Source organism: Brevundimonas sp. ABV4_179 (assembly GCF_056311945.1).
Window position 1 is genome coordinate 3404428 of sequence record NZ_CM149976.1, and the last position, 53266, is coordinate 3457693.

The 53266-nt window shown below is 67.9% G+C and carries 60 protein-coding genes and 1 tRNA gene (2 of these 61 running past the window's edge); 24 read left to right on the forward strand and 37 right to left on the reverse strand.

The genetic code is table 11. From position 1 onward, the window contains the following. The 11 genes from ACYX4P_RS16690 to ACYX4P_RS16740 all read right to left on the reverse strand — a co-directional run. Positions 1 to 15, reverse strand: the beginning of a protein-coding gene (locus ACYX4P_RS16690) for an FAD:protein FMN transferase (RefSeq protein ID WP_248118313.1). It extends 1095 nt beyond the left edge of the window; 15 of the gene's 1110 nt are visible here — the first part of the coding sequence; it begins with the start codon at positions 13 to 15; its stop codon lies off the left edge, out of view. Between the two features lie 9 nt (positions 16 to 24). Continuing rightward, positions 25 to 825, reverse strand: a complete 801-nt coding sequence (locus tag ACYX4P_RS16695) for a DUF4198 domain-containing protein (protein ID WP_292047309.1) — start codon at positions 823 to 825, stop codon at positions 25 to 27. Between the two features lie 11 nt (positions 826 to 836). Further along, the gene (locus ACYX4P_RS16700; RefSeq protein WP_248118316.1) at positions 837 to 1349 is read right to left on the reverse strand and encodes a DUF2271 domain-containing protein; all 513 of its coding nucleotides are present in this window, start codon (positions 1347 to 1349) and stop codon (positions 837 to 839) included. 11 nt (positions 1350 to 1360) lie between these two features. Then, positions 1361 to 2038 (reverse strand): PepSY-associated TM helix domain-containing protein, encoded by a 678-nt coding sequence (locus ACYX4P_RS16705; protein WP_248118317.1) that lies wholly within the window; start codon positions 2036 to 2038, stop codon positions 1361 to 1363. A gap of 67 nt (positions 2039 to 2105) precedes the next feature. Beyond that, positions 2106 to 2792: a Fe2+-dependent dioxygenase gene (locus tag ACYX4P_RS16710; RefSeq protein WP_248118318.1), complete on the reverse strand. Its 687-nt coding sequence runs from the start codon at positions 2790 to 2792 to the stop codon at positions 2106 to 2108. 80 nt (positions 2793 to 2872) lie between these two features. Continuing rightward, positions 2873 to 5212 (reverse strand): TonB-dependent receptor, encoded by a 2340-nt coding sequence (locus tag ACYX4P_RS16715; protein ID WP_248118319.1) that lies wholly within the window; start codon positions 5210 to 5212, stop codon positions 2873 to 2875. Positions 5213 to 5307: 95 nt separating this feature from the next. Then, on the reverse strand, positions 5308 to 6093 hold the full coding sequence (locus ACYX4P_RS16720; protein ID WP_248118320.1) for a proteasome-type protease: 786 nt from the start codon (positions 6091 to 6093) through the stop codon (positions 5308 to 5310). A 61-nt stretch (positions 6094 to 6154) separates the two neighbouring features. Then, positions 6155 to 6997: a transglutaminase family protein gene (locus ACYX4P_RS16725; RefSeq protein ID WP_248118321.1), complete on the reverse strand. Its 843-nt coding sequence runs from the start codon at positions 6995 to 6997 to the stop codon at positions 6155 to 6157. 4 nt (positions 6998 to 7001) lie between these two features. Next, positions 7002 to 7940, reverse strand: coding sequence for an alpha-E domain-containing protein (locus ACYX4P_RS16730; protein ID WP_248118322.1), 939 nt, complete (start codon positions 7938 to 7940; stop codon positions 7002 to 7004). Further along, on the reverse strand, positions 7941 to 9362 hold the full coding sequence (locus tag ACYX4P_RS16735) for a circularly permuted type 2 ATP-grasp protein (RefSeq protein WP_248118323.1): 1422 nt from the start codon (positions 9360 to 9362) through the stop codon (positions 7941 to 7943). It abuts the gene before it with no gap. Positions 9363 to 9440: 78 nt separating this feature from the next. Next, positions 9441 to 10649: an NAD(P)/FAD-dependent oxidoreductase gene (locus ACYX4P_RS16740; protein ID WP_248118325.1), complete on the reverse strand. Its 1209-nt coding sequence runs from the start codon at positions 10647 to 10649 to the stop codon at positions 9441 to 9443. A 150-nt stretch (positions 10650 to 10799) separates the two neighbouring features. Here ACYX4P_RS16740 and ACYX4P_RS16745 point away from each other — a divergent pair, with 150 nt between their 5' ends. The 13 genes from ACYX4P_RS16745 to ACYX4P_RS16805 all read left to right on the forward strand — a co-directional run bounded on the left by ACYX4P_RS16745 (position 10800) and on the right by ACYX4P_RS16805 (position 23319). Continuing rightward, the gene (locus ACYX4P_RS16745; RefSeq protein ID WP_248118327.1) at positions 10800 to 11084 is read left to right on the forward strand and encodes a YerC/YecD family TrpR-related protein; all 285 of its coding nucleotides are present in this window, start codon (positions 10800 to 10802) and stop codon (positions 11082 to 11084) included. 10 nt (positions 11085 to 11094) lie between these two features. Further along, on the forward strand, positions 11095 to 11988 hold the full coding sequence (hisG, locus tag ACYX4P_RS16750; protein WP_248118330.1) for an ATP phosphoribosyltransferase: 894 nt from the start codon (positions 11095 to 11097) through the stop codon (positions 11986 to 11988). Next, positions 11988 to 13310, forward strand: coding sequence for a histidinol dehydrogenase (hisD, locus tag ACYX4P_RS16755; protein ID WP_248118332.1), 1323 nt, complete (start codon positions 11988 to 11990; stop codon positions 13308 to 13310). Before hisG ends, hisD begins: the two co-directional genes overlap by 1 nt. 202 nt (positions 13311 to 13512) lie before the next feature. Further along, positions 13513 to 14937, forward strand: a complete 1425-nt coding sequence (gene hisB, locus ACYX4P_RS16760; RefSeq protein WP_248118334.1) for an imidazoleglycerol-phosphate dehydratase HisB — start codon at positions 13513 to 13515, stop codon at positions 14935 to 14937. Then, positions 14934 to 15536 (forward strand): imidazole glycerol phosphate synthase subunit HisH, encoded by a 603-nt coding sequence (gene hisH / locus ACYX4P_RS16765; protein WP_248118336.1) that lies wholly within the window; start codon positions 14934 to 14936, stop codon positions 15534 to 15536. The genes hisB and hisH overlap by 4 nt, the downstream gene beginning before the upstream one ends. A 145-nt stretch (positions 15537 to 15681) precedes the next feature. Beyond that, on the forward strand, positions 15682 to 16413 hold the full coding sequence (gene hisA, locus ACYX4P_RS16770) for a 1-(5-phosphoribosyl)-5-[(5-phosphoribosylamino)methylideneamino]imidazole-4-carboxamide isomerase (RefSeq protein WP_248118338.1): 732 nt from the start codon (positions 15682 to 15684) through the stop codon (positions 16411 to 16413). Positions 16414 to 16444: 31 nt separating this feature from the next. Then, on the forward strand, positions 16445 to 17212 hold the full coding sequence (gene hisF / locus ACYX4P_RS16775) for an imidazole glycerol phosphate synthase subunit HisF (RefSeq protein ID WP_248118340.1): 768 nt from the start codon (positions 16445 to 16447) through the stop codon (positions 17210 to 17212). Continuing rightward, positions 17209 to 17841, forward strand: a complete 633-nt coding sequence (gene hisIE / locus ACYX4P_RS16780) for a bifunctional phosphoribosyl-AMP cyclohydrolase/phosphoribosyl-ATP diphosphatase HisIE (RefSeq protein ID WP_248118342.1) — start codon at positions 17209 to 17211, stop codon at positions 17839 to 17841. The genes hisF and hisIE overlap by 4 nt, the downstream gene beginning before the upstream one ends. Positions 17842 to 17883: 42 nt before the next feature. Further along, positions 17884 to 19359, forward strand: a complete 1476-nt coding sequence (gene zwf, locus ACYX4P_RS16785) for a glucose-6-phosphate dehydrogenase (RefSeq protein ID WP_248118344.1) — start codon at positions 17884 to 17886, stop codon at positions 19357 to 19359. Further along, entirely contained in the window at positions 19352 to 20068 is a 717-nt protein-coding gene (gene pgl, locus ACYX4P_RS16790; protein ID WP_248118347.1) for a 6-phosphogluconolactonase, read from the forward strand. Before zwf ends, pgl begins: the two co-directional genes overlap by 8 nt. Beyond that, positions 20068 to 21957, forward strand: a complete 1890-nt coding sequence (gene edd, locus ACYX4P_RS16795; RefSeq protein ID WP_248118349.1) for a phosphogluconate dehydratase — start codon at positions 20068 to 20070, stop codon at positions 21955 to 21957. The genes pgl and edd overlap by 1 nt, the downstream gene beginning before the upstream one ends. 31 nt (positions 21958 to 21988) lie before the next feature. Then, positions 21989 to 22960 carry a glucokinase gene (gene glk, locus ACYX4P_RS16800; protein ID WP_248118351.1) on the forward strand — a complete coding sequence of 324 codons (972 nt, stop codon included), beginning with the start codon at positions 21989 to 21991 and terminating at the stop codon, positions 22958 to 22960. An 83-nt stretch (positions 22961 to 23043) separates the two neighbouring features. Then, the gene (locus tag ACYX4P_RS16805) at positions 23044 to 23319 is read left to right on the forward strand and encodes a hypothetical protein (protein WP_248118353.1); all 276 of its coding nucleotides are present in this window, start codon (positions 23044 to 23046) and stop codon (positions 23317 to 23319) included. A gap of 90 nt (positions 23320 to 23409) precedes the next feature. On the opposite strand, the gene ACYX4P_RS16810 is transcribed toward ACYX4P_RS16805, so the two are convergent. Continuing rightward, on the reverse strand, positions 23410 to 23772 hold the full coding sequence (locus ACYX4P_RS16810) for a hypothetical protein (protein ID WP_248118355.1): 363 nt from the start codon (positions 23770 to 23772) through the stop codon (positions 23410 to 23412). Further along, a complete protein-coding gene (gene hmgA / locus ACYX4P_RS16815; protein WP_248118357.1) occupies positions 23769 to 25064 on the reverse strand; it encodes a homogentisate 1,2-dioxygenase in 1296 nt (431 codons plus the stop codon). Before hmgA ends, ACYX4P_RS16810 begins: the two co-directional genes overlap by 4 nt. 246 nt (positions 25065 to 25310) lie before the next feature. Between hmgA and ACYX4P_RS16820 the strand changes: the two genes are divergently transcribed. Both ACYX4P_RS16820 and ACYX4P_RS16825 read left to right on the forward strand, forming a co-directional pair. Further along, positions 25311 to 25733, forward strand: coding sequence for an Hsp20 family protein (locus ACYX4P_RS16820; protein WP_248118359.1), 423 nt, complete (start codon positions 25311 to 25313; stop codon positions 25731 to 25733). A 63-nt stretch (positions 25734 to 25796) separates the two neighbouring features. Next, positions 25797 to 26048 (forward strand): DUF1150 family protein, encoded by a 252-nt coding sequence (locus ACYX4P_RS16825; protein WP_248118361.1) that lies wholly within the window; start codon positions 25797 to 25799, stop codon positions 26046 to 26048. 18 nt (positions 26049 to 26066) lie between these two features. Here the strand turns inward: ACYX4P_RS16825 and ACYX4P_RS16830 are convergent, their stop codons facing one another. From ACYX4P_RS16830 to ACYX4P_RS16865, 8 genes are all read right to left on the reverse strand, one after another. Next, positions 26067 to 26531 (reverse strand): PTS sugar transporter subunit IIA, encoded by a 465-nt coding sequence (locus ACYX4P_RS16830; protein WP_248118364.1) that lies wholly within the window; start codon positions 26529 to 26531, stop codon positions 26067 to 26069. Positions 26532 to 26609: 78 nt separating this feature from the next. Beyond that, positions 26610 to 27311: a ribosome hibernation-promoting factor, HPF/YfiA family gene (gene hpf, locus ACYX4P_RS16835; protein WP_248118366.1), complete on the reverse strand. Its 702-nt coding sequence runs from the start codon at positions 27309 to 27311 to the stop codon at positions 26610 to 26612. A 64-nt stretch (positions 27312 to 27375) separates the two neighbouring features. Next, the gene (rpoN, locus tag ACYX4P_RS16840) at positions 27376 to 28872 is read right to left on the reverse strand and encodes an RNA polymerase factor sigma-54 (RefSeq protein ID WP_248118368.1); all 1497 of its coding nucleotides are present in this window, start codon (positions 28870 to 28872) and stop codon (positions 27376 to 27378) included. Positions 28873 to 28994: 122 nt separating this feature from the next. Beyond that, positions 28995 to 29789, reverse strand: coding sequence for an LPS export ABC transporter ATP-binding protein (gene lptB, locus ACYX4P_RS16845; RefSeq protein WP_248118370.1), 795 nt, complete (start codon positions 29787 to 29789; stop codon positions 28995 to 28997). Between the two features lie 26 nt (positions 29790 to 29815). Next, positions 29816 to 30319 carry an LptA/OstA family protein gene (locus ACYX4P_RS16850; RefSeq protein WP_248118372.1) on the reverse strand — a complete coding sequence of 168 codons (504 nt, stop codon included), beginning with the start codon at positions 30317 to 30319 and terminating at the stop codon, positions 29816 to 29818. A 5-nt stretch (positions 30320 to 30324) separates the two neighbouring features. Further along, complete coding sequence (gene lptC, locus ACYX4P_RS16855) at positions 30325 to 30984, reverse strand: LPS export ABC transporter periplasmic protein LptC (RefSeq protein WP_248118374.1); 660 nt, start codon at positions 30982 to 30984, stop codon at positions 30325 to 30327. A gap of 7 nt (positions 30985 to 30991) precedes the next feature. Further along, positions 30992 to 31606 carry a ribonuclease D gene (locus tag ACYX4P_RS16860; RefSeq protein ID WP_248118376.1) on the reverse strand — a complete coding sequence of 205 codons (615 nt, stop codon included), beginning with the start codon at positions 31604 to 31606 and terminating at the stop codon, positions 30992 to 30994. Between the two features lie 201 nt (positions 31607 to 31807). After that, positions 31808 to 31894: transfer RNA gene (locus tag ACYX4P_RS16865), tRNA-Leu, on the reverse strand. 212 nt (positions 31895 to 32106) lie between these two features. Between ACYX4P_RS16865 and ACYX4P_RS16870 the strand changes: the two genes are divergently transcribed. The 3 genes from ACYX4P_RS16870 to ACYX4P_RS16880 all read left to right on the forward strand — a co-directional run bounded on the left by ACYX4P_RS16870 (position 32107) and on the right by ACYX4P_RS16880 (position 34989). Next, positions 32107 to 32949 (forward strand): WecB/TagA/CpsF family glycosyltransferase, encoded by an 843-nt coding sequence (locus tag ACYX4P_RS16870; RefSeq protein ID WP_248118378.1) that lies wholly within the window; start codon positions 32107 to 32109, stop codon positions 32947 to 32949. Between the two features lie 99 nt (positions 32950 to 33048). Then, positions 33049 to 34380 (forward strand): FAD/NAD(P)-binding protein, encoded by a 1332-nt coding sequence (locus tag ACYX4P_RS16875; RefSeq protein ID WP_248118380.1) that lies wholly within the window; start codon positions 33049 to 33051, stop codon positions 34378 to 34380. Positions 34381 to 34434: 54 nt separating this feature from the next. Then, positions 34435 to 34989, forward strand: a complete 555-nt coding sequence (locus ACYX4P_RS16880; RefSeq protein WP_248118382.1) for a polysaccharide biosynthesis/export family protein — start codon at positions 34435 to 34437, stop codon at positions 34987 to 34989. A 63-nt stretch (positions 34990 to 35052) separates the two neighbouring features. Here the strand turns inward: ACYX4P_RS16880 and fliE are convergent, their stop codons facing one another. Genes fliE through flgB form a run of 3 tightly spaced genes read right to left on the reverse strand, consistent with a single transcriptional unit; the run spans position 35053 to position 36218 of the window. Next, complete coding sequence (fliE, locus tag ACYX4P_RS16885) at positions 35053 to 35367, reverse strand: flagellar hook-basal body complex protein FliE (RefSeq protein ID WP_248118384.1); 315 nt, start codon at positions 35365 to 35367, stop codon at positions 35053 to 35055. A gap of 10 nt (positions 35368 to 35377) precedes the next feature. Beyond that, entirely contained in the window at positions 35378 to 35797 is a 420-nt protein-coding gene (flgC, locus tag ACYX4P_RS16890) for a flagellar basal body rod protein FlgC (protein WP_248118387.1), read from the reverse strand. Positions 35798 to 35813: 16 nt separating this feature from the next. Next, complete coding sequence (flgB, locus tag ACYX4P_RS16895) at positions 35814 to 36218, reverse strand: flagellar basal body rod protein FlgB (protein WP_248118388.1); 405 nt, start codon at positions 36216 to 36218, stop codon at positions 35814 to 35816. Between the two features lie 143 nt (positions 36219 to 36361). Here flgB and ACYX4P_RS16900 point away from each other — a divergent pair, with 143 nt between their 5' ends. The 3 genes from ACYX4P_RS16900 to ACYX4P_RS16910 all read left to right on the forward strand — a co-directional run bounded on the left by ACYX4P_RS16900 (position 36362) and on the right by ACYX4P_RS16910 (position 37839). Continuing rightward, on the forward strand, positions 36362 to 36637 hold the full coding sequence (locus tag ACYX4P_RS16900) for a flagellar biosynthetic protein FliO (RefSeq protein ID WP_248118389.1): 276 nt from the start codon (positions 36362 to 36364) through the stop codon (positions 36635 to 36637). Next, entirely contained in the window at positions 36634 to 37446 is an 813-nt protein-coding gene (fliP, locus tag ACYX4P_RS16905; protein WP_248118390.1) for a flagellar type III secretion system pore protein FliP, read from the forward strand. Before ACYX4P_RS16900 ends, fliP begins: the two co-directional genes overlap by 4 nt. A gap of 114 nt (positions 37447 to 37560) precedes the next feature. Then, positions 37561 to 37839: an HU family DNA-binding protein gene (locus tag ACYX4P_RS16910; protein ID WP_087120554.1), complete on the forward strand. Its 279-nt coding sequence runs from the start codon at positions 37561 to 37563 to the stop codon at positions 37837 to 37839. A gap of 86 nt (positions 37840 to 37925) precedes the next feature. Here the strand turns inward: ACYX4P_RS16910 and ACYX4P_RS16915 are convergent, their stop codons facing one another. Next, positions 37926 to 40772, reverse strand: a complete 2847-nt coding sequence (locus ACYX4P_RS16915; RefSeq protein WP_248118391.1) for a tetratricopeptide repeat protein — start codon at positions 40770 to 40772, stop codon at positions 37926 to 37928. 121 nt (positions 40773 to 40893) lie between these two features. Here ACYX4P_RS16915 and ACYX4P_RS16920 point away from each other — a divergent pair, with 121 nt between their 5' ends. Then, positions 40894 to 41283 carry a DUF983 domain-containing protein gene (locus ACYX4P_RS16920; RefSeq protein ID WP_248118392.1) on the forward strand — a complete coding sequence of 130 codons (390 nt, stop codon included), beginning with the start codon at positions 40894 to 40896 and terminating at the stop codon, positions 41281 to 41283. Here the strand turns inward: ACYX4P_RS16920 and ACYX4P_RS16925 are convergent. From ACYX4P_RS16925 to folP, 5 genes are all read right to left on the reverse strand, one after another. Then, complete coding sequence (locus ACYX4P_RS16925) at positions 41280 to 41861, reverse strand: nucleotidyltransferase family protein (RefSeq protein ID WP_248118393.1); 582 nt, start codon at positions 41859 to 41861, stop codon at positions 41280 to 41282. The two genes, ACYX4P_RS16920 and ACYX4P_RS16925, sit on opposite strands and share 4 nt — an antisense overlap. Before the next feature lie 122 nt (positions 41862 to 41983). After that, positions 41984 to 42769 (reverse strand): bifunctional hydroxymethylpyrimidine kinase/phosphomethylpyrimidine kinase, encoded by a 786-nt coding sequence (thiD, locus tag ACYX4P_RS16930; protein ID WP_248118719.1) that lies wholly within the window; start codon positions 42767 to 42769, stop codon positions 41984 to 41986. Positions 42770 to 42837: 68 nt separating this feature from the next. After that, positions 42838 to 43182, reverse strand: a complete 345-nt coding sequence (locus ACYX4P_RS16935) for a DMT family transporter (protein WP_248118394.1) — start codon at positions 43180 to 43182, stop codon at positions 42838 to 42840. A 40-nt stretch (positions 43183 to 43222) separates the two neighbouring features. After that, complete coding sequence (locus ACYX4P_RS16940; RefSeq protein ID WP_248118396.1) at positions 43223 to 43579, reverse strand: DMT family protein; 357 nt, start codon at positions 43577 to 43579, stop codon at positions 43223 to 43225. A 62-nt stretch (positions 43580 to 43641) separates the two neighbouring features. Continuing rightward, positions 43642 to 44457 (reverse strand): dihydropteroate synthase, encoded by an 816-nt coding sequence (folP, locus tag ACYX4P_RS16945; RefSeq protein WP_292074833.1) that lies wholly within the window; start codon positions 44455 to 44457, stop codon positions 43642 to 43644. 543 nt (positions 44458 to 45000) lie between these two features. Here folP and ACYX4P_RS16950 point away from each other — a divergent pair. After that, positions 45001 to 45411 (forward strand): GreA/GreB family elongation factor, encoded by a 411-nt coding sequence (locus ACYX4P_RS16950; protein WP_248118402.1) that lies wholly within the window; start codon positions 45001 to 45003, stop codon positions 45409 to 45411. Between the two features lie 78 nt (positions 45412 to 45489). Here the strand turns inward: ACYX4P_RS16950 and ftsH are convergent, their stop codons facing one another. From ftsH to tolB, 5 genes are all read right to left on the reverse strand, one after another. Continuing rightward, on the reverse strand, positions 45490 to 47448 hold the full coding sequence (gene ftsH / locus ACYX4P_RS16955) for an ATP-dependent zinc metalloprotease FtsH (protein WP_248118404.1): 1959 nt from the start codon (positions 47446 to 47448) through the stop codon (positions 45490 to 45492). Further along, on the reverse strand, positions 47445 to 48812 hold the full coding sequence (tilS, locus tag ACYX4P_RS16960; RefSeq protein ID WP_248118406.1) for a tRNA lysidine(34) synthetase TilS: 1368 nt from the start codon (positions 48810 to 48812) through the stop codon (positions 47445 to 47447). The genes ftsH and tilS overlap by 4 nt, the downstream gene beginning before the upstream one ends. Next, a complete protein-coding gene (locus ACYX4P_RS16965) occupies positions 48800 to 49648 on the reverse strand; it encodes a tetratricopeptide repeat protein (RefSeq protein ID WP_248118408.1) in 849 nt (282 codons plus the stop codon). Before ACYX4P_RS16965 ends, tilS begins: the two co-directional genes overlap by 13 nt. Positions 49649 to 49757: 109 nt before the next feature. Beyond that, on the reverse strand, positions 49758 to 50324 hold the full coding sequence (gene pal / locus ACYX4P_RS16970) for a peptidoglycan-associated lipoprotein Pal (RefSeq protein WP_248118410.1): 567 nt from the start codon (positions 50322 to 50324) through the stop codon (positions 49758 to 49760). Positions 50325 to 50467: 143 nt separating this feature from the next. Further along, on the reverse strand, positions 50468 to 51847 hold the full coding sequence (gene tolB, locus ACYX4P_RS16975) for a Tol-Pal system beta propeller repeat protein TolB (protein ID WP_248118412.1): 1380 nt from the start codon (positions 51845 to 51847) through the stop codon (positions 50468 to 50470). Between the two features lie 141 nt (positions 51848 to 51988). On the opposite strand from tolB, the gene ACYX4P_RS16980 reads away from it, so the two are divergent. Further along, positions 51989 to 52216 (forward strand): CopG family transcriptional regulator, encoded by a 228-nt coding sequence (locus tag ACYX4P_RS16980; protein WP_248118414.1) that lies wholly within the window; start codon positions 51989 to 51991, stop codon positions 52214 to 52216. 3 nt (positions 52217 to 52219) lie between these two features. On the opposite strand, the gene ACYX4P_RS16985 is transcribed toward ACYX4P_RS16980, so the two are convergent. Then, positions 52220 to 53143 carry a cell envelope integrity TolA family protein gene (locus ACYX4P_RS16985; protein WP_476070082.1) on the reverse strand — a complete coding sequence of 308 codons (924 nt, stop codon included), beginning with the start codon at positions 53141 to 53143 and terminating at the stop codon, positions 52220 to 52222. Positions 53144 to 53147: 4 nt separating this feature from the next. Further along, positions 53148 to 53266: the 3' end of a protein TolR gene (gene tolR, locus ACYX4P_RS16990; RefSeq protein ID WP_248118418.1), read on the reverse strand. Its footprint extends 337 nt past the window's final position; the window shows 119 of its 456 coding nt (coding positions 338–456); its start codon lies off the right edge, out of view; it ends in the stop codon at positions 53148 to 53150.

Below are 53266 nucleotides of genomic sequence, written 5' to 3' on the forward strand. Positions count from 1 at the left end.
GGGCGTGTCGGACATCCCGCTCGCTTAGGGCAGGACTTCCACCGACGCCACATAGCTGGCGCTGGACCCGAGCGTTTCCCCCTGCCCCTCGGTGCGGACTGAGGCGTTCAGCCAGTACATGCCAGCCGCCGGCCAGGTGATGGTGAAGGCGCCGTCGGCGCCGGTCGTCACCGTCGATTCCTCGGGATTGTCGCGATAACGGATCGCCCCGCGCGCCACGGTGACCTCAAGGCCCGAGGCGGGCTGGCCGTTGTTCAGCAGTTTGAACGTCGCCGGCTCGCCCGCGACCAGGTCGTTGGGGTGGGTGACGGGAACCAGCTCCAGCCCTTCGCCGGTCGTCTTGAAGACGGTGTCGGTCGGGTTGTTCAGGGTCACGAAGGTCTCGATCCGGCTGGCGGTGCGGGTCGCCTGGACGTCGGTCGCCCCTGTCGGCAGGGCGGCGGGGTATTCGGCGGCCGTCCCGCGCCAGCGCTTCTGCTCGCCGTTCAGCTTGTAGCTGGCCATGACGCCGCTCATGACGTTGGCGATCTTATAGGTGCCGTTTTGCGTCAGATGGGCGTCGAAGGTGGAGCGATACTGACCCTGCATGGCGTGCTCGGGCTGAACCGCCGATCCGTCCGGCGCCGTGATGGTCAGGCCCGTCATCCGCATGGCGGCGTGGTCGGGATCGAACACCTTGTTGGACATGCCGGCGTCGAAGGCGACCCAGGCGTCGGTTCCCGACAGGGTGGTGGCGGTCGGCGCCATCCAGGCGCGGTGGGCCTGAGCGGCCATCGGGGCCGCCAGGGCGGCGGCGAGTGTCAGCAGGGCGATCGTCTTCTTCATGGTCGTGATCCTCAGCGAGAGACGGCGACGCGCACGGCGCCCAGTTCGGTGGAGCCGGTTCCGGCGCCGGTGTTCGCCGCGCCCCAGCGGAAGGGCACGCGCACCACTTCGCGGCCGCCCAGCTCACGGGCCGCTTCGACGACGATGTTGTATTGGCCCGGCTGCAGGCCGGCCAGGCGCGCGCCCGGCACGGTGACGGTCTGGCGACCCGGCGCGCGCGTGGCGCCCGACACGCCGTCGGCCGGCAGGCTCATGGCCCGGCCGCCCTTGCGCCACCAGGTGCGCAGGTCCTTCAGCCAGTCCTTGCCGTCGCCCTCGTTGTTGCGGGTCTGCTGATACCAGACGGCCAGGGTGCGTTCGGCGCTCTGATCCGGCTTCTCGATCCACACGGCCACATAGGGTCGGTGATAGGAGGCGGTGTTCAGCCGGGGGATTTCGACCGAGACGGTCAGGTCGGCGGCCATGGCGGGCGCGGCCGCTGCGGCCAGGCCGACGGTGGTGATGACGACGGGGAGAAGGCGCATCGGAATACTCGTCAGTGAATGAAGATCAGGGCGATGACGACGGGGATCAGCAGGCCCAACGCCGCCAGCGGCCAGGTGGAGGGTCGGCCCTTGGCGTGCAGGATCATCAGGCCCAGGCCCGTGACCGCGAAGATGACGCAGGCCGCCGCAAACACGTCGATGAACCAGAACCAGACCACGCCGGCGTTGCGGCCCTTGTGCAGGTCGTTGAGGTAGGCGATCCAGCCGCGCGTGGTCTTTTCGTGCAGCGTCTCACCCGTCGAACGGTCGATGGTGACCCATCCGTCGCCGCCGGGAATGGCCAGGGCGACATAGACCTCTTCCGGCGTCGTCTCGGTCGGCTTGCCGGCGATCTCGACCTTCAACGCCTCGGACGCCCAGCGCGCGACCGCGTCCGGCACGGGCTGGGTCGTTTCTTCGGGAAAGGTCGTCAGGCGTTGCAGCAGCGGGGCCGGCAGGGTCGCGGTTTGTTCGACCGTAACCGGCGTTCCGGGGATGGAGGCCGCATGGTTCAGGGTGATGCCGGTGACCGCGAACAGGATCATGCCCACCAGGCTGACCGCCGCCGAAATCCAGTGCCAGCTATGAAGTTGTTTTAGCCAGAACGACCGCGCGCCGTTCAGCGCCGCCTTGGGCTTGGGCCCCTTGGCTTCGGGTTCGGCCTGACGCTGTGCGGCGAGTTCGGTCACGCGCTCGCTGTGCCATTGTTGCGAACGGGTTGCAATAGCGTTCGGTACCCCGTCGCCGCAACGACCGTCACACCTCGGCCCAGCGCCGCAGCAGATTGTGATAGACGCCGGTCAGTTCGATCACCGCCTGATCCTTGGACCCCTTCTCCAGCCCGACGCGCTGGGTCGCCACGTCCAGGCGGAACAGCATCTCGCGGTCGCCGTCGTCGCGGATCAGGCTCTGCATCCACATGAAAGACGACACCCGCGCGCCCCGCGTCACCGGCATGACCCGATGAAGGCTCTTGGACGGATAGAGCACCAGATCGCCGGCCGGCAGCTTGATCGACTGCGATCCGTACATCTCCTCAACGATCAGTTCGCCGCCGTCGTAATCCTCCGGCTCCGACAGGAACAGGGTCGCCGACAGGTCGCTGCGGATGCGCAAAGCCCCGCCCCCGCGCGCCTGGCGGATGGCGTTGTCGACATGCAGGCCGAACTCGCCCCCGCCCTCGTAACGGTTGAACAGCGGCGGAAAGATCGTGTGCGGCAGGGCCGCCGCCACGAACATCGGATTGGCGTTCAGCGCCTGAACGATCAGGGCCGACACCTCTTTCGCCACATCCGAATCCTCGGGCAGTTGCTGGTTGCGCTTGGCCGTGGCGGACTGGTGGCCCGAGGTCATGTTGCCATCCGCCCACGGCCCGGCGTCCAGCCGCTCGCGCAGCGCCTTCACTTCAGCCTTGGAGAAGACTTCGGGAATCTGGAGCAGCACGGACGGCCTCGCTCTCGCAAAAAAGAAGACGGCCCCGCCGGAAGGACGGGGCCGCCAGGATAGACCGGGGGAAGCGGTCTTTAGAAGCGCATGTTCAACGTCAGACTGGCCGCACGACCCGGCGCAGGATCGGCGTGGTGAACGCCGTTGGTGCGCATGATATAGCGCTCGTCGCCTGCGTTCTTGACGTTGAGACGCAGGGACGCCGTATCGGTCAAATCATAGGCGGCGTAAGCGTCCACCCGCGTATATTCCGGCGCATAGATGCGGTTGGCCCCGCCACCAGCGCCGCCTTGATTGCCGCCGTTGGAACGCGACACATAGTAGACGCCGCCACCCACGGTCAGCCGCGGCAGGACGCGGTAGGTGGTGAACAGGCTGGCCGAGTTCCTTGGCGTGTTGGCGAGAGACTCACCGACGTTCAAGTTGTTCACGGCCCCTCGGACAAGTTCGGAGTCCATGTAGGTATAGCCGCCAAACACCTGCCAAGCAGGCGTTATATTGCCTGATACGCTAAGCTCGACACCCTTGACCTCGACCTCGCCGACCTGGGCGTAGGTCGCGGGCGGCCCGGAATCGACCAGCAGTTGGGCGTTCTTTCTGGTGAGACGATAGGCGGACAGACCGACGGAAAGACGTTCGTCGAACAGATTGGCCTTGGCGCCGACCTCATAGGTTTCGGTGTCCTCAGGCTCCAGGATATCGTTCGCCAGATTGCCCGTCCCCTGCCCCGTGCCGGCCGCGTTCTGGTCCCCGCCCGAGAGCAGCGGCGGCGTCGAGGCGGTGGCGTAGGAGACGTAGAGGCTGGAATATTCGGTCGGCTTGAACACCAGGCCGGCCTGATAGTTGACGAAATCCCATTTCCGCTTGGGCAGTTGGACGACGCCCGGCGTTCCCGTCGGCGTGGCGGGAATCAACGGGTTGATGGTCCAGACGCCGTTGGTCTGGGTCGAGCTGATGTTCACGCCTTGCGTTTGATAGCTGTCCCAACGCACGCCAAGATTCAGCAGGACGCGGTCGGTCAGCGAGATGCTGTCGAAGGCGTAAAGGCCGACGGTTTCCGTTGTCGAGCGGCTGGGCGCGCTACGGTTCACCACGCCCGTCCAGGCATCGTTCGGGTTCGGATCATAGACCGGCGTGCAGTCCAAGCCGGTCAGAGGCGCGGGGCAGGCCGATCCCGAGGTCGTAAAGGTCGAATAGCTGGCGTTGCGATTGACCTCACGCGTCAGCTCCAGACCCAGGTCATAGCTGTGCTTGACGCTTCCTGTGGAAATCTTGCCGAACACGTCGGTGACATTGGCCAGCGTCTGCGCGGGGTTCCACCGGGTCTTGGTGCCGCGCTTCATCCACCAGACGCCGCCGATCAGTTGGGCCGATCCGCCGTCCCCGGGGTTGGTGACGATGTAATCGTTCAACGTCCTGGACAGACGGCTGACGTTGCGGACCGTCAAGGCCTCGCTGAACCGATGGGTCCAGTCGAAGGTGAACGTGTCCACCGTATTGTTCAGATAGTCGCGCGCCTTCAGACCGTAGAAGGCGTCGCGGCTGACGTTCAGCACGCCGGATGCGTCCGGTCGGGGTGCGTTTGCGCCGCCCAGCTTGGTATACAGCGGGATGCCGTAGTCGGGCATCTGATTGCTGTCGAGGTGGTAGTAGCTGGCGACGATCGTGCTGTCGGTTCCCAGGCCGACGGCAAACGATGCGGCCACACCCCATTTGTCATAGTCCACGGCGTCGCGGCCCGCGACGTCGCCCTGAGCGCCCATCAGGTTGATGCGCAGCGCCGCCGTGTCGCCCAGCGGCATGTTGGAATCGATGGTCCCGCGTAGATAGTCGTCGGTTCCGACGCCGGCCGACACGCTGTGGAAAGGGGTCAGTTTGGGCGACTTGGAGGCCAGATTGATGCTGCCGCCGCCCGAACCGCGTCCCGAATAGACCGAGTCCGCCCCCTTGATTATCTCCACCTGCTCCAGGTTGAAGACTTCTCGCTGCTGACCGCCGGCGTCGCGGACGCCGTCCACGAAGATGTTGTTGCCCGACGACTGCCCTCGAATGACCGGACGGTCGGCCAGCGGCTGGCCGCCCTCTCCCGCGCCAAAGGTGATGCCGGGCGAATTGCGAAGAATATCCTGCAACGAATCCGCGCCAGTCTGTTCGATGATGGCTTGCGGAATGATCGTGACCGAGCGCGGCGTGTCGACCAGGGGGGCGACGAACTCGGGGCTGACCGGCGCCGGCTTCCTGACCTGACCGTTGACGTCGATGGTCCCCAGATTGGCGGGCTGCTGCTGATCGGCCGTGGCGATCACGCCGTCGGCGGCGTCAGCGGTTTCGGCGAAAGCGGGCGCCGCCACCAGCATGCCAGCGGCGCTGGAGACGAACAGAAGCGCACGGAGAGAGGCGGCGCGGGAGTCGGACATTGTCTTGCGACCTTTTGGTCTGATTTTGCGATACGGTCGCAATAACCAGCTTCAAAATGTCGCACAAGCAAATTGCGAACAAATCGCAGTCTTAATCAGCCGACGACGCTCATCGTCCGCGCCGCCGGGGTCTCGTCCAAATCCAGCCAGGTCGGATCAGGCATGGCCCGGTGAGCTGCGGCCAGAGCTTCGGACCACCGACGACCCAGATCGCGGAAATAGGGATCTTCAGCCTCAATGCGGCGGGCCATGCCGTTCAGCCGGTCGCGAGGCATGACGATCAGGTCCAGCGGCGGACCGACGGCGATGTTCGAACGGATGGTGGAATCGAACGAGATCAGTCCCAGTTTCACCGCCTCGGACAGAGGGGTGGACGTATGGAGGGCGCGATCCAGGATCGGCTTGCCGTATTTCAACTCCCCGATCTGCAGATAGGGCGTATCCGGCCCGCACTCGATGAAATTGCCCTGACCATAGACCAGATACAGCCCCATCTTGCCGCCCGCGATCTGGCCGCCCAGCAGCATGGAGGCGTTGACGTTCAACGCATCGGCGGTCGGCGTCGGCGGGGTGTTGATGCTGGCCCGCACGCTGGCCATCGCATGGCCCAGAATCTGCGCCGCGCGAAACAGGGTCGGGGCGGTTTGAAGCGTCTCCGGCGTGGTGGAGTCCGGCAACCGGACCCCGGCGGCTGTCATGGCCAGGGCCGTCTGCGTGACCGACAGATTGCCCGCCGTCGCCACCGCAAGGATACGGTCGCCCGACGACTGATAGATGTGCAGCTTGCGATAGGACGAGATGTTGTCCACGCCCGCATTGGTGCGGGTGTCGGCGATCATCGCCAACCCCTCGTCCACCAGCATACCCACGCAATAGGTCACGTCGCTCTATCCGCTCCCCGCGTTGCGAACCGCACGACGCTAACAGATTCGCGCGTCATGCCTACCGGGCCTCTCCGCCCGACTGCAGTTGTTGTTGGCTCTGTTGCACCGGCCGCACGTTCAGGGCGACCGTCAGGGTCTCCTGCCCGCCGCCATAGCTGGTTCCCCGGATCGGCGTGGCGCCGCGCGCGTCCAGGCCCACAGCGACGCGGACGTAGTGTTCGGTCGGACAGATGCCGTTGGCCGGATCGAACCCGACCCAGCCCAGATTCTCGACCCAGGCCTCGGCCCAGGCGTGGGCGGCGTCCTGATCGTGCTGTCCGTCCCTGCGGCTGAGATGGCCCGAGACATATCGGGCCGGCACGCCCAGGACGCGGGCGGCGGCGATAAAGATCTGGGCGTGATCCTGACAGACGCCGCGCTTCTGGGCGAAGGCTTCGGCGGCGGTGTGGCCGGCCGAGGTGGACCCGACCTCGAACGCCACATCCCGCTTCAGCGCGCTCATCAGGGCATGCATCCGGCCCAGCGTCGCGCCTTCGGGGATCGAGCGGGCGAAATCGTCGATGGCCGCATCCGGCCTGGTCATCGACGTCTCTCGCAGAAAGACGATGGGCGACAGCCGCTCGGCCTGCCCCTTCACCACGCCGCCCGTATTGACGGTCGCCACCTCGCCGGTGACGCGGATGGTCAGGGCGTTGGCCGGCCGCTCGGTATAGAGGCTGTGGACGATGTTGCCGAATGCGTCCTCGCTGCGCCGCAGCCGGGCGTCGACGTCGGTCTCGATGCGCCAGTCGCCCACCTGCTGGCTCTCGCACGACTTGGGCGTCAGACGCAGCATCTGCACGATGAAGCGCGCCGGGCGGGCGTAGGCGTATCGGGTGGAATGGTCGATCCGGATCCGCATGGGTTCAGACCAGATACTGTTCGTGGACGGCGGCAGCCAAGGCGTTGTTCTCGTTCAGGAAGCCCTGAATGTATTCATGCAGGCCGGACTGGAAGATGTCCTCGATCTTGGCCTCGTTGAACTGACCCAGGCGGTTGGACGCCAGCCTTTGCGCCGGGCCGCGACGACCGTAATCGGCGGCCAGCTTCTCAAGATAGGACACGATCATCCCCTGGCACGAGGCCAGCGAACGCGGCATCTGGCGGTTCAACACCAGCAGGTCCGCCACCAGCCAGGGCCGCACCGATTCCCGATAGACCCAACGATAGGCGGTCAGGGCCGAAACCTCGCGCAACAGGGTCGTCCACTGGAAATAATCCAACTGCCCGCCCACTCGTTCGCCGGGCGGCAACAGCAGGTGGTACTTCACGTCCAGCAGCCGGGCGGTGTTGTCGGCCCGCTCGATGGCCATGCCCAGGCGCAGGAACCAATAGGCGTCGTTCCTCAGCATGGTCCGCGACGAGGCGCCCTCGACCGCCAGGGACGTCGATTTCACGAAGTCGAGGAAGTTGGTGAAGTCGTCCCGTTTTGTCGGTTCGCCCAGTTCGTTCAGCCCGTTCCAGGCGCCGTTGATCGCTTCCCACAGTTCGATGGTCAGAGCGGTTCGCACCGAGCGCGCATTGGTCCGCGCCTTGGTTATGCAGGCCTTGATCGAGGTCGGGTTGTCGGAACCGAAGGCCAGATATTCGCGGACCGATTTCTCGGACGCGGTGCGCCCCGATGCGTCGAAGGCGCTCTTCACCCCCGACGAGGCGATGGCCCCCGCCCAGGCTGTGACCGCAGCCTGGTCCTTGGCCGGCAGGGCGGCCAGGCGGATGGCCGCCTCAAGAATGCGCGCCAGGAAGTCCGCCCGCTCCATATAGCGGCCGGTCCAGTAGAGACTGTCTGCAGTGCGTGAAAGCATTTAGTTGTCCAGCACCCAGGTGTCCTTGGTTCCGCCGCCCTGGCTGGAGTTCACCACCAGCGACCCCTCCTTTAGCGCCACCCGCGTCAGGCCGCCGGGCGCCACGCGCACCCCGGCAGGGCTGGACAGGACGAAAGGCCTGAGATCGACGTGCCGGGGCGACAGGGCGCCGCCGTTCAACGTCGGCGCTGTCGACAGGCTCAGCGTCGGCTGGGCGATGAAGTCGTCCGGGTCGGCGATCAGCTTGGCGCGGAAGTCTTCGATCTCGGCCTTGGTCGAGGTCGGTCCGACCAGCATTCCGTAACCGCCCGATCCCCCGACCTCCTTGACCACCAGTTCCGGCAGCCGGTCCAGCACCGCCTTCAGGGCGTCCGGCTCTCGGCAGCGCCAGGTCGGGACGTTCTTAAGTATGGCGTCCTCGCCGGTGAAGAAGCGGATGATCTCGGGCATATAGGTATAGACGGCCTTGTCGTCGGCGACGCCCGTCCCGACCGCATTGGCCAGCGTCACGCGCCCGGCGAAGTAAGCCGACATCAGCCCCGGCACCCCCACGGTGGAGTTCGGCATGAAGGTCAGCGGATCGATGAAGTCGTCGTCGATGCGGCGATAGATGACGTCGACCCGTTTCGGCCCCTCGGTCGTACGCATGAAGACCGTGTCGTCATTGACGAACAGGTCCGTGCCCTGGACCAGTTCGACCCCCAGCTTGTCGGCCAGGAAGCTGTGCTCATAGTAGGCCGAGTTGAACGGCCCCGGCGTCAGAACCACGATGGTCGGGTCCGCCCCCGCGCCCGCCGGCGCGGACGCCTGCAGCGAGCGCAGCAGCATGTCGGTATAGATTTCGACCGGCCGCACGGCGTGTTCCGCGAACAGGTCGGGGAACAGCCGCATCATCATCTCGCGGTTCTCCAGCATATAGGAGACCCCCGACGGCGTGCGGCAGTTGTCTTCGAGAACATAGAATCCGTCCTCGCCCGTGCGGACCAGATCGACGCCCGAGATATGGCACCAGACGTCGCCCGGCGGCCGGCGGCCCTGCATCTCGGGCCGATAGTGCGGATTGGTCAGGATCAGGTCGGCCGGGACGATCCCGGCCCTGATGCATTCCTGTGGACCGTAGATGTCCTTCAGGAAGGCGTTGATGGCGGTGACCCGCTGCTTCAGCCCGCGTTCCAGACCGCCCCATTCATCGGCGCCGATGATGCGCGGCACCACGTCGAACGGGATCAGCCGCTCGTTGGATTCCTCGTCGCCATAGACGGCGAAGGTCACCCCCATCCGCCGGAAGAACAGTTCCGCCTGGCGCGAGCGCGCCTGCAGCAGATCGGACGGCGCGTTTTCCAGCCACGCCGCCAGGGTCTTGTAGCTGTCGCGGATCGCACCCGATCCGCCGCCGCTCATTTCGTCGAACGCTCTCGTCATCCGCCCCGCCGAGAATAAACCACAGAGTGAGGGCCTCAGAACGGAAAGCGCAACAGTTTTGTTGCACTGCGGCGACGCCTATTGCGCGGCCACCGCCTTCATCGACACCACGACGTCCGCCAGCTTGTCCGCATCCACAGGCGTTCCCTTGGCGATCAGCTGTTTGCCGGCCATGAACTCGGGCGGGGCGTTGACGGCCTCGACGCAGACCATGCGGTCGCCAGCCAGGTGGAACACGGCGAAACTTCCAGCAGCCGGATCGCCGCGCACCACCTGACGATCCGCCTCGAACGGCAGGCCGGCGATCTGCAGCTTGTACTCGTACTGGTCCGACCAGAACCACGGGACCTCAGGCGCCGGCCCGGGTCGGCCCGCGATAGCGGCGGCCGCCTGTTTGGCCTGTTCCAGGGCGTTGGGCACGCTTTCCAGCCGGTGATGCACGCCGCCATGGACAGGGATCGGGCGGCGCGTCATGTCGCCGACGGCGAAGATGGCCGGATCGCTGGTGCGCGCCTGGTCGTCCACCACCACCCCGTCGTCGCACCGCAGACCCGCCGAGCGGGGCAGGCCGTCGCAGGCCAGGGCGCCGACCCCGATGAGCACGGCGTCCGCCGGAACCACCGCGCCATCGGCCAATGTCACGCCGTCCCGCGCGACGGCGATCACCTCGGCCCCCGTCAGAATTTCGACGCCCCGCGCCCGGTGCTGTTGGGTGAAGAAGGCCGAAAGCGCCTCGGACGCCACCCGCGCCAGCACGCGCGGCGCCCGTTCGATGACGATGGCCTGAGCCCCCAGCGCCCGCGCCGAGGCCGCCGCCTCCAGCCCCACATAGCCGCCGCCGACCACCGCCAGACGTCTCCCCGGCCCCAGCACCGCCTTCAGCCGTTCGGCGTCCTTCAGCGTCCGAAGCTCCAGCAGGTCGGGATGGTCCCCGCCCGGAACCGGCAGTTTCCTCGCCGTCGATCCCGTCGCCAGCACCAGCAAGTCATAGGTTTCCGACGATCCATCGTGGAAGGCGACCGTCTTCGCCTCCGGGTCGATGGCCACGGCTACGGTCGAGGGTCGGAAGTCGATGTTTTGTTCGCAGTAGAAGCTGAGCGGGCGCAGGAGCAGCGCCTCCAGATCCGCCTCCCCCTTCAGCCACGCCTTGGATAGCGGCGGCCGCTGATATGGCGGCGCATCTTCTTCGCCCGCGAGAATGATCGGCCCCTCATGGCCATACTGCCGCAGAAAGGCCGCGACGGAGCCGCCCGCGTGTCCCGCGCCGATGATCAGAACCTTGGTCATAGGGGTGATGTAGAGCGGTGAACCTGTGTGCGTAAGTCGTGATTGGTGAATCGTGACTCGTGATTGAAGCCTGCGTCATCCAGTCATGGGTCACCGATCACGACCCACGCCCCCTTGACCGTCCCATCGTTACAGCATAGTGGAACGCGCATGACCATCCCGCCCGCCCGCGCAGCCCTTTATGACGCGCTGCTGTCGATGCAGACGCGCGAGGAGATCGACGCCTTTCTGGCCGATCTCTGCACGCCTGCGGAACTGCGCGCCTTCGCCGAGCGCTGGCAGGTCGCGCGCCTGCTGGATGCGGGCGGCAAATCCTATCGCGAGATCGCGGCAGAGGCCCATGCCAGCCCCACCACCGTCGTCCGCGTCGCCCGTTATCTGAAAGACATGCCGCATCAGGGATACCGCATCGCCCTGGACCGGCTGAAAGCCTGAGTATCCGAACATGAGCACTGTCCAGGGTCGGCTCCGCATCGCCGTCCAGAAATCCGGCCGTCTGGCCGACCGCAGCCTTGATCTGATCCGCGACGCGGGCCTGAAATGGGTCAAGGGTCACAACGACCTGCTGTACCGGGTCGAGAACTACCCCATCGACCTGTTGCGCGTGCGCGACGACGACATCCCCACCTTCGTGGCGGATGGGGTCTGCGACCTGGGCATCGTCGGCGAGAATGTGCTGGAAGAAGGCAAGAACGGCCCAAGCACGGGACAAGCGAACGCCTCCATCGTCATGCCGCTGGGTTTCGGCCGCTGCACGCTGAAGATCGCGACCCCGCCGGCGCTGGCCTATGAAGGCCCTGCCTCGCTGGACGGGCTGCGCATCGCCACATCCTATCCCAAGATCCTGCGCAAATATCTGGATGAACGCAGCGTCAAGGCTGACATCGTCGTCATGCGCGGCGCCGTCGAGGTCGCGCCCCGTCTGAAACTGGCCGCCGCCATCTGCGATCTGGTCTCGACCGGCGCGACGCTGGAGGCCAACGGCCTGGGCGCCAAGGATACGGTGTTGGAAAGCCAGGCGGTCCTGATCCAGTCCCCCGTCGCGCCCGAACCGGGCCTGAAGCCTCTGCTGGACAGCATCATCGAACGGATGGCCGGCGTGGTGTCCTCGCAGGGCGCCAAATACGTCATGCTGAACGCGCCGCGCGCATCGCTGGACCAGATCACCGCCATCCTGCCCGGCGCCGGTTCGCCGACCGTCATGCCCCTGATGGGCCGCGACGATGCGGTCGCCGTACACGCCGTCTGTCAGGAGGCCGTCTTCTGGGAGACGCTGGAGAAGCTGAAGGCCGCCGGCGCCTCGGCCATTCTGGTCCTGCCCATCGAGAAGATGATGTGATGACCGAAACCCCATTCAAACGCATCGACTGGTCGTCTCTGGACGCCGCCGGCAAGAAGGCGGCGCTGGCCCGCCCAGCCCAACGCACGGCTGGCGACGTGACCGAAGTCGTCCGCACCATCCTGAACGACGTGCGCGAGCGCGGCGGCGCCGCCGTGACTGACTGGTGCCTGAAGCTGGACAAGGCCCCGCCCCGTCGCATCGCCATCACGCCGGGCGCTGTCGCCGAGGCGCGCAACGCCCTGCCCCCCGCCGACGTCCGCGCCCTGCGGATGGCCGCCGACAACATCCGCGTCTTCCATCAGGCGACGCGGCCCGAAGACACCCCTTATGTCGAGACCACGCCCGGCGTGCGCTCGAAACTGGCGTGGCGGCCCATCGCCTCCGCGGGCCTCTATGTTCCCGGCGGCACAGCCCCCCTGTTTTCGTCGCTTCTGATGCTGGCTATCCCGGCCGGGGTCGCGGGCGTGGGCCAGCGCGTCGCCGTCACTCCGCCGAACAAGGACGGCGGCGTGCATCCCGCCATGATCCTGGCCGCCGCAGAGGCCGGTCTGGACGCCATCTGGCTGATGGGCGGGGCGCAGGCCATCGCCGCCCTGACCTTTGGCGTCGAGTTGGAGGACGGAGCCATCCCAGCCTGCGCCAAGCTGTTCGGACCCGGCAACGCCTATGTCGCCGAGGCCAAGAAACAGGCGTCCGCCCTGCCGGGCGGTCCCGCCGTCGACATGCCCGCGGGCCCGTCCGAACTGATGGTCATCGTCGATCGCGACGCAGCCCCCGAGATCGCCGCCGCCGACCTGCTGAGTCAGGCCGAGCACGACGCGGACGCCCAGGTTCTGCTGGTCTCCACCAGCCGCGCCACCATCGACTACATCCTGACAGAGGTCGAGGTGCAGGTCGCCACCTTGCCGCGCGAAGCCATCGCCCGCGCCTCATTGAACGAGGCCCGCGCGATTCTGGTGCGCGATCTGGACGCCGCCGCCGAGGTGGCCAACCTGTACGGCCCCGAACATCTGGCCATTCAGATCGACGATCCCGAACCGTTGGTCGATGCGATCAACGCGGCCGGCGCTGTCTTCGTGGGGCGGTTCGCCGCCGAGACCCTGGGCGACTACGCCGCCGGCCCCAGCCACGTCCTGCCGACCGATGGCGGGGCCAAGACCCTGGGCGGCGTGACCACCTCCAGCTTCATGACCACCATGTCGGTGCAGTTGGTCGATGCCTCGGGCGCTCGCCAACTGGCCCCCATAGCCGCCCGCCTGGCCCGGATGGAGGGTCTGGAGGCCCACGCCCGCGCCGCCGACCTGAGGAGCGAGGGATGAACGCCGCCGCCTCTGGACAAGGCCCCTTTCTCGCCCCACCTCCTGTGCGTCGTCCTTCGCTGACGAGACGAAGTGCACCAATTGCACCCGCTTTTATCGTGGGCGCATCGGGGCGAACTGCACACATTGCACCCTGTTTTTCGAGCGCGGATTTGAGACCGATTGCACGGATTACACGACCTTTTGTCCGGGGCGCGCTCCAATGACCCTGCCCGCCCCCTATCCTCCGTTGGTCTCCGGCGGCGAGGGTCTGGACCGCTATCCCGGCGACGCCTCGGCGCTGGCGACACGCATGGCCGCCCTCTACGCCGTGCCCGCCGAACAGGTGCTGCCGGTTCGCGGCCTGACGCACGGACTGGAGCTGGCGTATCGTCTGGCCGCCCGGGATGGAGGTGCGGTCGAGGCGCCCAAGGCCGAACCCTACGACAGCCTCGCCGCCATCTATCCGACAGGGGGCGAGCCGGCCGTCGTGGTCATCCGCGCCCTCGGCTCGCCCGAGGCGGTCGCCGAAATGGCCGCCCGCGTGGCCCCCGCCCTGCTGGTCGTGGACGAAGGCCTGATCGAGTTCTCCGACAGCGTATCGGCTATTACGGTCGTCGACGACCAGCCGAACCTGGTCGTCCTGCGCAGCCTGTCGCTGGCCTATGGTCTGGCCGGCGCGCGGGTCGGGGCCGCGATCGCCAAGCCTCGGACGCTGGTCCGGCTGGCGTCGGTGATGGAACCCTACGCCCTGCCCGAGCCGCTGGTGCGGTTGGCGCAGCAGGCGCTGGACCCATCGCGCATGATCGAAACGGCGGAAAGGCTCGTCGCCGTCCGACGCGAGCGCGAGCGCGTCGTCCGTGAACTGGGCCGCCAGACGCCCGTCGAACCCGGCGTCGGTCCCATCATCATGACCCGGCCCGAAGACCCAACGGCGGCGCTGGCCGGCCTGAAGGCTTACGGCGTCGAGGCCGATCTGTCAGGCGACCGTCTGCGCCTTCCGGTCTCGATCAAGCCCGAGGTCAACGACCGGCTGCTGGCGGCCTTCGGTCTGACGCCCGCCAAACGCCGCGCACCGCGTGTCGGCCAGGCCGTTCGCGACACCAAGGAGACCCGCATCGTCTGCGCCGTCGATCTGGATGCGCCCGGTCCGGTGAAGATCGCAACCGGCGTCGGCTTCTTCGACCACATGCTGGAGCAGATCGCGGCCCACGGCGGCTTTTCGCTGCGGCTGCAATGCGAAGGCGACCTGCACACCGACCCGCACCACACCATCGAGGACAGCGCCATCGCCCTGGGCCAGGCGCTGAAACAGGCGCTGGGCGAACGCAAGGGCATCGCCCGGTATGGCTTTGTTCTGCCGATGGACGAGGCCAATGCGACCGTCTCCATCGACCTCTCTGGACGCCCCTATCCGCTGTTCGAAGGCGCGTTCGAGACGCCCTTCATCGGCGACTACCGCACCGACCTGACCGCCCACGTCTTCCGCTCCCTGGCCGAGGCCATGGGCGCCGCCGTCCACATCAAGGTCACCGGCCAGGACGACCACCACAAGACCGAGGCCGTCTACAAGGCCTTCGGCCGCGCCCTGCGTCAGGCCATCCGTGTCGAAGGCGACGCGGTGCCGTCGACCAAGGGGGTGTTGTGACGGAAGTCGCCGTTATCGCCTATGGCGCGGGCAATATCGCTTCGGTCCAGTTCGCGCTGGAGCGGCTGGGGGCGACCGTCCGCCTGACCGCCGATCCGGTCGAGATCGCAGAGGCCGAGCGGGTCATCCTGCCCGGCGTCGGCGCGGCGGGTTACGCCATGTCGCGGCTGGCGGAGCTGAAGCTGATCGAACCTTTGCGCGCCTTTGAACGCCCCCTGATGGGCGTCTGTCTGGGTCAGCAACTGCTGTTTGGATCGAGCGACGAGGGCGACGGCGTCGAACTGCTGGGCGTCATCCCCGGCGTGGTGAAACGCCTGGAGCCCTCCGAGCCCCTGCCCGTGCCGCACATGGGCTGGAGCCGCCTGACGCGCGACCGGGACGATCCGCTGCTGGAAGGCGTCGCCGACGGGGCCTACGCCTATTTCGTCCATGGCTTCGTCTGTCCCGACGGGCCGGCGACCCTGGCGCGCGCCGACTATGGCGGGCCGGTCCCCGCCGTGGTGCGCTCTGACAATCGCTGGGGCTGCCAGTTCCACCCCGAACGCTCCGCCGAAGCCGGGGCGACGATCTTGCGCAACTTCCTGGAGATCGCCGCGTGAACCGCGCGGCCGCCAGGTCTCATTCATCCTTGGGCTCGACCCAAGGATCGGACCGTCCCCTGCCGATGCGACGAGGGGCACGTACGGACCGATCCACGCCCGATCCTCGGGCCAGGCCCCAGGATGACCAACGAAAGTCGAGCCCATGCTGATCTATCCCGCCATCGACCTGAAGGCCGGCGTCTGCGTGCGATTGATGCACGGCAAGTTCGACCAGGTGACCCAGTATGACGAACAGCCGGCCGCCCGCCTGACCGCTTTCGCGGCCGAGGGCGCGCAGTGGATCCACATCGTCGATCTGGACGGCGCCGAGGCGGGCGAGGCCGTGCAGCACGCCTTGATCGGCGATTTGACCCAGGCCATCGACGTCAAGGTCCAGTCGGGCGGGGGCGTGCGCAGCGCCAACGACGTGGCCAAGCTGTTGGATTCGGGCGTCTCGCGCGTCGTCGTCGGCTCCCTGGCCGTGACCCAGCCCAACGACGTCGCCGCCTGGCTGAAGGGGTTCGGGATCGAGCGCATCACCCTGGCCCTGGACGTCAAGATCGAGGACGGCGTGCCGGTGCCGGCGCTGAAGGGCTGGACCCAGTCGTCGGGCGTCACCCTTTGGGAGGCGCTGGACCGCTATCCGAAGGGGACCGCCAAACATCTGCTGGTGACGGATGTCGGCCGCGACGGCGCCCTGACCGGACCGAACCTGGAGCTGCTGGCGGAAATCCGCCGGCGGCGTCCCGACCTGGTGCTCCAGGCCTCGGGCGGCGTCTCGTCCCTGGATGATCTCATCGCCGTCAAGGCGCTGGGTTGCAACGGCGCCATCGTGGGCCGCGCCCTTTACGAGGGCTGCTTCACCCTGCCCGAAGCCATAGCGGCGGCGGCATGACCGCCCCGTTCGCAAGCATAAGGGCGGTCCAATGACCGCCCGGCGGATCATCCCCTGCCTGGACGTCAAGGACGGACGGGTGGTCAAGGGCGTGAAGTTCGTCGGCCATACCGACATGGGCGACGCCGCCGAGCTGGCCGCGCGCTATCGCGACGCTGGCGCGGACGAACTGGTCTTCTATGACATCACCGCCAGTCCCGAGGGGCGCACGCTCGACTATGGCTGGATCAAGGATATCGCCCGGCTGCTGGACATTCCCTTCTGCGTCGCGGGCGGCATCCGCAGCGTGGACCAGGCGGCCCGCTGTCTGGACCACGGGGCGGACAAGGTGTCGATCAACTCCCCCGCCCTGGAGCGGCCCGAACTGATCGCGGAGATGGCCGAACGCCTGGGATCGCAATGCGTCGTCGTCGGCGTCGACAGCCGTCTGGAAGACGGCGAATGGGTGGTCCACAAATACACCGGCGATCCCGATGCGCGCCGCCCCGCCGGCAAGCGCACCCTGGACTGGCTGGATCAGGCGCAAGGCTTTGGCGCGGGCGAGATCGTTCTGAACTGCATCGACCAGGACGGGGTGCGTCAGGGCTATGACATCGAACAGCTGTCCGCCGCCCGCGCGCGTCTGACCATTCCGCTGATCGCCTCGGGCGGAGCCGGCGCGCCGGTGCATTTCAGGGACGTGTTCGACCAGGCCGACGTCTCCGGCGCCCTGGCCGCCAGCGTCTTCCACACCGGCGCCATCGCCATACCGGACCTGAAACAATACCTGGCCGACGATGGCCTGGAGATGCGGATATGACCCTCGATCCATCCACCATCGACTTCGAAAAAGGCGGCGGGCTGGTTCCGGTCGTAGTGCAGGATGCGGCGACACTTCAGGTCCTGACCCTGGCCTATATGGACCGCGCCGCGCTGGATGAGACGATCACGTCGGGCGAGGCCACCTTCTTCTCTCGCTCGCGGGGCGCGCGGTGGAGAAAGGGCGAGACGTCCGGTGACCGGCTGCATGTCGTGGGCATCACGCCCGACTGCGACAACGACGCCCTGGTCCTGTCGGTCCGGCCGGTCGGCAACGCCTGTCACCTGAACCGGACCAGCTGTTTCGGCGACTTCGATGCGCCGGGCGTTGGCCGCATCGCCCGACTGGAACAGACCATCGCGCGCCGCGCCGCGGCAGATCCGTCCGAGAGCTGGACCGCCAAACTGATCGCCCAGGGCCCGAAACGCATCGCCCAGAAGGTCGGCGAGGAGGGCGTCGAGACCGCTCTGGCGGGGGTCGCCGGGCCGGACGAGGAACTCGCCAGCGAGGCTGCGGATTTAATCTATCACCTGCTCGTTCTTCTCCATGCCCGTAACATGGTGTTTCAGGACGTGCTGGATGTGTTGGCCTCACGCGCCGAAGCGGGCAAAGGCCAACCTGCACCTTAACGGCATCGGTCCCACAAAGCGGGATCGCTGAAGGGATAATCCATGGCGGCTCTCATTCTGTTCGGCGGCGGCGGCGATCTGGCGATGCGCATGCTGCTGCCGTCCCTGTATTTCCTGGAGCATGACGGCCTGCTGCCCGATGGGCTGAAGATCATCGGCGCCGCGCGTTCCGAAGAGAGCGCCGACGACTATGTCGCCAAGGTCCTGGACGCGGTGAAGGCCAAGGCCGAAGCCGACAAGGCGTGGGACGAGGACAGCTGGTCGCGCATGAAGGCCCGCCTGGATTATCTGGCGGTGGACGCCACCTCGCCCGAAAGCCTGAAGCCGCTGAAGGACAAGGTGGGCGACGGCGAGGTCACGTCGTTCCTGGCCGTGTCACCGTCGCTCTACGCCCGCATCGTCACGGCGATGAAGGCCGCCGGTCTGGCCGAGAAGAACTGCCGCATCGTTCTGGAGAAGCCGGTCGGGCGCGACCTGACGTCCTTCCTGGAAATCGACGACGCCGTGGCCCATGCCTTCAGCGAGAGCCAGGTGTTTCGCATCGACCACTATCTGGGCAAGGAGACGGTGCAGAACCTGATCGCCCTGCGGTTCGGCAACACGATCTTCGAGCCGTTGTGGAACAATCTGTCCATCGACCACGTCCAGATCACCATCGGCGAGACGGTGGGGGTCGGCGACCGCTGGCCCTATTACGACGAATACGGCGCCCTGCGGGACATGCTGCAGAACCATATGCTGCAACTGCTGTGCCTGGTGGCGATGGAGCCGCCCAGCGACCTGGACCCGGACTCGGTGCGCAACGAGAAGGTCAAGGTGCTGCGCTCCCTTCGTCCCATCACCCCCGACGAGGCCGAGCGGGTCACCGTGCGCGGCCAGTACGTGGCCGGGACCAGCGAGGGCAAGCCGGTCAAGGGCTATGACGAGGAGCGGGGCCAGGATTCGGACACCGAGACCTTCGTCGCCATCCGAGCCGACATCGACAACTGGCGCTGGGCCGGCGTGCCGTTCTTCATGCGCACCGGCAAACGCCTGCCGGAAAAGCGCACCGAGATCGTCATCCAGTTCAAGCCGGTGCCCCACTCGATCTTCGACCGCGACGCCAATTCCAACAAGAATGGCGGAGAGGTCACGGCAAACCGCATGATCATCGAGCTTCAGCCCGAGGAAGACATCTCCCTGACGGTCATGAACAAACGCCCCGGCCTTGATCGGCGGATGCAGCTTCAGCCGATCAAGATGAGCCTGTCGTGGGGCGTTGACGGCAAGGGCGACGCCCCGCCGCGCCGCCGCATCGCCTATGAACGTCTGTTGCTGGATGCGATGGCGGGCGATTCCACCCTGTTCGTGCGTCGCGACGAGGCGGAACAGGCCTGGAAATGGGTGGACGAGGTTTCCGAGGCCTGGGCCGAATCCGGCCTGAAGCCCGACGAATATGTCGCCGGGACCTGGGGTCCCGACAGCGCCGACATGCTGATGATGCGGACCGGCCGCGACTGGAACACGACCGATGCCTGAGACCCACCCCATCGAAACCTTCGCCGGCCCCGACGCCTGGGCCGAGGCCATCGCGGCCCGGCTCAGCGAGACCCTTTCGACAGCCCTGCGCGACAAGGGCGCGGCCCTGTTCGCCGGGCCGGGCGGTTCGACGCCCGCGCCCGTCTATCGCCGGCTGGCGGCGACCGATCTGGACTGGTCCAGGGTCGCCGTGACCCTGGTGGACGAGCGCTACGTTCCCGAAACCTCGCCGGAGTCCAACGCCCGTCTGATTCGCGACGTCCTGTTGCAGGACAAGGCGGCGGCGGCGCGCTTCATCCCTCTCTATACGCCCGAGGTCACGGTGGACCGGGCGGCCCTGGTCGCCGCCAAGGCTCTGGCGGACGCCGGCGGGCGGTTCGATGCGGTCCTGCTCGGCATGGGAGAGGACGGCCACATCTGCTCCATGTTCCCTGAAAGCCCGACGCTGAAGACCCTGCTGACGCCGACGCTGAAACCCACGGTCCTGGGCGTGCCCCACGGCCGCGACGGCATGGCGCCGACCATCGAGCGGCTGTCGATCAACCTGCCTTATCTGATATCGGCCAGCCGCGTGATCCTGGGTCTGAAGGGCGCCGCCAAGCGTCGCGTCTTCGAAGAACAGGCCATGGGCGATCCCAGAATCCAGCCCATCGCCGCCCTGATCGCGGCCGGCGTTCCCCTTGAAGTTTTGTGGACGGAGGAAGGCTGATGGCGCTTCATCCTACGGTCGCCGCGGTCACCGCCCGCATCGTCGAAAAAAGCCGCGAGACCCGCGCCGACTATATCCGTCGCATGGACGCCGCCCGCGACAGCGGGACCGGGCGCGCCAAACTGTCCTGCGCCAACTGGGCGCACGCCTTCGCGGGCCAGACCATCGCCGACAAGCTGACGGCGATGGACGGGTCCAAGCCGAACCTGGGCGTCGTCACGGCCTATAACGACATGCTGTCGGCCCATCAGCCGTTCGAGCGTTTCCCCGACGTCGTGCGCGCGGCGGTGCGCGAGGTCGGCGCCACGGCCCAGGTCGCCGGCGGCACGCCCGCCATGTGCGACGGCGTGACCCAAGGCCGCCCAGGCATGGAGCTGTCGCTGTTCAGCCGCGACGTCATCGCCATGTCGGCGGGCGTGGCCCTGACCCATGACGCCTTCGACGCGGGCCTGATGCTGGGCGTCTGCGACAAGATCGTGCCCGGCCTGTTCATGGGCGCCCTGGCCTTCGGTCACCTGCCCGTCGTCTTCGCCCCGGCCGGCCCCATGCCGTCGGGCATTCCGAATGCGGAAAAAGCCCGCGTCCGCGCCGAATATGCGCAGAACAAGGTTGATCGTCAGACCCTGCTGGAAAGCGAGATCGGCAGCTATCACTCGCCCGGCACCTGCACCTTCTACGGCACCGCCAACTCCAACCAGATGATGATGGAGCTGGGCGGGCTGCACATGCCTTCCACCGCCTTTGTCCATCCCGACACCGGTCTGCGCGACGCCCTGACGGCGGCGGCGGCGAAGCGGGCCGTCGAACTGGCGCGCAGCGGCCAATGCCGCATGGCCGACGTCGTCGACGAGAAGTCCATCGTCAACATGATCGTGGCCCTTCTGGCCACCGGGGGCTCCACCAACCACGCCATCCACCTGGTCGCCATGGCGCGGGCGGCGGGGGTGTTGATCGACTGGACCGACATGGACGAACTGTCGTCGGTCACGCCGCTGCTCGCGCGCGTCTATCCCAACGGCTCGGCCGATGTGAACGCCTTCCAGGCCGCCGGCGGCGTGGCCTTCATCGCGCGCGAACTGGCCCAGGCCGGCAACATCCACACCGATGTCACCACCATCATGGGCCAAGGGATCGAGGCCTATTTCCAGGAGCCTTCCATGGTGGACGGCGAACTGGTGTGGCGCGACGGGGTCAGCGAGAGCCTGGATCGCGACATCCTGCGCCCCGCCTCCGACCCCTTCGACCATGAGGGGGGCCTGCGCCTGGTCCAGGGCGACCTGGGCCGCGCGGTCATCAAGATTTCGGCCGTGAAGCCCGAGAACCGTATCGTCGAGGCGCCCGCCGCCGTCTTCGAAACCCAGGAAGACGCGCTGCAGGCCTTCAAGGACGGCAAGCTGTTCCGCGACGTGGTCGTGGTCCTGCGCTTCCAGGGCCCCAAGGCCAACGGCATGCCCGAACTGCACAGCCTGTCGCCCGCACTGTCGGTCATTCAGGACAAGGGCTTCAAGGTCGCCTTCGTCACCGACGGCCGCATGTCGGGCGCCAGCGGCAAGACGCCCGCCGCCATTCACGTCAGCCCCGAAGCCCTGGCCGGCGGCCCCTTGGCCCATGTTCAGGACGGGGACGTCATCCGCCTCGACCCCGAGGCCGGGGTGTTGACCACCGTCGGCGTCAGCGATCTGACCGCCCGGCCTGCCGCCAGCCGCACGCCCGCCATCGCCCAGGGTTCGTCCTGGGGCTATGGCCGCGAACTGTTCGGCGCCTTCCGCCACGTCGTCACGACCGCCGAGCAGGGCGCCACCGTCTGTTTCGCGGTGCCCAGCGCCAGCAACGGCCACGACGACACGCCGCCCAATCCCAACTTCGTCGACCGGACCGTGGACGCCTGATCCACCGAACCGAGCGCAGGAAACGCCTAGAATGAATGACAAGACCCTCCTCGTCGGCGACGTCGGCGGCACCAACGCCCGCTTCGCCGTGGCCCGTATGGTGGACGGCACGCCTGTGCTGGACCACCACGAAAGCTTCCCGGCGGAAACCTACCCCACCTTCCTTGAAGGCGTCGCCGCCTTCATCGAGGGCTGCGATGTCAAGCCGACCGGCGGCGTCATCGCCGTCGCGGGCGCCGTGACCAATGGCGAGATCGACCTGACCAACTCGCCCTGGCGTGTGTCGGAAGCCGAGTTGCAGTCCCTGGACCTGAAACCGGTCAAGCTGATCAACGACTTCGAGGCCCTGGCTTGGGGCGCGCCGATCGTTCCGGCGGACCAGTTGGAAAGCCTGGGCGGGCCGGTCGACGGCGATCCGCATTCGACCGTGGCCGTGCTGGGCCCCGGCACTGGTTTCGGGGTCTCGGCCCTGGTTCGTGACGCCCACGGCAAGGAGATGGCCATGCCGTCAGAGGGCGGCCATGCCTGCTTCCCCCCCGGCGATCCGGTCGAGGACGAAATCCTGCGCATCCTGCGCCGCCGCTATGATCGGGTGTCGATCGAACGTCTGATCTGCGGCCCCGGTCTTTTGAACATGCACCGCGCCCTGGCCGAGATCGACGGCCGCGAAACCCATGTCGACGATCCCGCCGAGATCACCAAGACGGCGCTGGAAGACCCCAACAGCCCGTGCGGCGCGACTCTGGCCCGCTTCTGCGCCATCCTGGGCGCCGTGGCCGGCGACATCGCCCTGACCACGGGCGCGCGTGGCGGCGTCTATATCGCCGGCGGCATCGTTCCGCGCATCCTGCCCTTCATCAAGGCCAGCCCCTTCCGCCAGCGGTTCGAGCGCAAGGGCCGGTTCAAGGACTATATGTCAGAGATTCCGACCAAGGTGATCATGCACAAACACGCCGCCCTGCTGGGGGCCGCCCGCGTCGCCTTCGCCGAGGCCGAAGGCTAAGGCGATCACGCAAATCTCACGGCGGCGTGAACCGATCCGCCGCCGTGACGTTTCCTCGTCTCCACAAAGGAGAGGAAACTGAAATGAAAAAGTTCGCCATCGCCGCCGCCTCGGTCTTCATGCTGGCCGGCGTCGCCGCCTGCGGCGAGAGCGCCGCCGACAAGGCCGCTGAAAAGCAAGCTGACGCCATCGAAGCGACGGGCGACGCCCGCGCAGCCCAACTGGAAGCCCAGGCTGCGACCGCTCCGACCGAAGCCCAGAAGGACGCCCTGAACGCTCAGGCAGATCAGGTCGAGAAGAACGCCGACCGCAAGGCCGACCGCGTCGAGAACAAGGCGGCAACGCCGACGGCGGCATGACCACGTCGAACACGCCGTCGACCCACTAAGTCCGTTTACGGATGGATCGGCCCCCGTCGTTTGCGACGGGGGCTTTTTCCTGTCCGGCGATCAGTCGATGCAGAGGGTCGGGCCGACCTTGCCGTCCACGACCGGGGCGTGGCAGCCGAAGCGGTCGCTGGTCGCCTGGCACACGCCGGCGGTCGCCGTTCCCGCCGCGACGCCCGTATTGCCCTCGACGCGGCAATCGCCCTGACACTGGGCGCCGTCGGTGCAGCGTTTGCCGGCGTCGGCGTAGCTGATCACGCATTGCCAGGACTGCATCCGCCCGACCTGCTTCATCGCGCCGCCGCGCGTGGCGCAGGCCGAGGCCTCCGCGCTCTGCGTCGGCGCATCGGAACCCGCGCTGGTGGTGGTCTGGGGCGTGCAAGCGGTCGCCAGCAGGGCGGCGGCGATTATCGAAATACGGATCATGCGATCTGTCCCTTGGTGAAGCCCGACCACACGTCATCGTAGTCCAGCTGCATCTGAGGTGATTCCGACGCCCATTTCGTGACGCGGATCGGCGCGCGGGTTTCGAACATGAAGGCCAAGGTGTTTTCGATCTTGTGCGGCTTCAGCTCGGCCTTGATCGCGCCCTCGTAGCTGGCCTGATCCGGGCCGTGTCCGCTCATGCGATTGTGCAGCGACGCACCGCCCGGCGCGAAGCCGCCCGCCTTGGCGTCATAGGCGCCGGTCACCAGCCCCATGAACTCGCTCATCACGTTCCGGTGGAACCAGGGCGGGCGGAAGGTGTGTTCGGCCACCATCCATCGCGGCGGGAAGATGACGAAGTCGATATTGGCCGTGCCCGGCGTCTCCGACGGGCTGGTCAGCACGGTGAAGATCGACGGATCGGGATGGTCGTAGCTGACGGTGTTGATGGTGTTGAACCGCGCCGTGTCATAGCGGCAGGGCGCCAGGTTGCCGTGCCACGCCACGACGTCCAGCGGGCTGTGGTCGAAGGTCGTGGCCCACAGACGGCCGCCGTATTTCTGCACGCACTCGGTCGGGCGATCCACGTCCTCATAGGCCGCGACCGGGGTCTCGAAATCGCGCGGATTGGCCAGGCCGTTCGCGCCGATGGGGCCGAGGTCCGGCAGGCGGAACGGACTGCCGTAGTTTTCGCAGACATAGCCCCGAACGGGACCGTCGACCTCGACGCGGAAACGCACGCCCCGCGGGATCAGGACGATCTGGCCGGGCTGGGCCTCGATCACCCCCATCTCGGTGACGAAACGATGCGCGCCTTCCTGCGGCACGATCAGCAGTTCGCCGTCGGCGTCATAGAAAACCCGATCCGTCATCGAACGGTTGGCGACATACAGGTGGATGCCCGCCCCCGCCCCGGCGTCCGGCTCGCCGTTGCCGCCATAGGTGGTCAGCCCCTCGACCCAGTCGGCGCCGGTTTCAGGCATCGGCAGCGGGTCCCAGCGCATCCGGTTCGGATTGGGCGGCGTCTCGTCGAACGGCCCGGAGCGCACCCGCCCCTGGTCGAACGGTCGATACGGGCCGTGCTGGGCCGAAGGCCGCAGGCGGTAGAGCCAGCTTCGGCGGTTTTCAGCGCGCGGAGCGGTGAAGGCCGTGCCCGACAGTTGTTCGGCGTACAGGCCCATCGGCGTCTGCTGTGGCGAATTCTGGCCGTGCGGCAGTGCGCCGGGCGCGGCCTCGGTCGCGAAATGATTGCCGAAGCCGGTCATGTAGGCGGGCGCGTTGGATCGCGTCATATCGTGTCTCCCTAGGCCCCCGCTTTAGACCCCGCGCACGCCAGCGTCACCCTGTGCCCGTTGTGATCAATCCTATGCGGGGCCGGTCCACCTCAACCGCCTACGGCTCCCGAAGATGACGGGATTGGGGACGACCGGCGCGAGCCGGTTGATCCCGCCCCCGCCAACCCCCATCTTCATCTGTGACGGAGCGTCTTGCCGATTGCGGGAGACGTCTTCGCCGGTCGCTTTCTTCAAGGACCCCAGATGACGACGACGCGCACCATCCTGTTCGACAGCCCGTTCCTCTTGGGCTTCGACCATACACGCGCCCTGATTGATCGCGCCGCCAAGGCTGCGGCCGAGAGTTATCCCCCGTACAATGTCGAGCAGATCGGCGATGCGGGCGTGCGGATCAGCCTGGCCGTCGCCGGCTTTTCGCCCGAGGAGCTGGCCATCACCCTGGAAGGCCGTCAACTGACCCTCGCCGGCAAGCGCGACGACGCGGGGCGGGGCGAACAGGCTTTTCTGCACCGGGGCATCGCCGCGCGCGGCTTCGTGCGCAGCTTTGTCCTGGCCGACGGGCTGGAGGTGTCCGGCGCCAAGCTGGAGCACGGCCTGCTCCACGTCGATCTGATCCGGCCCGAGGCCGAGCGTCAGGTGCGTCGTATTCCCATCACGGCCGGCTGAAAGGTGCGGCTGTTCGAACCGCCCGGCGATCCGGGCGTTGTCAAACCGAAGGAGGCGGTCCTAATGACGCCGATGACTATGACCAAGGAAGATTTCGCCGGCCTGGGCGCCCCCGACCTCGTCTATGTGCGCGAGATCAAGGCCTCCGACCTGCTGGACGAAGCGGTTCAGATCAAGGACGTGGAGATCGATCCCGGCCAGATGCTCTACGCCGTCCACAGCGCGGACGGCGAACGTCTGGCGGTCATGATCGACCGCGACACCGCCTTCGCCGCCGCCGTGGCGCATGAGCTGGAGCCCGTTTCGGTCCACTGACCGGGGCGGGCGGCGCCCTCAGGCGGCGGTCGCCGCCTTGTCCTTGAAGAACAGCGCCCGAACCGCGTCGGTCGTATGGGCCTGACGCAGCTGCTCGCGCAGCTCGGGCGAACGCAGGGCGCGCGACACCGCCGCCAGGGCGCGCAGATGCTCGGTCCCCGCCTTGGGCGGCGCGAACAGGCCGAAGATCAGATCGACCGGCCGATCGTCCACGGCGCCGAACGCCACCGGCGTATCCAACCGCACGAACACCGCCGTCACCTTGTCGATCTGGGCCAGGCGCGCGTGCGGCACCGCCACCCCCGACCCCAGGCCGGTCGAACCCAGGGCCTCGCGCTCCATCAGGGCGTCGAACACCTTGGCCTCGTCGACGCCCAGGGCGTGTGACGCCGCCTCGGACAGGGCGTGCAGGGCCTGACGCTTCGACGACGCCCCCCCGCGCAGCACGACGCCCTTGGGCGCGAGCAGATCACCGATGTCCATCAGACAACCCTCGATTACGCATACGAACGGCGCGGGCGCCCGTTTAGAGCCTCCCGCGCCGAAGTCAAACTAAGCCGTTCAGTTCACGGCGGCGTCGGTCTTGGCCTCGTTGGCCTGACCGCCGTTGGCGTGCGCGCCATTGGTCTTGCCGTTGGCCGCAGCGGTCCGTTCCGGGTCGATCCAGCCGACGTTGCCGTCCGGCCGACGATAGACGACCGCCAGGCCGCCGTGCGCGGCATTGCGGAACAGCACGACCGGATAGCCGGTCATGTCCAGCTCCAGCACCGCGCGACCGACCGTGATGGTGCGGATTTCATGTTCGGTTTCCGCGATCACCATGCCGAGCGGCGGCGGGCCGTCGTTGTCGTTCGCGTCGCCGAAGACATCGTCCTCCACGCTGTCGGGATCCCTCAGCACGATGCTGCGGGCGACTTCGCGGGCGGCGTTCTCGGTCTTCTCGGGCGACAGGCCCTTGGGCCCGATGTGGTGATCCTTCAGGCGACGCTTGTAACGACGGACCCGCGTTTCGAGACGATCCAGCGCCTCGGTGAAGGCCGAATGGGCGTCGCCGCCGAATCCGGTCGTCACCAGCGTCTGTCCAGACGCCAGGCGGACCCAACAGTCCACCTTGAAGCCATGGCCGTCCTTGGACACCACGACCTCGGCGTCGTCACCGCCTCGGGCGAAGTATTTTCCGACCCCGTCTTCGAGTTCCTGGGAGATGCGCGAGCCTAACGCTTCGCCGACATCCACTTGCTTGCCGCTGACTTGGACTTGCATGCCGATAGAACGCGCCCGACCCGATTTGGTGTCAATCCGGATCACCAATTTGTGGTGAAGCTTATCAGGCGGTCTTGAGCATCCGCCGACGTTGCACCGAGGACGGAATCCTCAAGGCTTCCCGATACTTGGCCACCGTTCGACGGGCGATGTCGATGCCGGTCTCCTTCAGGATTTCGACAATCCGGTCGTCGGACAAAACGTCGCCCTCCAGACCCTCGCCGTCGATCATGGTCTTGATCCGATGGCGCACCGCTTCGGCCGAATGGGACGACGCCCCGTCAACCGACTGGATGGCGGCGGTGAAGAAGAATTTCAGCTCGAACACCCCCCTTGGCGTGGCGACATATTTGTTGGAGGTGACGCGGCTGACGGTCGATTCGTGCATGCCGATGGCGTCCGCCACGGTCTTCAGATTCAGCGGCCGCAGGAACTCCACGCCGAAGGCGAAGAAGGCGTCCTGTTGGCGCACGATCTCGGACGACACCTTCAATATGGTCTTGGCCCGCTGATCCAGCGACTTGACCAGCCAGTTGGCCTGGGCCGCGCAGTCGGCGACGAAGGTCTTTTCCGTGTCGGAGCGCGCGCCCGCCTGGACCAGGCCGTGATAGCGCTTGTCCACCAGCAGACGCGGCAGGGTGTCGGCGTTCAGCTCCACCCGCCAGCCGCCAGCCGGATCGGGCCGCACATGGACGTCGGGCACGACCGTCTGGGCCGGTTCGCCGCCGAAGCCCGCGCCAGGCCGTGGCGTCAAGGCCTTCAGCTCGGCGATCATCTCGGCCAGGTCTTCCGCGTCCACGTCGCAGGCCCGACGCAGCGCCGTCAGGTCGCGCCGCGCCAACAGGTCCAGATTGTCCAGCAGGGCCGCCATCGCCGGGTCGAACCGATTGCGTTCGATCAGTTGCAGCTTCAGGCACTCCGGCACCGACCGCGCCATGATCCCGGTCGGCTCGAACCCCTGGCAGACCGCCAGCACCGCCTCGATCCGCGCCAGCGGCACGCCCAGCCGGTCGGCGAACTCGGCCAGTTCGCCGCGCAGATAGCCCCCCTCGTCGGTAGCGTCGATCAGGGTCAGGGCGATGCCGTGGTCCGCCGCCGTGAACCCCGCCGACGACGCCTGGGCCTGAAGATGCTCCCACAACGTCGGCTCGTGCGTGTCGGGCCGTTCGCCCTCGCCCTCGAAGACCGAGCCGCCCTTGCCGGCGCTGGACCAGTCCGACAGGCCCGGCTGGGCCTCGTCGGTCATCCGGTCGCTGGTGCGCTCGCCCGGGGCGGCGTCGCCATAGACATCATCCGATCCGGCGTCCATCGCCGCCACCGATCCCTCGCCCACCCCGTCGCCGAAGGTCATTTCGCCGTCGCCGGCCTCGGCGCGTTCGGCGACCTCGGGCGTCTCGCCTTCCGGCTCCTCGCGTTGCAGCAGTGGATTGCGCTCCAGCTCCTGCTCGACGAAATCGTCCAGTTCCAGGTTGGACAGTTGCAGCAGCTTGATCGCCTGCTGCAGCTGGGGCGTGATGACCAGCCCCTGCCCCTGCCTGACCTCTAACCTCTGCCCGATCACGTCCGCATCCCGCCGCCAGAGCCGAACTGGCCCGGAACTTGCTGGGGCAGAATGTCGCCTAACCGGTTAACGCGAGACGAACGACATATCCTCGCCAGGCGATGGGTAGGAGACTTGGGCCTTCAGACGTAGTTTTCGCCCAGATAAACCCGGCGCACCTCGGCGTCGTGGATCGCCTCGTCGGACGTGCCTTCGAACAGCACCGCGCCGTTCGAGATGATCGACACCCGGTCGGTGATGTCCAGGGTCTCGCGCACATTGTGGTCGGTGATCAGCACCCCGATGCCCTGGCTGGCCAGATAGCGGATCACCGTGCGGATGTCGGCGATGGCCAGGGGGTCGATGCCGGCGAAGGGTTCGTCCAGCAGCATGAAGGACGGCCGCCCGGCCAGGGCGCGCGCGATCTCCACCCGCCGCCGCTCGCCGCCCGACAGGGCCGTCGCCGCCGCATGGCGCAGATGGTCGATGTGCAGTTCGTGCAGCAGTCGCTCGGTCTCGGCCTTGATCTGATCGGCGGGGTAGTTCAGTTCGACCACCGCGCGCACGTTCTTCTCGACCGTCATGCCGCGAAAGATCGAGGCTTCCTGCGCCAGATAGCCCAGGCCCATCCGCGCCCGCTGATACATGGGCTGGCCGGTGATGTCCTCGCCGTCCAGCCAGATCGAACCCGCGTCCGGCGGGATCAGGCCGGTGATCATGTAGAAGCAGGTGGTCTTGCCTGCGCCGTTCGGCCCAAGCAGCCCCGCGACCTCGCCCCGCTGCACCGTCAGGGACACGTCGCGCACCACCTGCCGCGCGCCGAACGCGCGGGCGATATTGACCACCCGCAGGCCCTTTTCGGCCGGCGAGACGACAGGCGGCGCCACAGCCGCCGGCCGGTCGTCCAGGTTAAGGGCGGAAAGTTCCTTGCGCGCCAAATCACTGATCCCCAGGCCGACGGGCCTCAGTTCCCGCTGGGATAGAAGACGCCCTGCACGCGGCTGCCGGCGGCGCCGCGCGGCGCGCCGTCCATGCGGGCGGTCTCGGAGTTGATGTTGTACACCAGCCGCGATCCGGTCAGCACGTTCTGGCCCTGGGTCAGGATGACGTTGCCGGTCACCACGATCTCGCCATTGCCCAGATTATAGACCGCGCGGTCGCCGCGCATCGACTGGTCCGGGGTGACGAAATAGACGGTCCCCGCCGCCTCGGCCCGCTCCAGGCTTCCGCCGTCGCTGCTGACCAGGGTCAGGGTGTCGGCGCGGAAGCGGTTGCCGCCCTGGGTCGCCTCGGCCCGGCCGCGCAGGATCACTCGGTTGGGCGCGTATTCGACCGAATCGGCACCATAGGCCACGGGCTGGTTCGACGCTTGGGCGCGGCCTGCAGCCTGGCTCTGAGCGTCCCCCACCGCAGGCAGGGCGACGACCGCGACCGCCGCAACGGCCGCCAAGGCCCTGGAAATCTTCATCGTCATCATCGGCCTGCACCCGCGGGCGTCAGAACGCCCTTCACCTTGTTGTCGCCTGCGCCATCGAACACCACGCGCTGACCCTGGTCATAGATGGCATAGGACGATGCGTTGATGGTTCCAATAGGGCCTGAACCCTGAACGCCCTTTGAACCCGTCACCACGCCGGTGTCTGTGTTCACCACCGCCTCGGGCGTGGTCAGGATGAAGCCCGTGCCGCCGTCGGAGATCCGCACGTTCGGCCCGATCGTCACCGTCTTGCCCTGCTCGTCATAGGTTCCGCCGTCGGCCGTCAGCTCCGTCACCTTGCGCCCGCCCAGATTCAGCTTCAGCGCCGGGCCGATCAGGCGGAACTTGCCGGTATTGGGGTCGCGCACCGCCCCTTGGGCGCCCACGGTGAAGGCGCGGCCTTGCGAATCCTGGCCGTGGAACAGCGGGCTGTCCAGCCGCACCTCCTGGCTCTGACTGGCCTTGCGCTCCACCCCCGACATGACGGTGCGGAACACCGTCCAGGTCAGGACGCCGCCCGCCAGCACCAGGATGACGATGGGCAGCACCCGGCGATACAGCTTCACCCGGCGCGACCGCGCGCGCCAGCGGGCGCCGGCCAAGGCGACCCGGGCCTCGTCGGCCTCGATGCGGGACGGATCGACGGGGTCGGTCAAGCGCGCCTCAGCTGTGGGCGAAGATGTCGACTTCGTCCCAGCCGGCGAGGTCGAGGGCCGAACGGGTCGGCAGGAAGTCGAAACATTTCGCGGCCAGATCGGTGCGCCCCTCGCGCGCCAGCATCTGGTCCAGCTTGGCCTTGGCCGCATGCAGATAAAGGACGTCCGACGCCGCATAGTCCAGCTGAGCCTGCGTCAGGGTCTCTGCGCCCCAGTCGGACGACTGCTGCGCCTTGGACAGGTCCACGCCCACCGTCTCGCGCACCACGTCCTTCAGCCCGTGCCGGTCCGTATAGGTTCGCGCCAGCTTGGAGGCGATCTTGGTGCAATAGACCGGCCGAGTCTCGACGCCGAGATGCAGCAGGAACATGCCGATGTCGAACCGGCCGAAGTGGAAGATCTTGGTCACCGCCGGATCGGTCAGCACCCGCTTCAGGTTCGGACAGTCGTAGGCGGGCCGGTTCAGCCGCACGACATGGGCGTTCCCGTCGCCCGACGACAGTTGCACCACGCACAGCGGATCGCGGCGAAAACGCAGGCCCATCGTCTCGGAATCGATGGCGACCTCGGACCCCAGGTCCAGATCATCGGGCAGGTCGCCCTCGTGCAGGTAAACGGTCATGCCCAGGCTCTTACACGGCGAATGCGATGGACGAAACGGGCTACAGCAATGCCGAGCGCCACGCTTCGCCTTCACAGAACGGCCTCAAGCAGCAGAGCGCCGCGCGCGGAGCGATAGGCCGCTAAAATGCCGCCACGCGAGCGTCGATAGGCCGGAAACAACAACGGCGCCGCATCGTGCGATGCGGCGCCGTCTGAAAGATGGTGCCCAGAAGAGGACTCGAACCTCCACGGCCGTTAAGCCACTGGCACCTGAAGCCAGCGCGTCTACCAATTCCGCCATCTGGGCCCCGTCGGCAGCGCCTTGCGGCGTTTCCATCGGGAAGGCGCGGACCTCTAAGGGAGGCTCCGGGCGGGGTCAACAAGGATTTTTCGCCTTTGCGAGATTTCTTCCGCGAACGGCGTTTGAAGCGTGGCCGCACAGACCTCTCCGTCACCGTTTAACGCCCGCTAAGCCTGTTTCCTAACCGCGTCTTGAGGTCGGCCATCTAACAGGAAACCATGACGGAGCCGTCCCCGCCCCTGCCGACGACCGAGCGCCGCGCCCGGCCACGCGCGCCCTTTCGCACCCGCCGTCGCGCCAGCGAGCGGGTGCGGCTGATGGGCCAGTGGGTCGATCTGGTTCGGCCCGAGGAGGTCCAGCACCACATCCAGCAGGCCGTGGCCGAGGGCCGCAAGAGCCTGATCGCCAACCATAATCTGCACAGCCTGCATCTGATGCAGCGCACGCCGGGCCTGGCCGCCTTCTATGACCGGGCCGACATGGTGGAGGTCGATTCCACCCCCCTGATCGCATTTTCGCGGCTGGCGGGCCTGAACAGCCGGGGCTTTCACCGCTGCACCTATCTGGACTGGCGCGACCATTTCTGGAGCGTGGCCGCCCGCAACGGCTGGCGCGTCCTGTCGGTCGGGGGCGCGCCCGGCGTGGGCGAGACGGCGGCCGACCGCCTGCGCGCCGCCTGGCCCGGCGCCGAGATCGCCGTCCACCACGGCTTCTTCGACGCCCGCCCCGGCTCGGCTGAGAACGCCGCCGTCCTGACCCTGATCGAACAATTCCAGCCCCACGTCCTGTTCGTGGGCATGGGAATGCCGCGCCAGGAGTTGTGGATCGCCGACAACTACGACCGCCTGCCCGATTGCGTCGTCCTGTCGGTCGGCGCCGCCTTCGACTATGAGGCGGGCGTCCAGAGCGCGGCGCCGCGCTGGATGGGCCGGGCCGGGATCGAATGGGCCTATCGCCTGTTCCGGGACCCTCGGCGTCTGTTCGTCCGCTACTGCGTCGAGCCGTGGAGCCTGATTCCCCTGGCGCTGGCCGACCTGCGCGCTGGGCGGCTTCGTCGCTAGGCGGCCATATTCCTACTGGTCAGATAGATATTTATCGCCATGATCCCTCCCTCCGGCCGTGTGCTATCGACACGGCGTCGAAACCAGGACGGAGCGCGCATGCCACAGCGACACGGACCGCAGATCGCCATCGTGGGCGCGGGGTTCAGCGGCCTGTTGACCGCCGTGAACCTGCTTCAGGCCTCGCCCGCCGTGCGCGTGACGCTGATCGAGCGGCGCGGGGTATTCGGACCCGGCACGGCCTATGACACCGGCAATCCCCAGCATCTGCTGAACGTGCGCCTGGACAATATGAGCGCCTTTCCCGACCGGCCGCAGCATCTGGCCGACTGGCTGGCGGAACAGCCGTCCTGGCGCGCCCAGGACGGCTTCATCACCCGGGGCGTCTATGGCGACTATCTGCAATCCCTGCTGGACGCGGCGCTGGAGGATGCGCCCGAGCGCCTGACCCTGATCGGCGCCGAGGCCCGCTCGCTGGATCGCCGGGACGACGGCTGGCGCATCGCAACCTCGGACGGCGAGATCGTCGTGGACCAGGTGGTGCTGGCGCTGGGCAATCTGGAGCCGGCCTCGCCGCCGGGCGTCGACGCGGCCGTGCGCGCCTCGTCCGCCTATGTTGAGAACCCCTGGCGGCTGGATGCGGCCTCGGCCGAGACGGCGCGCAATGTGCTTCTGATCGGGTCGGGCCTGACCATGGTGGATGCGGCCCTGACGATGCGGCGACCGGGTCGGCGCTTCACCGCCCTGTCGCGTCACGGCCTTTTGCCCCGCGCCCATGCCGTCGTGCCCCCCGCCCCCTTCGACGGCCCGTTCGAGGGCGGGCCGGCCCAGGTCCTGCGTCAGGTCCGAAAGGCGACGGATCAGGCCGACTGGCGCGCCGTGTTCGACCGGCTGCGCCATTCGGCCCGCGCCCTGTGGCGGGCATGGTCGCCGGTCGAGCGGCGGCGGTTCCTGCGCCATCTTCGCCCCCTGTGGGACGTGCATCGCCACCGGCTGTCGCCCGGATCGGCGCGCGACATCCATTCCATGCTGGCGGCCGGCGAGTTGACGGTTCTGGCCGGCAAGCTGACCGAACTGAGGGCCGCCGACGTCATCGACGTCGCCTGGCGCCCGCGCGGTCGCCGTCGCGCCATCCGCGACCGGTTCGATCTGGTGGTCAACTGCACCGGCCCATTGGGCTCCATCGGCCACAGCATCGAGCCGATGATCCGCGACATTCTGCAAAAGGGCTATGGCCGTCCCGACCCCCTGGGCCTGGGGCTTCAGGTCGATGACGACGGCCGCCTGCTGGACATCGACGGCCATCCGGCCCAAGGCCTGCACGCCATCGGCCCCCTGACGCGCGGCGCCTTCTGGGAAATGACCGCCGTCCCCGACCTGCGCGGCCAGGCCCGCGACCTGGCGACGCGGATACTGGCGCAACCGGACTAGCGGTCATGCATCTGGACCTTCACAATCCACGCAGATAGTTTTAACAGCTTCGCCGTGCATTCGAGGAGAGAGACGACCCTGCCGCGCCCCGTCCTCGCCGTTGCTGTCGGCCTGGCCCTGGCGTTCGGCCTGACCGCCTTTACCGACCCCGCGCTGGAAGACTATCGCCTCGCGCCGGCCGACAGGGTGCGGATCGAGGTGTTCGGAGAGCCGGCGCTGGGCGGCGACTTCGCCCTGGACGGCCGGGGCCGCATCACCCTGCCGCTGATCGGCGACATCCAGGCGTCCGGCCTCAGCGCGCCCCAGCTTCAGGCCGCCGTCGCCGACGCCCTCGGCCAGGGCTATCTGAACCATCCGCGCGTCGCCGCCCGGGTCCTGACCTATCGGCCCTTCTACATCCTGGGCGAGGTCAATCGGCCGGGCGAATATCCCTACGCCAGCAACCTGACGGCGCTGCAGGCGGTCGCCACGGCCCAGGGCTTCACCTACCGCGCCAACAGCCGCAGACTGTTCGTCCGCCGCGCCGGCGCCGCGATGGAACAGCCCCTGTCGCCCGACGCCCGCATCCTGCCCGGCGACACGATCCGCATCGCAGAGCGGTATTTCTGAGGGGACGCACGCCCGTCATCCTGGGCCTCGCGGCTAGGATGACGAACCTGTCGGGCGTATCCGTCAGATCGGCATCGCCATGATTTCCTTGTAGGCGGAAATCACCTGGTCGCGCACGGAGATCACCGTCTCCAGCGACGCCTCGGCCGAGCTCAGCGCCGTCACCACGTCGATCAGATTGCCCTGGCCCTGGACCGAGCGGGTCATCTGGGTTTCCGCCGCCCGCGACTGCTGGGTCATGTCGGTCATGGCGGTCTTGACCAGGTCGGCAAAGCCGCCGTCGCCGGCCCCCGGCGCCGATGCGGCCCCCGACAGGCCCGTCGGCATGGCGCCGCTCTGGACGGCGGCATAGGCCTTGGCGGCCATCATCGGGTTCATGGCCTAGACCTCAGCGTTTGATGATGTCGAGGGTGCGGCTGTCCATCGACCGCGCCGTCTCGATGACGTTCAGATTGGCCTCATAGGCGCGTTGCGCCTCGCGCATGTCCATGGCCTCGACCAGGGTGTCGACATTGGGCCGCATCACATAGCCCTGCGCGTTCGCGGCCGGGTGCGACGGGTCGTAATCCATCTTGAAATCGCTCTGGTCGGGCCGCACCTCGGCCAGGGTGACGCCCGTCGCCCCGTCGACCTCGCGCGCCTGAAAGACGGGGATCTGGCGGCGATAGGGTTCGCCGCCCGGCGTGCGGGCGGTGGACTGGGCGTTGGCGATGTTCTCGGCGATGACGCGCATCCGCGACTGCTGCGCCTTCAGGGCGGAGGCGGCCACGGCCATGGCGCTGTTGGAGGGGGAGACGGGATCGGTCATGGTTTAAGCGTCCTCCTCAGCCGCCGGGCCGTTTGGCGGCCAGGCGGATCATCGACATGGACTTCTGGTAGAAGCCGATGGCGGCGTCATAGGCCATGCGGCTCTCGGCCATCTTCAGCATCTGCTCCTCGACCACGACCGAGTTGCCGTCCATCGTGGTTTCCGAATCGGGCGCCTTGGTCGGATCGAACCGCGCGGCCGGGCCGGGCGGGGCGATATGGGCCGCATTGGTCCGCGTCATCTGCAGCCCGCCGCCCCTGGCCATGGCGGCGGAGAAGTCGGTCGGCTGCTTCAGGTCACGCCCGACGTAGCCCGGCGTGTCGGCGTTGGCCACGTTCTCGGCGATCACCCGCTGGCGCGCGTCCAGCCAGTCCAGCCGGCCCTTGATCTGCCCCAGCAGCGGTATGTCGGCGACGCCCATGGCGATCTCCCGTGCGACGCGGATGCGCGCGATGGGCAGAAAATGCCGCCTGCATGGTTAATAACCCCTTATCTCAACGCCTCGTTAACCGTGGTGGTTAACATTCGGAGCCTAAGCGCAGACTGCGCGGGGCCTTGCAGCGTATGAATTTCCTCGATCTCGCCCGGGCCGTCTTCGGCCTGGCCTTCACCCTCGGCCTGATCGGGCTCGCGGCCTGGGCCGCGCGCCGTTATGCGCCCCAGTTGCTGGCCAGGCTCAGCGCCGAGCGCGGCGCGCGGCGGATGCAGGTGGTCGAGACCCTGGTCCTGGACCCCGCCCGCCGCCTGGTCCTGGTCCGCATCGACGAGGAGGAGCGGCTGATCCTGCTGGGCGAAGGCCGCGAACTGATCGAGCCGCGCCAGCCGGGGGGCCTTCAGTGAAACACCCGGTTTTCGTCAAACCCACCGGCGCCGAGCTGAAGCGCGCGGCCCTGCTGTCGCTGTTCACCACCCTGGTCTGCCTGGCCTGGCCCGTCGCGGCCCTGGCCCAGCAGGCGGCGCAGAGCGGATCGGCGCTCAACATCGACCTGGGCTCGGGCGCCGGCCTGACCCAGCGGGTGGTGCAGCTGGTCGGGCTGATGACCGTGCTGTCGCTGGCGCCGTCCATCGTCATCATGACCACCAGCTTCGTTCGGATCATCGTGGTCCTGTCGCTGCTGCGAACCGCCCTGGGGCTGCAACAGTCGCCGCCGAACGCCGTCCTGGTGTCCTTGTCGCTGTTCCTGTCGGCCATCGTCATGGCCCCGACCTGGCAGGACGCCTATGATTCGGGCATCCGTCCGCTGATGGATCAGCAGATCGAACTGCCCCAGGCCTTCGATCAGGCGTCCGAACCAGTGAAAACCTTCATGCTGGCGCAGGTGGATCGCGGCGACCTGGCCCTGTTCACCCGCCTGTCCAAGATCGAGGCCCCGCAGAACGTCCAGGACCTGCCGCTCCGCGTCGTCACCCCGGCCTTCATGATCAGCGAGCTGAAGAAGGCCTTCACGATCGGATTTCTTCTTTTCGTTCCGTTCCTTGTGATCGATCTGGTGGTGGCCAGCGTGCTGATGTCGATGGGCATGATGATGCTGCCGCCGGTGGTGGTGTCCCTGCCGTTCAAGCTGATCTTCTTCGTGCTGGTGGACGGGTGGCGACTGGTCGCCGGAAGCCTGGTCGAGAGCTTTCAGCGGGCGTCCGGAACCGGATAATCCCCCGCCCCCTATGGCTTTCCGCGTCATCGGCGCTTGCAAAGCCGGTGGAAATCCGTGTTGATCCCCCGGTCCTCGCCCTGAATCGGGCGAATAACACTGGAAACGCTTCTTATGACCACTCAAGCCGAACTGATCGCCGCCGTCGCCAAGGACGCCGGTGTTTCGCAGGCCGACGCCGGCAAGGTGCTGACCGCCATCGTCGAAAACATCCACTCGACCCTGAAGTCGGGCGGCGACATCCGCATCTCGAACCTGGGCGTCTTCGACACCGCCGCCCGCGCCGAGCGCGAGGGCCGCAACCCGGCCACCGGCGCGACCATCAAGATCGCCGCCTCCAAGGCCGTGCGCTTCCGCGTCTCCAAGCCGCTGAAGGACGCCGTCAACGGCTAAGCCTTAGATCCTCCCCCGTTAAAGCACGGTGGAGGATCACGCTTCGACGGGCGGGGATCGCGATGCGGTCGCCGCCCGTTTCCGTTTCAGGTCGCCGCTTTCGCGTCCGCCTCCTTGCGGAAGGCCTGTTTGGCGCTGTTGACCCAGCCGACGAAGGTGTCCGCCTGGCTGGACAGATTGGCGAAGTCGCCCGTCCCCGCCACGCCCGACAGATTGTCGTCCAGCGCCACCCGGATCGCGGCCGCCGACCGCGCGCCCGCCACGAACGGCCCATACCGGCCGCTCAGCCGCTGCAGCCCCGCGCGATCCCCGGCCAGCGAATAGCCCACGCCCGCCCGGATCAGCCAGCTTTCCTCGCCCGGCGTCAGGGCCGTTCCGGCGGTCTTGTAGCGATCGCCCAGCCGCGCCTCGTAGATCGGCGCCGCCTCGGCCCATTTCTGCTGTTTCCAGAAGATGTCGGCCCGCACTTCGCGCGCCGGGTTCGACTGATCCCGGTCCAGCACTTCCAGCGCATGGTCGAACCGGCCCAGGTCCATCAGGGCGCGGGCCTCCAGCGCGCGCCGCTCGCTGTTCATCGCGGCGGGCAACAGGGTGGTGCGCGACCCCCAGATCGCCTGCAGCGCCTTCTCCGGCTGGCGGTCCATCAGATAGACGGTGGCCAGATTGGTGGCGACCTGGGCCTTGGCCACGCCGTCCAGCCGCTCGTCCACCTGGTGCTGCAAAAGCTCGGCCGCCTGGTCCAGCAGATCCACGTCGATAAGGCGACGCGACAGGCGGCGCACCATCTCATCCCCGTCCGCCCCGATCGGCGTCAGCTCGCGGAAGTCGTAGAACAGGGCCAGGGCCTGCACCGGCTGCAATCCATCCGCGGCCCCCTCCAGGAACAGGGCCCGGAAGGCGTTGGACTGATCGGCCTGGATCTCGGTCGCGCCTGGAATGCCCGACAGCCGCTTGCCCGCCCCGCGCAGGGCGTCCAGCGCCTCGCGGTAACGCCCCTGCTTCAGATAGATGTCGGCCAGCTTGCGGATCACGGCCAGTTCCGTGCCGTCCCCGCGCCAGCGCCATTTCAGCTGTTCCAGCTGCTGGGCCGCCTGGTCGGGGCTCAGCGCGCCCTTGTCCATCTCCAGGCCGATGGCGCCCAGTTTGGCGGGGGTGGCGATGCCGTCCAGCGGCGCGCGCGCCACGGCCTTGTAAACCGCCAGCGCCCGGTTCTTGTCGCCCTGCAGATCGAAGAGCCGCGCCTGCACCAGCCGCGCGGTCAGTTGGTCGGTCGCCGGCGCCTTCTGGCTGAAGCTGTAGGCCAGCAGCTGTTGGGCGGCGGCCAAGTCGCCCGTCTCGATGGCCGCCAGCGCATGGGCGGCGCCGAACCGCGCGCGCCAGGCCGGGGGAAAATCGTCGATCACCGAGGCGCCGGCGGCGAAGCTGCGCCGCGCTCCCTCCCAATCGCCCTGTTCAGAGGCGATATAGCCCTGCCACACCTTGGTCGCCGGGTCGTTGGCCAGGGCCGCGCCCGCGAAATCGACCTGCGCCTCCTCCAGCCGCCCCACGCCGACGCGGGCGACGCCGCGCAGGCCCCGGACCTCAGGCTCGCCCTGCAGGTTCGGCGCCTTGGCGATCAGGGCGTTCAGCACCCCGATGGCCTCATAGTTCAGTCCCGATCCGACCAGAAACCGCGCCAGGGCCATCCGCGCCTCTATGGGCGCGCGCGGATCGTCCGCCGCCGCGATGGTCTCCAGCCCCGCCGCGTCCTGCAGCCGGCGATAGCGGTCCGAGAAGCCCGCCTCGCCCGTCGCGGCCCAGGCCTCGTCGATCATGGCCGGGTAGGCCGCGCGCTTGGGCGCATCGGCCGCGTGATCGCCGGTCTCCAGTCCCGCCGACGGCGCCGAAAGCGTCAGCCCCCTGGGCCGGCTCAGCGTCACCAGATCGCCCGCCGCCTCGATCCGCAGATCGTCGGCGCCCGTCTCGACCGCCATCCCCTGGGCCGTGGGGATCAGGGTCAGATCGACCGTGCGCCGTCCGCCGCCATAGCCCTTGCCGGGCGCCAGCGCCGTCACCGCCGCGAACCGGTCGCCCACCAGCGGGTCGGTCAGCCAGATCGCCTTGGTCGCCCCAGCCATCCGCGCCACCAGGGTCGCCGCCCCGTCGTCGGCCCGCCCGACCTCGACGCCCGAAGCCGCGGGCGCGGTTCCGCCCAGGGTCACGGTCCAGGTCCCGCCCTGCCCCTGCGCCGCCACGCCCATGCCGTCGGGCGCGGAAATCCGCATGGCGGTGTAGCCCGGCCCCGCCGCCCAACGCGCGTCCTTGGCCGGCCCCAGCTGTTTGGCGCCGGTCATGTCCATCCGCGCGGCGGTGTCGAACACGATCCACACCGCGTCGCCGCGCCGGAACACGGCCGCGCCCACCGGCGTGCTCCATTGGAAGGTCAACACGGTCTTGTCGGCGCTGGATTCGGCCTTGACCGGCACGACCGCATCCGTGGTCGTCGGCTTGGCCGCGTCCCCGCCCTGCGGCGCCTTGCCCGGCGCATAGAGGTTCAGCCACACTGCCCCGTCCGCCACGCCCGAGCGGGCGTCGGCGCCCTCCTCCAGGGTGATGATCAGGTCCGTGCCGCCGGCGCGCGCGGCGCGGGTCTCGACCGACTTCACCCCGGCGGGCGGATCGACCTTCAGGCGCGACACGTCGGGCGCGGCCGTCGTGCCCAGCCGCACCACCACCTTGTCGCCCTGGCGGCTGACGCGCGAGCGCACGCCGATCACGCCGCCGAACTCGACGCGGGTGAACTCGGCGTTCTGGCCGATGCCGATGGACAGCGGATCGCGCGATCGCGCCGCTTCCTGCGCCAGGGGCGACAGCGGCGCGAGCACGACGGCGCCGGCCGCGGCGGCCGCCACGGTCGTCTTCAGAATACGCTTGGTCGGCGCGGCCCCGGACATATCCCCCGACCCATGCCGCACAAGCCCTTTAATCGCGGTTAACCGCCGTTCACCGTGACGCGGCGGCGATAGGACAACCCGTCCACGCGACAAGCCCGCCCACAGCGCGCATACTGATCCCATGACGGACTATCCGCGGCTCAGCACGATCAAGACCGGCCTGGCCTGCCGTTGCCCCCGCTGCGGCAAAGGCCCGCTGTTCAAGGGCTACCTCAGCCTGCGCGAAGGCTGCACGGACTGCGGCCTCAGCTACGGCTTCGCCGACCCGGCCGACGGCCCGGCCTTCTTCGTCATGACGGCGGTCGGGGTGGTGGGCATGATCCTGCTGATGCTGTTCGACTTCACCGTTCACCCGCCGATCTGGGTGCATGGGGTCGTGACCCTGCCCATCCTGATCGGCCTGTGCCTGGGCTGCCTGCGCCCCTTCAAAGCCTGGCTGGTCGCCGAACAATATATCCACAAGGCCGCCCCGCCGGAGTTCTCCTCCAACGGCAAGCACGGGCCTTACTAGGTCGGTTCGACCACCGTCAGTTCCGGCCACCGCGCCCGCGCGCTGTCGATCACCTTGACCCAGCTTTTGGCCACGGGCCGGTTCGGATTGGGCCGGATGGTCATGGAGAACACATCCTCCAGCCCGAACGGCGCGGCGACGGTTATGGCGTCGTCAGCCTCCAGCCGCACCCCGACCGCGAAGGTCGGCGCCACGAACCGTCCCAGCGCCTCGTCGGTCGATCTCAGCGCCTGATAGGGCTCGCCGAACCGATCCTGGAACCACAGATGAACCCGCGCCTGGTTCCTGACCTCGACCTGACTGCTGAGCGGCGCGTCGAAGGCGGCGGCGACCCGTTTAATAACCACATCCTCGGCCTCGTAGGACAGGTCCGATCCGTCGAAATAGGCCAGATCGTAGTCCTTGACGCCATAACCCGCCGGCCGTCCCGTCTGGACGTTCCACACCGCCTGATAGACCGCGCCCGACACCAGCCTCCAATCCGGCAGGTCCAGCCCCCGCACCGTCGTCAGAATATGCATCACCGCGGGGTCGGCGCGCACGATGGCGATCAGGCGTTCGGTCAGGGCGTCGTTCATTTCCCATCCCTTAGCGAGCGCATCCGTCTCCGGGGAGTGACGGCGCACCACCATCCACAGACCCTTTTCCTCGTCATCCTAAGCGCAAGGCTTAAGGATGATGCGTGGCGGGAAGCGGCGACCTACTCCCGCACCGGCCAGCCGTGGTCCAGCGGGCCGTGGCCGCCGCCCAGGCCGGGCGCACGGCGGATCGCCTCGCCGACATAGGCCCAGGCTTCGGCCACCGCGACCTCCAGCGGTCGCCCCAGCGCCAGCCCGGCCGCGCAGGCGCTGGCCAGCGTGCATCCGGTGCCGTGGGTGTGGCGGGTGTCGATCCGTTCGGCCTCCAGCGCCGTCTCGCCGTCGGGCGTCAGCAGCAGGTCGATCACCGTCGTTCCCGGCACATGGCCGCCCTTCATCAGCACCGCCCGCGCGCCCATGGCCAGCAGGGCCTCGCCCGCCCGGCGCTGGCCGTCCACATCATGCACCGCGATCCCCGTCAGGGCCTCGGCCTCGGGCGCATTGGGGGTCAGAAGCGCCGCGCGCGGGATCATCATGGATTTGACCGCCTCGACGGCCGCATCGGGCAACAGGGACGCCCCGCCCTTGGCCACCATGACCGGATCGACCACGGCGGGCGCGTCGGCGCTGTCCAGCAGGGCGGCGACCGTCTCCACCACCTCGACCGAGCCCAGCATTCCGGTCTTGAAGGCGTCGGTTCCGATGTCGTCCAGCACCGCGCGCCCCTGGGCCGCGATCAGATCCAGCGGCAGCGGATGGACGCCGTGGACCCCCAGGGTGTTCTGCACCGTGATGGCGGTGATGGCGGTCGCCGCATAGCCGCCCATCATCGTCACGGCCTTGATGTCGGCCTGGATGCCCGCCCCGCCGCCCGAGTCGGAGCCCGCCAGGATCAGCACCCGACCCATCTTTTTTGCGCTGCCGCCGCCCGCGCGGCGGGCGTCTGCTTGAGCGCGAATATCCGTGCCAACGCGGGTCATGCCGCCGCCCCCGAAAACAGCTTCAGCCCGACGATCCCCGCCACGATCAGCAGGATGCACACCGCCCTGACCGCCGTCGCGGGCTCGCCATAGACCAGCACGCCCGCCAGCGCCGCGCCCACCGCCCCGATGCCGGTCCACACCGCATAGGCCGTTCCGATCGGCAGCTTCTGCGTCGCCACCCACAACAGGATCATGCTTCCGGCCAGGGCGATCCCCACCCCCAGCGATGTCAGCGGCCGCTGCAGGCCGACGCTCTTCAGGCCCGAGGCCCACAGAACCTCCAGCAGACCGGCGACGACCAGCGTCGCCCACGGATTGATCGACATGATCCAGGACATGACGGGTCAGATGGCCCAGCCCGTCCATCAGGGCAAGCGATCAGGCGCCCAGCGGTCCCTTGAAGATGAAGAAGGCCCCCAGGCCGATGAAGGCGAAGCCGACCAGATGGTTCACCGTCAGCTTCTCGCCCAGATACAGCACCGAAAAACCGGCGAAGACCAACAGGGTGATCACCTCCTGCATCGTCTTCAGCTCGGCCGGAGAATAGACCTTGATGCCGATCCGGTTGGCCGGCACCGCCAGCCAGTATTCGAAGAAGGCGATGCTCCAGCTGGCGATCACCAGCAGCCACAGCGGCTTGTGCTCGAACTTCAGATGGCCGTACCAGGCGAAGGTCATGAAGACGTTCGACAGGGCCAGCATGAGAATGGGGGCGATATAGGCGGTCAGGGGCATGGGCGACGCTGTGACGGTTGACCCCTGTCCTTAGCTCAACCGCGACCGAACGTCGCGTCCGTTCAACCGGCGTCGCGAATGGCCGCCTGCACCTTCAGCGCCTGCACCGTCTCGCGCACGTCATGGACCCGCACCATCCGCGCCCCGTGGGCGGCCGCCGCCAGGGCCAGGGCGATGGAGCCGCCCAGCCGGTCGGTCGCCTCGACCGCCGTCGGGTCGACAGCCTGGATCGTGCGCTTGCGGCTGGCGGCGTACAGCACCGGAAACCCCAGATCGACCAGCGCGCTCAGTCCCGCCGTCAGGGCCAGATTGTGCGCCAGCGTCTTGCCGAAACCTATGCCGGGGTCCACCCAGATCCGATCGCGCGCCACACCCGCCGCCATCGCCGCCTCGGCCCGCCCCTGCAGATAGTCCAGCACCTCGCCGGCCACGTCGGCATAGGTCGGGTTCGCCTGCATGGTGCGCGGCTCGCCCTTCATGTGCATCAGCAAGATATCGCACCCCAGTTCGGCGGCGACGCCCGCGCTGTCGGGCGTATGGGTCAAGGCCGTCACGTCGTTCCACATCGTCGCCCCGGCCGCGACGGCGGCGCGGGCCGCCTCGGGCTTCATCGTGTCGATGCTGATCGCCCCGTCCCAGCGCGCGCGAAGGCCCGCGATGACCGGGACGACCCGCGCGATCTCCTCGTCCGTCCCGACCGGATCGGCGCCCGGCCGGGTGCTTTCGCCGCCGATATCCAAGACGTCCGCCCCCTGTTCGACCAGCCGCAGCCCGTGCTCCACCGCCCGTTCCGTGGTGGTCCAGCGCCCGCCGTCAGAGAAGCTATCAGGCGTCACATTGAGGATACCCATGACTTTCACGGGCAACATCGACATCATCTCATCCATGATCGCTAATATTATCGACAGACGAGTTCACGTCCATAAATGGCGATCAGTGGACGCCGTAGCTGAAGCAACATGGCACGACAACGCTCGGCCCGGCACACCTCATCACGACAATGCAGATAAAGCCGCGTCGATCACGCATGGCGACACCATGGCCTCACGTTCCGGAATATCTGTCACGGAGGCGATAGCATGGGCGCAAGCGTACTCGGACGAAGTCACTTTGTATCTCTACGACATGGGAACGTGGCCCTCAGAACCGACTGATTTTTAATCCGAAAATACGGATTATTTCCGATCGAATAGCGTGATGTTTGACTTTCGCGCGGCATGGGACCAGCCTCTAGCCGTGAACACACGTTTCGTCAGCCAGGCTCGACGCCTTTCCCACGCGGGACGCCTCGTCGCAGGCTTCTGACCCGGAACGGCTGCGTGCCTTTTGCCCGTTCCGGGCGACGATCTGAAACTTCTTCTTCCCGCCGCCGACGCCGAACGCGCGTGTGGCGGCGCATGCCCCTTTTGAGAGACATCCCCATGGCCAAGTCCAATCTGCCCGTCCGCCCCGACATCTTCCTCAGCGCCGAGGACCACGACGCCCTGTCCCGCCTGGTCGGCGACATGCCCGGCGAGGGCGTGGCGGGCATGCTTCAGGAAGAGCTGGAGCGCGCCGTCATCTGCGAATCCGGCGACCTGCCCAAGGGCGCCGTGCCGCTGAACCGCTGGCTCCACTACGTCGACGGCCGCAGCAGCGACCCGCGCCGCATCCAGATCGTCCTGCCGAAAGACGCCGACATCGACGCGGGCAAGGTTTCGGTCCTGTCCCACGTCGGCGCGGGCCTGATCGGCCTGGTCGAAGGCCACACCATTTCCTGGAGCGACCCGTCCGGCGCCGAACGCAGCCTGACCCCGGTGATGATCGAGGACGCGGAAATCCTGCCCGCCTGATCCCTGCCGCCGCTCATGAAAAACCCGCCGGGAGATCGCTCTCCCGGCGGGCTTTTTCATTCCGAACCGAATGCCGGTTCAGTGAACCGTCGGCACGCTGGTCGCGGCGGGCTTGGCGACGGGAACCTCGATCTCGGTCCCGTCCGACACCGGCGTCACCGGCACCGAGACCGAAGGTCCGGCGTTGGGGAAGTTGTTCTCGTCGCGGTTAGGCGCGACGCCCTTCTCCAGCAGGTCCTTGATCTCCTCGCCCGACAGGGTTTCGTACTCCAGCAGGGCCTGCGACAGCTTTTCGTGATGATCGGCCTTGGTCGTCAGGATGTGGCGCGCTTCGTCCCAGCCCGAGGCGACCAGGCGACGGACCTCCTCGTCGATGGTGCGGGCGGTCTCCTCGGAGATGTTCTGGCTGCGCGCGACCGAATGGCCCAGGAAGACCTCTTCCTGGTTCTCGCCATAAGCCACCGTGCCCAGCTTCTCGGAGAAGCCCCAGCGGGTGACCATGGCGCGGGCCAGCTTCGTCGCCTGTTCGATGTCCGACGACGCCCCAGAGGTGATGTTCTCCTTGCCGAAGATCAGCTCTTCGGCCACGCGCCCGCCCGCCATGATGGCGATCCGGTCGATCATCTGCTGATACTTCATCGAATAGCGGTCGCCTTCCGGCAACTGCATCACCATGCCCAGCGCCCGGCCGCGCGGGACGATGGTCGCCTTGTGCACCGGGTCCGCCGCCTTGACGTTCATGGCGACGATGGCGTGACCGGCCTCATGATAGGCGGTCAGGCGCTTTTCTTCCTCGTTCATGGCCATGGAGCGACGCTCCGAACCCATCAGCACCTTGTCCTTGGCGTCCTCGAAGTCGCGATGCGTGACCATGCGACGGTCCTTGCGCGCCGCCGTCAGGGCGGCTTCGTTGACCAGGTTGGCCAGGTCGGCGCCCGAGAAGCCGGGTGTGCCGCGCGCGATGGTCTTCACATTCACATCGGCGGCCAGGGGCACGTCCTTCATATGGACGCGCAGGATGCGTTCACGGCCCGAGACGTCGGGGTTCGGCACCACCACCTGACGGTCGAACCGGCCGGGACGCAGCAAGGCCGGGTCCAGCACGTCGGGACGGTTGGTCGCGGCGATCAGGATGATGTTCTCGGACGCCTCGAAGCCGTCCATCTCGACCAGCAGTTGGTTCAGCGTCTGTTCGCGCTCGTCATTGCCGCCGCCCAGGCCGGCGCCGCGATGGCGACCCACCGCGTCGATCTCGTCGATGAAGATGATGCAGGGCGCATTCTTCTTGGCCTGTTCGAACATGTCGCGAACCCGCGAGGCGCCGACGCCGACGAACATTTCGACAAAGTCCGAGCCCGAGATGGAGAAGAAGGGCACGCCCGCCTCGCCCGCGACCGCGCGGGCCAGCAGCGTCTTGCCGGTGCCGGGAGGGCCGACCAGCAAGGCGCCCTTGGGGATCTTGCCGCCCAGACGCTGGAACTTGCCCGGATCCTTCAGGAAGTCGACGACCTCCTGCAGTTCGTCCTTGGCCTCGTCCACGCCGGCGACGTCCTCGAACGTCTTGCGGCCCTTGTGCTCGGTCAGCAGCTTGGCCTTGGACTTGCCGAAGCCCATGGCCCCGCGCGCCCCGCCCTGCATCTGGCGCATGAAGAAGATCCAGACCCCGATCAACAGGGCGATGGGCAGGATGCCCAGCAGCAGGCTCATCCAGATCGACTGGCCGCCCGACTTGGCGTCGATCTCGACCCCCGCCTGCAGCATGTTCGCCATCAGCTGTTCGTTCGGATAGACGGTGGTGGAGGTGAAGCGCTGGCCGTTCTTCAGCTCGCCGTTCACCTTGTCGACCCGCACCGTCACCTTCTTGACGTCGCCGGCGTTCACTCGCTGCACCAGTTCGGAATAGCTCATGATTTCGGGCCGTCCGCCCGCAGGCTGACCGGCCATGCCGTTCATCGCGCCGCCTTGGGACAGGGCCGCATAGCCCGCCAGCAGCGCCAGAATGATCACGCCGGTGATCGCCAGATTACGCAGGTTCATTGAGGTCCTCGGTCGTCCGCCGCCCCGCTCGGGCCGACGGTCTGGATGTGTCTGTCTGGGAAAATAGGAGGTTCCATGGCGTTATGCCATCGCGGGGCTGAAATCAGGTCGTCTTCGTGCGTCGTTTCGTCCAGCGCCAGCCTGAGCCGTTCCGCGACAAGCCCGCGCCGTTCGACCCCCGCCCCTGCAAGAACCGGTCCCGGCGCCCCGTCCTTGACGAGCACCGGCCAGGCCGCCCGCGCCTGCGGCGACAGCGGGGCCAGCGCCGCCCGGTCCGCGTCCGACAGCTGCGACAATCGCCCGCGCCCCGCGACGACCGACCAGCCCGGATCGGCGGCGACGAAGGCGAACCGTCCGTCCCACACCGCCTCCGCGCCCGGCGTCAGCCTCAGGGGCGCCGCGCCCTTTCTCGCCATCTCGCCCGCCTCCCGCACCAGGCTGGCGGTCTCGCCCCCAGCCGTGATCCGCGCCCCGCACAGGGTGGCGGTGAACGCCTCGCCGGCCCGCAGCCGCCGGATCAGCGCGGCCAGCCGCTCGCCCCTCGGCGGCGTCGCCCCGCCCCCGACGCAGACCAGGGCCGCCGCCAGGGTTCGCGCCGAAACATCGCGCGACGCCTCGACCACCGCCTCGCCGACCCTCTTCAGCCCCTCCGCGCTCGACGCCGCCCGCGCCTCGGAGAGCGGCTGCCGCTCAGCCCCTCCGGCGGCCAAGGCCTGGCGCGCCCGACTGCGGCCATAGCGCGGATCGGCGTTGGCGGGGTCCTCGATCCAGTCCGCCCCCTGCCCCCTCAGCCAGTCGCGCAAGGGGTCGCGCCCTTCGTCCAGCAGGGGTCGCAGCAGCATCAGCCCCCGCCCCTCGGGCCAGACAGGCGACGGCGACCATTCGCGCACCCGTCCCAGCGTCGCCCCTTCCCGCCGCATCAGATCGGCCTCGGCGATGTCGTCGGCCGTGTGGGCGAACAGCACCACCCGCGCCCCCGCCGTCCGCGCCGCCTCGGCGATCAGCCGATGGCGCGCCGACCGCGCCGCCGCCGTCAGTCCCGTCTGGGGCTTGTCCCCGTCCCAGCGCAGGCCGCGCCAATCTCCCCCGACCGCCCGCGCCGCCTGTTCCGCAAAGGCGTTCCAGCGCCCGCTTTCGGGGTTCAGCCCATGATCCACGCTGAGCGCAAGAAGGCGCCGCCCGCGCGTCTTCGCCCATTCGGCCGCCAGCCGCAGCAGGGCGATTGAATCCCCCCCGCCCGACAGGGCCAGGACCAGGGGCTGCTCGACATCCCGGCTCAACCGCGCATCCAGCCGTGTCAGGACGCGCGCGGCCAGTCCCCCCTCGCTCCCATAGCTCCCGTCTTCGGACGTCAGGCGGCGCACGCGCCCGTGGTCCGCAGCTGAGCCGCGCGGGCCTTCTGCGGATCGGACGCCGAGGGCGCATAGCGGCGCGTGAACTCGGCCAGGGCCGCGCACCCTTGCGGCTTCCTCTGGGTTGAAAACAGCGCGTCGGCCAGTTTCAGCGTCGTATCCGCCGCCCAGCCGATGCGCGGCCAGTCCTTCAGCGCGGCGGCGTAATAGGGCACGGCCCCCGCCTTGTCGTTGGCCGCGACCCGCAGGTCGCCCAGGCGCGAGTTGGCTTCACGCGATTGCGGCGTGTCGGGCCAGGCTGCGATCACCGTCTCCAGCGCCCGCTCGCCGCGCGGCTTGTCGGTCGCCAGCAGGGCGACCGCCGCCGCCAGATCGCGCGTCGCGTCGCCGGTGGGCGAGGTCGCCTCGATCGGCGCGTTCAGTTCGGCCTGGGTCTCCAGCTTCTGGATGCGGGCCTCGGCGTCTCTCAGCCGGGTCTGCAGGGCCTGGTTGTCCCGCGTCGCCTCGTCCAGTTGGAAGGTCAGCCGCTCGTTGTCGCCGTTGATGCGGCGAACCGTGGCCTCCAGGTCGCCCAGGCGCCGATCCATCAGGGCGAACTGCCCCTGCAGCGTCACCACCTCCGGGTCCGGCTCGACCAGCACCGGCTGACCGGCGGCGTTCCTCTGGGTCAGCGCCCGCTCCAGCCGGCGCACGTTGCGATCCAGCTGGTCCAGGCGGCGGTTGTCCCATTCGGTCCGCTCCATGATGTTGGGCTGGGCCTGCTGGGCGACGGCGCCGCCGCCGATCAGCAGCACCCCGACGGCGGCGGCGACGATGGCGTGGGCGCGAGAGATCGAGAGCTTGGTCATCCGTCTAGCTTTCACCGATTTGGGGCCGCCGCAAGGCCCAAGCGCCGAAACGAAAAGAGGCGCCGGCTTTCGGTCGACGCCTCCCTTCAGATCAGTCGTCTTTCGCCGATTAGCGCGGCGCGCCCGACACGATGGCGGTGTGGGCGTTGCGGTTGCGGGCGAAGGCGTCCTCGTTGGAGCCCTCCGCGATCGGCCGCTCCTTGCCGAAGCTGATGGTGTCGATCCGGCCGGCCGGGATGCCCCGATTGATCAGATAGGTCCGCACCGACTCCGCGCGGCGGGCGCCCAGAGCCAGGTTGTATTCGCGCGTCCCGCGTTCGTCGGCGTTGCCTTCGATGCGGACCGTCACGGACGGATAGCGTTGCAGCCACTGAGCTTGGGCGTCCAGACGCGGCATGGCCTCGGGGCGGACCTCATAGCTGTCCAGGTCGAAATAGATGCGGTCGCCGACGTTGACGACAAAGTCCTGCTCGGACCCCGGCTGGGCCGAGCCCAGGCCGCCGCCCGTCACCGGGCCGGTCGGGGCGGTCGGATAGGCCGGGCCGGTCGGCGCGGTCGAGGTTCCATCGTTCGGGCCGGGCACGCCGGTCTCGACCGGGGGCTTGCGCGTGCAGGCGGCCATCGCCGCCACGGCGCAGCCGACCATCGCCAGTTTGAGGATGCGTGAAGTCTTCATGGGGTCGTCTCCTGACGTGTCGTTTCTTGCAAGGGGGCGGGCCTCAAGCTTGACGTTACTGTCTGCCTCGGGCGCCCTTGGGACGCCAGAGGCGATAACGCAGTATTGAGACTTATGGCTCCGCCGTGATCGAGGACGGGCCTTTAGGCCGGGCAGCTGTCGGCGCCCTGGCCATAGCCCAGATTGCTCGGCGGCCGGTCCAGCAGGGGCGACCAGGCCGGATCGGTGCCGCGCCCGTTATAGCCCGCCTGCGACACCACCCGGCCCGACAGGTCCACGGTCCACAAACGGGTGTCGCCGCCCGGCGTCTGGCGCGCGAACATCACATATCGGCCGTTGGGCGCCCAGTTCGGCCCCTCCTCGAAGTAGCTGGAGGACAGGATGCGTTCGCCCGATCCGTCGGCGTTCATCACCCCGGTCGAGAACCGGCCCCCGCCCTGTTTGGTGAAGGCGATCAGATTGCCGGTCGGGCTCCACGACGGCGCCGTATAGATGCCGCCCCCGCGCGAGATCGGCCGCTGGCCCGATCCGTCCGCGCGCATGACATAAAGCCGCGCCGAACCCGAACGGTCCGAGGTGAAGACGATCTGGCTGCCGTCCGGGCTGAACGAGGGCGAGGTGTCGATGCCGGGGTCGTTGGTCAGGCGGGTGATCTGACGGCTTCTCAGGTCCATCACATAGACGTCGGTATTGCCGCCCCGGATGATCGAAAACGCGATCTTGTTGCCGTCGTTGGAGAAGCGCGGCGCCAGCACCTGCCCGTCGAATTCGCCCAGGCTCTCGCGCCGGCCGGTCGTCAGATTATAGAGGTAGATGCGGCTGTAATCCTTGCCCAGCGCGACATAGGTGATCTCGTCCGGCTGCGACAGCGAGAAGCGCGGCGACATGATCACCTCGTCCCCTTGCGTCAGATAGGTCGGGTTGAACCCGTCCTGGTCGGCGATGGTCAGGCGGTTGATCCGGTTCAGCGCCGAACCTTCCTCGGACACGAAGATCACGCGGGAATCGAAGAAGCCCGCCTCGCCAGTCATCCGCTGATAGATGACGTCGGAAATCTTGTGCGCGATCCGGCGCCACTGTTCTTGCGTCGCGGTGAACTGATAGCTGACCAGCTGGCACTGGCGATACGGATCATAAAGGCGGAAGCCGACGTCCATCCGCCCGTCGCCGCGCATCGTCACCCCGCCGTACAGCACCGCCTGCGCCCCGATCTGGGTCCATTGCGGAAAGTTCGGCGCATTGGCGAGGGTCAGGCCGGTCTCGATGAAGCTGGCCGGGTTCAGCGGCTCGAAGAAGCCCGACCGCCGCAGGTTCGCGCTGACCACGCTGGAGATGTCCGACCCATGCGTCCCCGCGAACGGCACGACCGCGATCTGCAACGGCCGCAGCACGCCCTGGTCGATCTCGACCTCGACCGGCTGGTTCTGACGCGCCGGCGTGGCCTGCGAGGTCTGGGCCGCCGTCGTCAGCGGCGCCGCCATCGCGACCGCCGCCACGGAGGCCAGAAGAAGGTTCAGACGCATCGAGTGCTCCCACAAGTCTCAAAGGATCGCCGCCCCTTATCGCCGGGCCGTTCGACTTTCGCCAGCTTGACGGCGAATGGGGCGACTTTCGGGACGGAGCAGGCATCTTGGCGTGAGCTTTCAGCATGATAGTCTGACGCCATGCGCACGACCCTCAACCTTGACGATGATGTGCTGAGCGCGGCCAGAGCCATGTCCGCTCGCACCGGCCGTCCACTTGGAAAGGTCGTTTCCGACCTGGCGCGAGAAACGCTGGAAGCGGAGACGCCGACGGTGGAGTTTCGCAACGGCATACCGCTCTTGCCTAACCGCAAGGGGGTTGTCGTCACGACAGAGCATATCAATGCGCTTCGCGAGGCGTTGGACTGACGCTCACCGATTTCTGCAGGCCCTTTCGGTGTTGAACGTCGGTCGATAGACGCCGCCGGGGAAACCCTGCGGCACGTCGAAGGGCGCGGTCTGGCGCAGGGCGCGCAGGGCGCCGTCGGCGGCGGCCCGATAGACGTTCGAGGACTGGGCGTTGATCAGGTTGGGGCCGCTGGTGATGCGCCCGTCCGCCGACAGGGTCAGTTCGACCTGGATCCTCAGCTGGTCCGCCCCGGGAATGTCGCAGGGCAGAATCCAGTTCGGATACACCTGGTTGAAGATGGCCGTGATCTGCGGCCCGGTCGCCTGGGACGCCGCGCCTGCCCCCTGCTGACCCGTAGCCGGGCGTCCGCGATTGTTGGTCGGGCGTGTCGGGCCGGCCAGGGCGTCCAGATCCAGGCTGGGTTCGGTGCGCTGCGGGGCCGGGCGGGCGGGCGCGGGGTTGCTGGGACGCGGCGTCGGCTGGGCCTTGGTCGGCGGCGAGGGCGCGGGCGCAGGCGGCGTGGGCCGGGGCTGCGGTCGAGGCGGCGTGGGGGTCGGACGCGGGGTCGGCGTGGGCGTCGGACGGGGGGTCGGTGCGGGCGTGGGCGCCGGCGTGGGACGCTGCGGCGTCGGCGTGGGGCGCGGTTGGGGCTGCGGTTGCGGACGCGGCTGGGGCGGCGTGGGCCGGGGCGGCGTCGGTTCGGGCGTCGGCGGAACCGGATCAGGCTGCTGCACCGGCGCGGTCGCGGCGTCGTCGGGCGAGGGTTCGGGCTGCGGATTGTCGGCCGGCGCGGCCTGGACCACCTCCTGCGACACGATGGTCACGGGCACCGAGGCCACCAGCGGCTTTTCCTCCTCGGTCCTGTGCGAAAACGTCACGAAGGCGAGCGCGATCACCCCGGCGTGCAGGGCGAGGGATCCGAGGATGGCCGGGCTCGGACGACGCAAAGGCTCAGGCCTCCGGCGCCGTGTCGGTGATCAGGTTCAGCTTGGTGAAGCCCGACGCGCTCAACCGCGCCATCACCCGCGCCACGGCCTGATAGGGCGCGCGCCCGTCGGCCCGCACGAACA

What these genes read in the sequence shown, in the direction of transcription:
- hisB (WP_248118334.1), top strand. Translation starts at nt 13,513, where the DNA reads ATGACCCTGCCCGCCCCCTATCCTCCGTTGGTCTCCGGCGGCGAGGGT.
- ACYX4P_RS16740 (WP_248118325.1), bottom strand. Translation starts at nt 10,649, where the DNA reads ATGACCAAGGTTCTGATCATCGGCGCGGGACACGCGGGCGGCTCCGTC.
- hisA (WP_248118338.1), top strand. Translation starts at nt 15,682, where the DNA reads ATGCTGATCTATCCCGCCATCGACCTGAAGGCCGGCGTCTGCGTGCGA.
- ACYX4P_RS16900 (WP_248118389.1), top strand. Translation starts at nt 36,362, where the DNA reads ATGAATTTCCTCGATCTCGCCCGGGCCGTCTTCGGCCTGGCCTTCACC.
- ACYX4P_RS16830 (WP_248118364.1), bottom strand. Translation starts at nt 26,531, where the DNA reads ATGGACATCGGTGATCTGCTCGCGCCCAAGGGCGTCGTGCTGCGCGGG.
- edd (WP_248118349.1), top strand. Translation starts at nt 20,068, where the DNA reads ATGGCGCTTCATCCTACGGTCGCCGCGGTCACCGCCCGCATCGTCGAA.
- ACYX4P_RS16850 (WP_248118372.1), bottom strand. Translation starts at nt 30,319, where the DNA reads ATGAAGATTTCCAGGGCCTTGGCGGCCGTTGCGGCGGTCGCGGTCGTC.
- ACYX4P_RS16695 (WP_292047309.1), bottom strand. Translation starts at nt 825, where the DNA reads ATGAAGAAGACGATCGCCCTGCTGACACTCGCCGCCGCCCTGGCGGCC.
- ACYX4P_RS16965 (WP_248118408.1), bottom strand. Translation starts at nt 49,648, where the DNA reads ATGACCAAGCTCTCGATCTCTCGCGCCCACGCCATCGTCGCCGCCGCC.
- ACYX4P_RS16875 (WP_248118380.1), top strand. Translation starts at nt 33,049, where the DNA reads ATGCCACAGCGACACGGACCGCAGATCGCCATCGTGGGCGCGGGGTTC.
- fliE (WP_248118384.1), bottom strand. Translation starts at nt 35,367, where the DNA reads ATGAACCCGATGATGGCCGCCAAGGCCTATGCCGCCGTCCAGAGCGGC.
- ACYX4P_RS16715 (WP_248118319.1), bottom strand. Translation starts at nt 5,212, where the DNA reads ATGTCCGACTCCCGCGCCGCCTCTCTCCGTGCGCTTCTGTTCGTCTCC.
- hisG (WP_248118330.1), top strand. Translation starts at nt 11,095, where the DNA reads ATGAGCACTGTCCAGGGTCGGCTCCGCATCGCCGTCCAGAAATCCGGC.
- ACYX4P_RS16980 (WP_248118414.1), top strand. Translation starts at nt 51,989, where the DNA reads ATGCGCACGACCCTCAACCTTGACGATGATGTGCTGAGCGCGGCCAGA.
- ACYX4P_RS16940 (WP_248118396.1), bottom strand. Translation starts at nt 43,579, where the DNA reads ATGCCCCTGACCGCCTATATCGCCCCCATTCTCATGCTGGCCCTGTCG.
- ACYX4P_RS16935 (WP_248118394.1), bottom strand. Translation starts at nt 43,182, where the DNA reads ATGTCCTGGATCATGTCGATCAATCCGTGGGCGACGCTGGTCGTCGCC.
- ftsH (WP_248118404.1), bottom strand. Translation starts at nt 47,448, where the DNA reads ATGAACCTGCGTAATCTGGCGATCACCGGCGTGATCATTCTGGCGCTG.
- ACYX4P_RS16910 (WP_087120554.1), top strand. Translation starts at nt 37,561, where the DNA reads ATGACCACTCAAGCCGAACTGATCGCCGCCGTCGCCAAGGACGCCGGT.
- ACYX4P_RS16870 (WP_248118378.1), top strand. Translation starts at nt 32,107, where the DNA reads ATGACGGAGCCGTCCCCGCCCCTGCCGACGACCGAGCGCCGCGCCCGG.
- hisF (WP_248118340.1), top strand. Translation starts at nt 16,445, where the DNA reads ATGACCGCCCGGCGGATCATCCCCTGCCTGGACGTCAAGGACGGACGG.
- ACYX4P_RS16805 (WP_248118353.1), top strand. Translation starts at nt 23,044, where the DNA reads ATGAAAAAGTTCGCCATCGCCGCCGCCTCGGTCTTCATGCTGGCCGGC.
- tolB (WP_248118412.1), bottom strand. Translation starts at nt 51,847, where the DNA reads ATGCGTCTGAACCTTCTTCTGGCCTCCGTGGCGGCGGTCGCGATGGCG.
- ACYX4P_RS16920 (WP_248118392.1), top strand. Translation starts at nt 40,894, where the DNA reads ATGACGGACTATCCGCGGCTCAGCACGATCAAGACCGGCCTGGCCTGC.
- ACYX4P_RS16915 (WP_248118391.1), bottom strand. Translation starts at nt 40,772, where the DNA reads ATGTCCGGGGCCGCGCCGACCAAGCGTATTCTGAAGACGACCGTGGCG.
- pgl (WP_248118347.1), top strand. Translation starts at nt 19,352, where the DNA reads ATGCCTGAGACCCACCCCATCGAAACCTTCGCCGGCCCCGACGCCTGG.
- ACYX4P_RS16825 (WP_248118361.1), top strand. Translation starts at nt 25,797, where the DNA reads ATGACGCCGATGACTATGACCAAGGAAGATTTCGCCGGCCTGGGCGCC.
- thiD (WP_248118719.1), bottom strand. Translation starts at nt 42,769, where the DNA reads ATGGGTCGGGTGCTGATCCTGGCGGGCTCCGACTCGGGCGGCGGGGCG.
- flgB (WP_248118388.1), bottom strand. Translation starts at nt 36,218, where the DNA reads ATGGGCGTCGCCGACATACCGCTGCTGGGGCAGATCAAGGGCCGGCTG.
- ACYX4P_RS16810 (WP_248118355.1), bottom strand. Translation starts at nt 23,772, where the DNA reads ATGATCCGTATTTCGATAATCGCCGCCGCCCTGCTGGCGACCGCTTGC.
- hpf (WP_248118366.1), bottom strand. Translation starts at nt 27,311, where the DNA reads ATGCAAGTCCAAGTCAGCGGCAAGCAAGTGGATGTCGGCGAAGCGTTA.
- ACYX4P_RS16820 (WP_248118359.1), top strand. Translation starts at nt 25,311, where the DNA reads ATGACGACGACGCGCACCATCCTGTTCGACAGCCCGTTCCTCTTGGGC.
- ACYX4P_RS16725 (WP_248118321.1), bottom strand. Translation starts at nt 6,997, where the DNA reads ATGCGGATCCGGATCGACCATTCCACCCGATACGCCTACGCCCGCCCG.
- pal (WP_248118410.1), bottom strand. Translation starts at nt 50,324, where the DNA reads ATGAAGACTTCACGCATCCTCAAACTGGCGATGGTCGGCTGCGCCGTG.
- ACYX4P_RS16925 (WP_248118393.1), bottom strand. Translation starts at nt 41,861, where the DNA reads ATGAACGACGCCCTGACCGAACGCCTGATCGCCATCGTGCGCGCCGAC.
- ACYX4P_RS16745 (WP_248118327.1), top strand. Translation starts at nt 10,800, where the DNA reads ATGACCATCCCGCCCGCCCGCGCAGCCCTTTATGACGCGCTGCTGTCG.
- flgC (WP_248118387.1), bottom strand. Translation starts at nt 35,797, where the DNA reads ATGACCGATCCCGTCTCCCCCTCCAACAGCGCCATGGCCGTGGCCGCC.
- hmgA (WP_248118357.1), bottom strand. Translation starts at nt 25,064, where the DNA reads ATGACGCGATCCAACGCGCCCGCCTACATGACCGGCTTCGGCAATCAT.
- hisIE (WP_248118342.1), top strand. Translation starts at nt 17,209, where the DNA reads ATGACCCTCGATCCATCCACCATCGACTTCGAAAAAGGCGGCGGGCTG.
- hisD (WP_248118332.1), top strand. Translation starts at nt 11,988, where the DNA reads ATGACCGAAACCCCATTCAAACGCATCGACTGGTCGTCTCTGGACGCC.
- zwf (WP_248118344.1), top strand. Translation starts at nt 17,884, where the DNA reads ATGGCGGCTCTCATTCTGTTCGGCGGCGGCGGCGATCTGGCGATGCGC.
- ACYX4P_RS16950 (WP_248118402.1), top strand. Translation starts at nt 45,001, where the DNA reads ATGGCCAAGTCCAATCTGCCCGTCCGCCCCGACATCTTCCTCAGCGCC.
- ACYX4P_RS16860 (WP_248118376.1), bottom strand. Translation starts at nt 31,606, where the DNA reads ATGACCGTTTACCTGCACGAGGGCGACCTGCCCGATGATCTGGACCTG.
- glk (WP_248118351.1), top strand. Translation starts at nt 21,989, where the DNA reads ATGAATGACAAGACCCTCCTCGTCGGCGACGTCGGCGGCACCAACGCC.
- folP (WP_292074833.1), bottom strand. Translation starts at nt 44,457, where the DNA reads ATGATGTCGATGTTGCCCGTGAAAGTCATGGGTATCCTCAATGTGACG.
- ACYX4P_RS16735 (WP_248118323.1), bottom strand. Translation starts at nt 9,362, where the DNA reads ATGACGAGAGCGTTCGACGAAATGAGCGGCGGCGGATCGGGTGCGATC.
- ACYX4P_RS16700 (WP_248118316.1), bottom strand. Translation starts at nt 1,349, where the DNA reads ATGCGCCTTCTCCCCGTCGTCATCACCACCGTCGGCCTGGCCGCAGCG.
- ACYX4P_RS16730 (WP_248118322.1), bottom strand. Translation starts at nt 7,940, where the DNA reads ATGCTTTCACGCACTGCAGACAGTCTCTACTGGACCGGCCGCTATATG.